Source organism: Bacillus sp. AR8-1, assembly GCF_008042345.1.
GTDB lineage: Bacteria > Bacillota > Bacilli > Bacillales > Bacillaceae_G > Bacillus_A > Bacillus_A cereus.
The window spans coordinates 1-57,671 of record NZ_QNUB01000011.1; the positions used below are offsets into that span (position 1 = coordinate 1).

Below are 57,671 nucleotides of genomic sequence, written 5' to 3' on the forward strand. Positions count from 1 at the left end.
TATAATTATTAGTTTTATATATATATTATATATATAAGGTATATTTTTTTAAGGGGGGGTTCTTTTTTATTTTCTTTTTCTTTTTTAAGTACTGTAGTGTATTAGACCCCCTCCTAAAAACTTTTCTTTTATATATTTTTATTTTCTTGTAAACAGCTGTGAATCTCCGAATCTCGAAACACGTGCCAAGAGGCTGTCGGATCATCCACCCTCTTTTTTGGGTTTAAAATCACGAAAATATCCTTATCTTGGTAGTTTTGCTATAAGGCTAAAGGTAACCATTTTTTCTACAGAATCATCGTTATATAAGGTAATAACCCATTGATCTCTATGCCTAGCAAAACTCTCTATTGCGAATATTTTAGCAGGTGCTCCCCCTACCTTCCAACCTGCGCTGATAACCCTCAGTTCAGGTGCGTTCAAGAATATAGTAAGATACTGTCCACTTGCAATGGGTCTAGCTGGTTCGAATGAAAAAAGCCTGAAGCCATTCCCAATATCAATACCTCCTGATTGATTAGCGGTGAGAGTTAGATCACGATAACCAGAGAACGTATCTTGAACTATATTTTGGGAGAACTGGTAATTAGAATTTACATTCGGCGCTGCACTCGAGGTCGCATTTTGATATACCATTCTATAATTTGGGTCTACACCTGATACAGAACCTAGCGAATACTGATATTGAGAATCTACATTTGGAACAGCATTTTGATACATCACGTCTTGGTTTGGAATCCAGTAATTATTATACAAAATTATCCACCCCTAAATTTTATTTACAATTTTCATGATATTAATTATCAATTTCAAAGTGCTTAACCTACATCAAAAGAGGCTTAATTATGATATTAGTGCCCTCCAAATGTTCTCTATTTTCCAATTCATCTAACTCCAGAAACACGTGCCACGCCGCTGTTGTCTCGTAACCACGTAGCACCGACTTTCCAGCTAACAGAAACCGTTCCTCAGTCACTTTCGCAATCAATCCTTCTCCAGCATATACATTGCCCTGCTCTGTCTCGATATTCACATCACGTAACTGGTTCGTCGTCATAAATTCACTTACCCCATAATCCACAACATGGAGACTCCAGGTGAGCTTACCCGTAACAACTCCTTCTTGTACCGTCACATATCCATCGTAAAACGGAACATCTACCCCATCGATTTGTAAGTTACGAATATCTTTAGTCATGTTCCTCCCTCGCTTTTCGTTTCGCTTTTTCCATTTTCCACATTCGTTTCATGAATCACACTCCTGCAAAATTTTTAAATTTAAATAACCAAAATATGCATTTTTTGTTATGATTATATAAAAATACTTATTAGGGGGATTTTACAAACATGACTTCACCAACCGAAGAGCATCTAGTAGGATACATAAGTGATCAGTTAGAAAGTTATTTGAGTTTTTACGGCAGTGATCTAAATAAAAGATACATAAAATTTTACGAAGACATTCCTGCCCCTTTAAATAAACTCTTTGCTTTTTTTCACGAAAGCTTTAACGGTTTACTCGATTTCTTAAACACTAAATCAAGACCTGGACACTATAATGCGGATCAAAGTAGAATGTTACACGAATTGATAATAGATGTAAAAATTATACAAAGCAATTTAATCGATACACAATATGATTTCGAAATAGATTCTTACTATAGTGAAGTCTTTGAAATTTGTAAAAGTTTCTTAAAGACTAGTGGTGGTAGTGTAATTCCGCATAATTTACAGCAGGTAAAAATTAAAGAACTCAATCCTATTTTCACATTAAAGGCAGGGTTAAAGGTTCAAAGACCTAACGGTGTTTTCACATTTCCTACAGAAGAAATTGGTGCAGGTTCTTACGCGACTGTTTATAAATTTACAGATTCACTTTATAACAAAGAGTTTGCTTACAAAAAGGCGCATCCTACTTTAGAAGCTGATGAAAAAGAGCGATTTTATACAGAATTTGAGGTAATGAAAAGTTTAAAGTCACCTTTCATTCTCGAAGTTTACACCTTAGATAAAGAACAGAATTATTACGTAATGGAACTAGCTGATGAAACTCTAGAAAAGTATATCGAACGAAGCCCGGGTCTTGAAAACGCAAGTGAAAAACTTAAGTTTATTCATCAAATTTGTTTAGCACTTAAGCAAGTACATAGTAAAAATATTTTTCATAGAGATATATCACCTAAAAACATACTCATAAAACATTTTGACCATATAAATATGATTAAGGTTGCTGACTTCGGTTTAGTGAAAATTCCAGAAAGTAAGCTTACACGATTCTCTACAGAGCCTAAGGGCTTTCTCAATGATCCGTATCTTGGGTTCATAGGATTTAATAATTATGAAATGCATCATGACACATACGCATTAACAAGACTCATTTATTACATGTTCACTGGTAGAACTGACGATGGAATATTTACTAATCCTGTCTTTAGGGACTTTTTCAAAAAAGGGATTAGTTTCGAAATTGAACATAGGTATTCTAATATCGAAGAATTGGAATCGGCATTTTTCACTAACGTTGTTCCATCAATAAGAGAATTCGGAATTTAATTAATTTATACAATATAAATATAGAATTAGAAATTGAATCTGATTGGAGAGAAACATATGACTTTGATTGCAGGCATTATATTACCAGACGGAATCTTGATGATGAGTGATACACGTACACTAGAAAACAATTTTTTTGTCCACAATGAAGACGCTCGTAAAATCACATTTATTACCTCTCATACTCTTTTAGCGTCTGCAGGGTTTGAAACTGTAAATTACACTGCACAAGTTTTACGACAAACCTTATACGGCAAAAAAAGATTAACGAGAGACAATATACGTACTCTTATCCAAGATTTATATCAACAAGTTAATTTGTACCACCATGTTGAACGAGATGACAATCAACCACTAGGGCATATTCTTCTTGGAGAATTCGACCCTTGTAAAAACGAATACACATTACGTGTAAACACTGGTGAAGGACATGAACTCTTTAGTAAATACAAAGACTATAAACAGCTTAAGGATGTTGTATTAATTGGTTCTAATCACGAAATAAGAGAAACTGTAAAACAGCAGATTCAACATTTTTTAGATAGTATCTCTTTGAATCAAGAAGGTGCCCCTAGAAGAATTGCGGAATTTTGCCATAATATCTTCAAGCAACAGGCTGCAATTCATCATGGCATTAACGACAAACTTTACTGTATACATTTAACAACTCGAAATGGTCTACCTGCCGCTGATGCATTCCTTCGTGATGAAATTGGTAAGGTACACCCCCTTAATCCAAATGAAGATAGTAGGGATATCCATTACGAAAATTAATATACATATTCATCCCACACCCTTCTTTACTAAAAACTGTCTTGCACTATCCGTAAGCCGGTAATAATAAACATGCTTATCATCTTTCGTGACTTGCTCCAGTAATCCTAATTGAGAGAGTTGTCCCAGCCACGTATCAAACTGCGTAGCCGGGATTTCTCCTCCTACCTGGTGCATCGCTCGTAAGATTGCTTCCGAACCTTTCACTCTATACCACGTGATTTTACGATTTCCAGTGCTTGTTGCTCTGTAAAACCTTCAGAAACGAGCGCATCAAAACGAGCTTTAATTAATTTAGACATCTCGCGCTGCATTCGTATTTGCATCGGTAACGCCTTGACAAAATTGTCCAAAATCATTTCCAGTTCGATATTTGTATATTGCTTATTAGGTTCGCTCATTTTATCGCCCCTTCAAACGTGCTTCGAGTTCCGCTAATACCTGATCAATCCCTTTAGGACTTAGCACGAGTTTCCCACCAGCTAGTTCAATATTTTGGTCAGAAATCTCACCTGTAATTTGGCAAGAACCGTTAGGGTTATATTTTTGTAGAATAATAGATTCACCATCTACGAAAATCTCCATAGGATCCTTTACCTGGATACCTAATGTGCGGCGTAATTCCATTGGAACCACAATTCGTCCTAATAGATCAATGTTACGAATAATACCTGTCGATTTCATTTCTCTTTAGCCCCCTTTTTCGTTGCTGGTACTATCTTGAGTTTTGCGTTACATTTATGGCATTTCGTAAACCGCTTCATGAAGTACGTTTTTCATTTGTTCTTCATGCTTTGTTACATTATCTGAAATCTTGATATGTTGTTCGTGATACGTTATTTCAGCAATTCTTACCTCACCCCTTTCCTTTTCTTCAATCTAACTTTTAGTTATTTCCACATCATAAGGAACACTGCCAATCATTAAGCGTTTTGATATATTCATATAAAATCATCCTCCTTCAATTTGGAAATTTGGTAAATCTACGATTAAACTTTTATAAATTTTCATTTCGATAAATAGATTATTAGATTCTTCCACCTATATACCGTATAATTGTCACGAAAGGGGTTATATAATGTATAAGTTTTTAGAAGAAAATTTGTCGTCTTTACTTAGATTTGGATTACCTATTGTTATCTCAATGGCATCATTCATCATCTCATTTATTACATATCGTGCTAACAAAAAATCCTTAGATGTTACTTTTGAAAAAGAACTATTTATTATCGATTCTATTAGCACGAAAAATTTTGCTATAGAAAATAAAGATGGTATTTATGTCTGCTTTTTAAAGGTAGTAAATCCTTCCCCCTCAGATATTGCTTACTTTGATTTAGTTGTGATTGATAAACATAAACCTAGCAATAGTATCGGTATTTATAATCAATTAAGTTTAAAAATTTACGATGAAGATATGTCTTACTATAAGTACGAAACACCATATGGTATTGCTAACTTAAATGTACCCCCCTCGAATTATGGCGTATTTAAATCTAATAGCTTTACTCGTTTGGATATCGCATTTACACCTGCACCAGACACTAAAGAGGTTATAATTACGTTTAAAGTAGCTATTAAGTCAAGCCGCGTAAATCCGTACGCTAATTATCGTCAAAATTTTAAATATTATGCAATGAAATACCAAATTAGAGATGAGCATATGCATGTTAAACAGATAAATATTTAGCCTTTCTAAACTGGAAGGCTTTTTTTTACTTATTCTCCAATTCAGCTTTCAATTTATCTCGTAACCACTTAAACTCTAAATCCTTTTTATCGATTTTTGCCTGAATCACTTCTGCCTGTTCTTTCGTAAAACATTTACGGAAACCGTTGTATAATTTCGAAATTTCTTTCTGCAGCTGTCTCATTTCACAGTTCGAATAATAACTTACAAATTCTGTTTTACAGCTTGGACAAATGAAATATTGCTTGTCCACACGGTTTGATAATCGCGCTACGAGCATCTGGACACGAAACACGTGCTCACATACTTCACATTTCGCTTTTACGGGTTTCATTTTTCTCCCTCTTCTTTCGAATAAATCATAAAATTATGGATACACTATTTGTACATCAAGATTTTCATCCATGACTGTATTTCTCTCTCATTGAGCAGTTAGCTTTTGCTAGCTGTTCTTTTATTTTTTATTCGATCTATTGTATGCCATACAATATTTCCTAACTTCGTCTTTTAATCCACGCTCTTCAACTTCCTGTTTCGTGGTACATACCATTTATGGACTTCAAAATTTTCTTGGGCAAATTTAGATTTTTCACATCAGATAAATCTTTTTTATTTAAAGAAAACCACTCACCGTTTAATCTTTTGCTACTAAAATATTTGTGTAGTAGCTTTTCTGTAATATCACCATTTTCACTGTATATAATATGAACAATTTTTATGTCGAAGGGTAGTTTTACCCCAAATTGCATAAGTCTTTGATCCAGTTTTTTAGTCGAGCCAATTTTAATAGCACCATATAATTTTTCCATTATTAGATATACAAACTTAGCATTTGCATTTTCATGGAATGCCAAAGTACGTTTTCTAGTTGGACTCGTTTCAATTTCTTTGATTAACTTATCAATATCTTTAAAATCATCCTTAGGTACAATTGCACCCTGTACCTTTTTTATTTGAGCATACATAACCTCTTCAGAATGATTATGCTCATTAGACATTACATTATATATTGAGTCTATCCACCCAGTTGTCTTTTCAAATTTCTTATTTTTATATTTTTTTGAGCGATATTTTTTCGCCAAATATTTCAATTGAGCATTAGATAAAGAACTTAGTAATTCTTTTAATGTTAAACCATTTTTATTATTCATTTTTTCACCTCACTTCTCATTCTCCCCCTTGATAAACTAATTTATTTAAGATGCTTATATCTACTTCCCCCTAATAATCTCCCTTTCTATTCAAAGGATTATTTTGTTCAGTTATTTTTCATTAACCAGAAAAAATTGTTCCATGCCTCTTACATCTTTCTTATACACTGGCATTACAAATATCTCTTCATTTATCAACAGTTGGAACTCTACACATTGTTTTTCTTTGTTCCACCCGTAACATGCCATAGATACCATTTTTGGTTCTGTTTTTTCTTCCATTTCTCTTCTCTCCTCTGAATAAAACTCAAAATTCCGTCAATACTGTAGACAACCCATTAAGTTACTTTCTCCTTGTTCCCCCTTGGAGGACCAAGCAGTTAGCTTTTGCTAGCTGCTCTTTTAATTGCACGTTTTTTCTTACTACCCATATATTATTGAGAATCAAAAGTAATCTTGTATTAAAGGAAAAGTATTCTTTTTCATTGCTCCACTCTACGCCCATTACCTTGGGCCGAGCAGTTAGCTTTTGCTAGCTGTTCTTTTTTTGTAAAAAGTACTCAATTAACTGGACTCACATATAATATTCTGAGTTCCTTTCTTTATAAAATAGTCGTTATAAAATAGGTCTCGTCACGAGAGCACTTTACTAAGTGCTTTTTTTGTATTCTGAATTACTACAAAATGAAATTTTTGTTTAGTTTTCTACTCAATTACCTCAAATTCGGATGATTGACAAATTTTTTCGTGATAGCATCCAATTTGAACATCATATTCCCCATACTCATCTCGACTTATTGAATGAATTGTTTCAACTTCATCTTGATACATAACCTGATCTCCAACTTTTAAATCTCCTATTTTTCGTATCACAGGTTCATCAGAAATATCCTTAGTTAACTTCACAATTCCAATGCCTTCTTTTGGCTCAACCAAGTAACCCTTTTCTTGCAAAACTTTAGCGACCTCCTGCATATCTTTCCATGCTGCTGTACCTGGTCCAAAGTTAATAGTCACTGTATTCATTTTCATTCTCCCTTTCGATTCAAATAGCGTTGTTGTTCTATTTTCTCTCTCCTAACGTATATATAATCTATCTTCAATTTAAATTCGTTTATACAAAATGAGCTAAAACATTGTGTAATAGCATTTCCTCTTCTTAGTAAATAAGAAATAGACAAAAAAAGTAGGGAGCATGGGTATTTATGGCTAATTCTTATAATAAATATGGAAAAAAATCAAAAAAGCAATTGCATTATCCCCTCCATGAAAAAAAGTGTTTTATTGCAACTCATACAATTTCTGGTTCAGAAACAAATTCAAATGGAAATATACCTCTAAACATTTTCGTACCAGGTAACACTTCAAGAGTAATTTTTGAAAATTTCACAAACAGCCACAATAAAACATTACTTCAGCTACATGTTCCATTTCCTGTTGATGACAGAAGAATTGAAGTTACTATTCAAACCAGAAATTCTCATATACCAATTATTACTACACTAGTACCTGGTGAAACAAAAGTATTTCAAGTAGAAAATTTTCAAAGTCTTACTTTCACAAATAATAATAAGAAAAGTAGTTTTATTACTATTTTTATAAAAAAAACATTTTGCATCTGCTGTACTAATCAAAATGATTATAGTAAAAATCAAAAAGGTACATATTTCATTGAAACTCATACAATAGCTGGTTCGCAAACAAATTCAAACGGAAATATACCTTTAAATTTTTTTATAGGATCTAACACTTCAAAAACAGCTTTTGAGGATTTTACCAATAATCATAATGAAAGCTTAATTCAGATATCTGTTTTAAATTTATTTGGCGCTATTGAAGTTACTATCCAAACAAGAAATTCTCATATACCAATTACTGCTAAACTAGAATCTCCTGAAACAAGAATATTTCAAATAGAAGATTTCCAAAGTCTTACTCTCACGAATAATTCCCTGGATGATCAGATCATTGATATATTTATCCAAAAAACGTTTTGTATTTACTGTAACAATCGAAACAATTCTTGTGATGAGTACTACTGCAAATGCGAAGACTAATGTTAAATTACTGAAAAGAGTCCTTGTTATGTGGGATTCTTTTTCTTTTACTTCATTAGCATCTAATGATTCACCATTCTATTTCTTCATTTCTTAATAAAATTCAATTTTGATCTCTATCAAAATCTTCAATACCATGTGAAGTTTACGTAAAGATTGCTATGATTCAGCTAATCTACTCAAGAAACGTTATATAATAAATTTGCAAACACCTGGTTTGCGCACAAGTACCTTTCTGTACGACATAACTCTTTTGCTAGGAGAAATCCTAGCTTTTTTATTTAAGATCTAAAACACGAGGTTCTCAGGCTTTATCACCATTTTCGCTCTAAATCGATACCCCTTACTTTCTAAGTAACCAACAAGTGTTAATGCGCTCTTCCCAAACCTTTCTGCAATTGCATCTACCGTGTAACCTTTTTCAAATAGGTCTAAACTAATTTGTATTTCATTTTCTGTATAAGATGCTTGGCTTTCTACAGGTCTCTCGAAGATCCCAAGCTCCTCCAGTTTTTTCTTTATTGCACTTTCTGTTCGCTGGAGACGTTTCGCGATATACAAATACGTATAACAATTCGCTTTAACCATACTTCTTAGTAATAATTCATCTTGTTTGGTCCAAGGATCTCTCTCTTTTTTCCTTCTATACACATCCGCATCACGTTTGTCTTTCATCCATTCTGGTTCAGGTCCTAAAATCCCATATTCAACCTTTGAAAAATCAACTACCTGCTTATGCCGTTTTAACCAGTTCCAAAAATCCTTATAGTAAACAACCTTTATTTTTTGAGTTTTTGCAAATAGCTTTAATCTTACGGGAAATGCAAATCTTTCATACCACGATTCAATTGTTTTATAATTTATCTGTAATACATCAGCTAATTGGAGCACTGTAAGCCCGTTGAAATGTAACCGTGGATCACTTAACCCTATACGATTTGCTTTTAGTTTTATGGCATTTACAGTGCGATCTAACTTCTTCGCAATACTTTTAATGCTGTATGTCCCCCAGGAATCCTCCAGATACGCTATTTCTTCTTTTGTCCAAAGAATAACTTTCCCCACCATTTCGCCTCCTTTTAGTAACCGGATGCCTGACGATCATGATTGATTTTATTTTTTTCGATATATGCGTTGTAAATTTCAATAGCCGAAAATCCAAGCGCTGCACCTAAGTACGCCAAGTCATTCATCAAGGTCATGTAGTGTGCGGCAGTCCATAATTTGTTTTCATATAAATCGTTAAACACATCGATAATTTCTGTTTTTGTATTTCCTTTGCTATTACGTACTACAAAGGCATCGATATATTTATTCCATTCACGTTCTAATCCAATCGATAAAGCAAAGTGAAGTGCATCAACAAATTCGTCTAATAACGGATTGTAGTACTCCTTATCTTCTTCCATCATTTGCCCCTTGTTACGTACACCTTTTGTAATCGGCTTGTTATTTTCACTCCAAAACTTATGACCACGCCACACATGAAGTAACTCACTTAACTCGTCACGAAATGATAATTTCTTTTCTTGAAACAAAGACACGTTTTGCAAACTACGTTTTTCCACAATCTTGTTATCCAGGTCTTTTTGAAGCTGGAATAAATGAATGATGTTCATTGTTTTGCACGCTCCCCTTTTTTAAACAAATCTATAAAACTTCTCACCATTCTTTCTACACTGGCACCAGTTAAGGAATTAACAAAGGGTGCAGTTTCTGCGAATTTTAAAGAGTCCTTTTCAGGTATTCCCGCATAAATCAACTTTTCTTTTACGGCTTCAATAATTCTCACTCTTTTCTCGTTCTTACTATTGAACTGAGCCTCCATGACCTTTACAGCCTCATCCTTATAGCAATTATGCTTTTCCATGTAGTAATACACTTCTTTCCAAAACTCGTTGTCTTTCACTACAGACATCTCAATCGCTCCCTTCTTATCTAGCAATTAGAAAACTAACAATGACCGTTACCACCATATAAGAAACAAATAGCGAAATAGACTTTTTACGTAAATTTTTAATCTGTTCCCGTAATTCGTTATTTTCTTTCAATACACGTTTTGCGTAATTGTCTTTCACTTTCACTTGTGATTTGTATAAATCAACTTCTAACTGCAAATCATGATTTTCTTGCATCACATCTTTTAACTGTTGCTCTGAATTGTTCAAGTACACTACCGCCTTTCGTGGCTCACCTTTTGCTACTTTCTTTTTTTGCTTAACCATTTCACGTTTTAGTTTTTCTAATTTCCGATCGCTTTTCCGATTTTCGTACCCCTTCCCTTGCTGTCTACCACCCACAATCGCACATCCTTCCTACAGCTTTTTATTTTCTTAAATGCTCTAAAAATAGTTCATTGAAATTCTCGTTTTCTAGTTCTTCCAAACGTTTCTGTACACGTTCTAAACGTACTGCCCCCAAACCTAATACTTCTTTTACCGCCCGTAATGCTAATGTTCGGCCATCTTTATACGATAAAAGGGATACTTGCTGCACTTCACCTCGATGAAAGCTTTGGCGTTCCCTTGTCTTCTTTCTCTCACGTTCACTCGCCCGGCGTTGTTGACGATTCAAATTCTCGTCCATCGTCTTCCCTCCATTTTTTAAAACAACTGTTGAATAATATCTCTGCGTACGGATCCTGTGGTGCTGGGTCTAGCACACCAGTCTTTTTATCTTTTCTTAATGAACTTACTACCCAAACCATGTTGTACGGTTCTCCAGCAATACTTCCTACAATTCTTGCCGGCTTTACACGTGGTAATGCTGTTGCATGACGCTTTGTAAATAACGATTTACGCGGTCCCTCTCCTCTTCCCACATGCTATTCCTCCCTTTGTTTAAGCCAGGACTCAACACTCATTTTCTCGCCCCATCGATAACCTACACTTCCTTCTGCCTCAATCGGAACTGGAAATCCTGGTACTGGAGGTTGCTCCATAACTTGTTTAATTTGTTTTTCTACTGCAACTACAATTTCCGGATCATCATCTATTTCAAAAATGATTTCATCGTGAATTTGTGCAATCATATCGGCACTTCCATGAGAAAGTACGCCTTCTTGTTTACCGATAGATTCATAAATTTCATTTTGTACTTTCTTCATAATGTCAGCGGCACTTCCTTGTACTGGTGTATTCGCTGCTTGTCTTTCAGCAGAGCCGCGATCTCTTCTATTCGCGCTGTTAATGCCAGGTAGTAATCTCATATATCCATAAATCGTTTGTACATAGCCTTGCTCCCGTGCTTCTAAAACAATCTTGCGTTGATACTCTGGTATGCGTTTGTACGCTGTTTTAACGGCATTCACAATCTGCGCACATTCATCTAATGTTTTACGAATCATGTATTTCGTTTTAAATGTGAACTGTAGAGCGTGTTCCGTACCCCCATAAGAGATACCGAAGTTGCCCGCCTTGGCATCTGTACGTTCTTTCTTTACAATTTCAGCCTCAGACTTTCCAGTCATTACAGATGCGGTTCTACGGTGCATATCGCCACCTGTGTTAAATAACTCAATCATGACCTCATCGCCTGATTTCCATGCCATTAAGCGAAGCTCGAACCCTGAGAAGTCAATGAAGAATAATATCTTTCCTGGTTTAGGTACAAAGAAATTTCTTATCTTAAACTCATCATTATCTGGTCTCGGTACGTTTTGTCCGTTCGGATTAAAGCTGTTTAAGCGTCCTGTTTCTGTGAATGGACTGTACCCTGCATGGATCCGTCCACTCATAAAGTTCAAGTACTTTTCACGTCCTATGATGTGCGAAGAAAGTAATGTCGTGTATTTTTGTATTTTCTTTAGCTGGTCAATAACTTCTAGTGCCTGTTCTTTATAAGGATGCGGTTCACGTTTTGCGATACGAATCGCTCCGCGTTCTAGCTTATCTAAAGTAGGATCCTTTTCCGGATTGATATTTTCCCAATTTTCAGGTAATGAAACACCGAGGTATTTTTCCTCGTCGATATCGTTCAGCTTGTTTTCAAGCATAAATGCCATATCGATAAGCGCCTCTTGATCAAGACTCGCGCCTGTTTTTCCATATTTGGCAATCGGTATTTTTAAGTAATCAAACATTAAGCTTTTCACTTCGTTCGTTTTACCTGATTTACCGGTATTTATATCAATATTGAACGTTTCTTTCGCGATTTGTTTAATACGTTCAGCCGCTTGCTCTTGCATAATTTCTGCTTCTTGTTTCTTTTGTGTTGCAAGGTTTGGATCCCAATTCATCCCCCAATATTCCATAAGGCCGATAACACGTGTGAATGGCATTTCAATCTTATGAAGCCATTCCTCATATCGCGGAATTTGAGCTGCAATTTGAGACCAATATTCGTAATGCTGCACTGCATAATCCGAGTCTTCAGCTGAGTAAAGCAGCCCTTCACCTTTACTCGCATCAATTTCGTCAAAGAAATTGACCCTGTATTTCTTTAATAGGGCTGAAAAGTCGTTCATCGTTACACCAAAAATGTGTTTCGTAGCTGGTTTTAAACCCCATCCGCTTGTAGGTTTTTTCGGGTTATTAATCTTTTGAGGTGCTGCGATTTGTAAACACCGTACCCACATAATCAATGGATCTGCCACTTTTCCTAAAATGTATTTACCGTACTTCGCTGCATATTTCGTTTCAAAAGACAAATTGACCGCAATCTTTAATACCTTTTCATTTTTAAATAGGTATTCATCAAGCAAATCTAGAACCAATTTCCTAACTTCATCTCTATCCATACTTGGTTCAAATACTTGGCCAACTTTATGTGAGATTGGAACAACTCTTGACTCGTGTGCCGCCGCTGACAGCGATACCGTACAAATTTCACCTTTCCACGGATCTAACGGTGTTTTTAAATATGCTTTTTCTAAACTTTCTCTTTGTTTTTCTGCTTCTTTCTCATCAATAGCACCTGTAGCACATGCTTCTTCTATATCTTCAAAAGCCTTTTTATAATGCGTCCTAATTTCTTCACTTGCTGCAGTCTCCCAGTCAAATCCTGCTTTACCTGTTTGTACACAACGCTCAAGATATTTCTTTAAATCTGAAACTGTAAGAATAGCCTGATAGTCTTTCACTTGTTGTGATTCTACTTTTGGCCAAACAATATCGAATTGTCCCGGCTTCTTCTTTTTTTCCATTTCTACCGCTAACTTCGATTCCTTTACCGGTACCTGTTTTTTACTACTTGCTAATGTTTTAGGTCTTCCAAATAAACTTCCGAGTTTCATATTTTCACTTCCAGTCATATTTGTAGGGCTTGTCCATATAGTTAGTAGTACTCATCTTGTATATGGTCAAAGAGTCCTTTCTTCATGCAATATGCAATGTATGCATTAAAGCGTGGCGTTTTTCGATAGCCACCACTTGTTAAAAGGATCATCCTCATTTTCGCTAATTGATTTACGATTGCTTTCGCTTCTTCTTTATCGATAGACAGCATTGCCTCAACATCACCAAGTCGTAAATACTTCTGCTGAGCGAACAGTTTGATAAACTCGTAGAATTTCATTTCGCCTGTTAACGTATCGATTTTCTTAAGATCTGCCGTAAACTTCTGGTATCTTTCTTCTGTCATTTCTTCCTCTTTTATTGCTAAACGAGCATAGTAATTTAAGCCGCAACCTGGAGCATTGTATAAAGCTTTTAAATACTCCCCAATAAACTCAACGTGTCCCGGCCAAACTTGAATTCTTTCACCTGATTCATCAACTGAATGTGTAAGAGCCGCAAGTGCAACTGCTAATCTTGCTACTTTATTCCGCTGATCTGAAGGAGAAACAAGTGGTATGTCATTCGCATTTCCATATACTTTTGCAAGGTCTGTTGCAACCTCCAGTACTTTATCAATCGTACCGTCTGTAAATAACACGTCCTCCGGCTTACGTGACCAAGCATATAAGATGTTACTTTTCAAAGTATCCTTCTGTATAATCGATGGATACGTAGCAAGCGTTTGGTTATATAATTCAGGATCTACATCACTCGCTCTCATAAAGACCGCAAAATCAAATCGACGTATATCTTCATTATTGAAAATATCTTTTAAACTTTCCGCGCCTTGAGAGTAATCAGCAAGTCGTTTCCCTTTCGGTACGTTCCCTGACATGATGGCACGTACTCTACAAGGTGTTTCAGCTGTTACAGCTCGTTTTACTTCCAGCTTCCCGTCAGAACGAGCAAGCGTCATTTCACCATAATCATCTTTCGTAATACCTGTATCTTCATCAATCCAAATCATTTCTTTATCAGCTAACGGCCACGCACCCCAAACGATGTACCATGCACCTTGAGCACCTGACTGTTCCATCTTGTAAGTTAGACCTGTACGAGACGTACTTTCCGCATTCACTCGTGTTCCAAGTCCTGCATATTTCATTACTTTTTCAATAAGCGCGGACTTACCAGTACCTGTATCACCTACTATTTTTAATTCCACCCAACCGCGTAACGGATTTAAATCCCACGGTACTTTAAAACGTAAAACACTATGAAGTGTTAGCAATACTGCAAGTAGCGTTTCGTCACGTTCTACAATGTGTGTTACGTTGTACGTTAAATCGTTACAAATAGCTCCTAATTTTTGTTCAATCGATTCTGCCGTATAATCAGCCGGCTGAAATGTTGCTAAATTTTCTTTCACTTGTTCATTTAGCTCAAAACTTTCAACCACATCCTGAAGCGGTACCGCACTCTTTACAAGTAGTGTTGACTCCTGATTCTTTGGATGTGGGTATACATAACCTGTTAATTCGTAGTACTTATTCTCACTTACGTTTAGTCCATTTACGGCGTACACTTTTCGTAGTACATAATTCCCTTTATGCTGCTCTTGCTTTTCGTCATCTTCTTCAGCCATCGGGATTACAAGCAACTCTTCAACGTTCATGTTTTCTAAAATATCGGTATTGTATTTCGGACAATTTGGAATGCCTGATATTTCTCGTAAAATACCTTTTATGTTATCGTCACCTACACCCGTCATTTGAATAACTTCCCGATCACTTACACCTAGGTCTTTGTATCCTGTATGCGTATGGATGTCGTATAGAGGGCAATGTACCTTTTTACAACTTTCCCTGCCCCAGCAATGGTACTCAATGTTTTTCGGAATGATGTAAGGCGTATGTTTTTTACCCGCAACCATGACACGCGTTTTTACAAGCTTTCCAGTAAGGTCTGCGTTACCCGTTTCTGCTAAATGTAGCAGCTTTGCGTTTTCCTCTTCTTCCGCATTCTTCTTAATGCAGTGGCACATATCACCGGCACACGCTACACGTTCATAATCTTTGCTTCCTGGTTTCTTTTCGCCATGTAGTGAACGAATAAACGCACAACCAAATTTGTATGTATTATCACCGCTGTATACCGCATCTATCACACTTCTAGTATTTGCAACACGTTGTTGCTTACCATACTCGTTATCCTCAGAAGTGAACTTAAGTACCCACTCCTCTAGTTCTTTCAACGTTTCTTCTCTCGTGTAGCCAGCGTCTTTGAAGTAACATGCAAGCTGTACTGTTGCTTGGTTTCGGTCACCGTCTTTTTTCCAGCCACCATTTAAAATATCGACGACACACGCCGGCGGTTTGTCTTTCTTAAATTGGAATTCTTCTTTCGTATACTTACGAGCACTCGTTGCCGCAGCTTGTTCATATTCTTCTGTCTTATTTATTAGTAAATACCCTGTACGAGGTCTGTATTTCATCGCCTTTTTACGTTCTTCTGCCGTATAAGGTAGATCGTCAGCATGTCTTGGTGATTTCGCTAAATCTTTAATCTCTTCCAGCTTTAATTTGTTTAACTCATTTACACTAATTTCTGTTTTAAATAGGTTTGTTTTTTGATGCATACTGTTCGGTAAACGAATCATCCGCTTTTCTGTATACACCACAAGGTCTAGTGACGTGAGTCCTAGTCTATGTACTAAGTACCCAGCCATATGTTTGAAGATTTTATGAAGGTCGTTTCTCGGTTCAATACCGAGCGCATCGGAGCTTATTAAGATGTGGAATCCTTTTGATCCAGAAAAGTAAATCCACATATCCGATTCACGAATGTCCATTTCTTTCGTAAAAAATTCCACCAGCTTTATTGCATCCTTTTGGCTGACTGATGGGTCTTCCGCATGGTCAAGGTCAAAATATAAGGGAGCAATAAATGCCTCCCCCTTTACTTTTGTGTCGTTCGCAAATCGTTGAACTGTAGCAAAGCAATTGAAATTGAATGCCTCTCCCGTTTGGAATTGCTTCACTTCAGAGGAAGGGATTCGTTTCCACGGAATGCTTCTACCGTTCTGATTGCTGTACCATGCGTCTACATATTGATACTCACTTGTTTTGTCTTTCTTTTTTGCCATTTGTAGACGCCCTCCTTAATTATTCTGAAGCTTTTTCTGCTTGTTCTGTTTCTTCTACGTTAATTCCGTAATCTTCTGGTTTAAATACACCTACTGGCTGGAAGTCGATACCGATCCATTGGTTACTAGCGTTTGTACGACTTTTACGTTCTGTTGTTACTAAGCGTGTAACAATTTTATTGACACCTAATTTAGATGGAACACCTAGCGCTTTATATTTCCCTGTATACACATTCATCGCAAAACGACCGAAAATAATTGTGTCTGTTGGGCTAAAGCTCATTAAGTAGATACGAGGAAAGTCGTCTGGGCTTAACGTTGATACTGGTACCACTGATGCCATATAACGAAGCTGAATATCATCTAATTCATAGCGTTCCTCAGCTTGTGGGTTTTCAGCTAACCATTGATTGAATACAACTTCCGCATCTTCTTTTGTTTTTTCCGCCACGATCAACTGACCATCTTCAGGAGAATCTTGTTTCCCCCATACAGACCAACGTTGCTCACCATATCCAATAACTACATCAATATTGTCACCGTACATTACATTTTCATCATCTTTTTCTATGAAATTCCCTTTCTTGTTAACCGTTAACCACTCGCCCATACGGACGAAATCCATATCAAGACCGTTATTCGCTTCAACGAATCCCTGCTTTGTTTCTTCTAAAATTGCTGAAATATAATTGCTGCCATCGTTTCTTTTCGCCACCGCGTTATTTTGTACCACTACTTCATTTTGACTTGTTTCTTGTGCCATTATTTTTTCCTCCCGTGCCCCTGTAGGCCATGTTTTTTCCATGCTTTTCGTTTTGCTTGGCTTTTCTTTTTTCGATAGGTTACTTTTCTGTTATACGAAAACTTGTAATCTTTCGAATCGTATTCCGGAACCTCAACCATTATCGGGATTCCTCGTTGAAGAGATAGACTTTTACCGGATCCTCTTGCAAACACCCTTATCACTTTTTTAACGATTTTTTGACCTGTTTCTTTCAAACCCACTTACTTCACCTCTTTCGCTGAAGCAATTAGTTCTGTGATTTTATAAAGCGCACCCACATATTCGTACTTTTCCATCGTTATCACCCCTTTCACCAAGGCATATCATTTAAGAAGTCAGCCACTGTATCGCGTTCTGTTTTCGGCTTTCTTGGTACCGTTAGCCCGATTCTGCTGTATACTTTCCTACGGCTGTGATATTGGTCCTTAAATACTCCAACATTGTAGTCAACGTAATCGAACCAGTATGCTTCTTTATCCGGATTGTTCCGATCTGGACGCATGATACGTCCAATTTCTTGCTCTACTGATGAACCACTATTACTTTCACGGGAGTCACCACGTTTCGGCATTACCATGTGACCAACTACTAAATGTTGCATGTCCAGTCCTTCACGCGCTAACTGAGTGGCAAACAAAATATCTACTTCTTTTCGGTCGCAAGCTTCTAAAATGTCTTTACGTTGTTGTTTTGTTACTTGCCATTCACGAATTTCTTTTTCTGAATACTGAGCAACCTTTACCTGCCAACCGTACTTACCTTGCTTTTTATCTACCGCATGACCACTATTGATAAGCTGCTGTGCATGTTTCTCGCTTTTTGCTTTTCTCCAGGTGTAGCGACTAATACCTCCGTGTACTACAGCGGTATTAATCTGTTTCCCGTAATACGTATCTCCGTAACGTTCTTTCAATAATTTTTGTACGAGTTGTTGTAAGACAAAACAGTACCGGACAGATTCCGTAATAACTATCGCAGGTCCTAATGGATAATGTTCTACGATACTTTCAGCAATTAATTTGGCACGCTTCTTATCTGAAATAAGGTGACGAATTAGGTCTGTATAATCGAGATCTTCTCCACCAGCATCTACACTATCAATCTCGTTACGGTTACTTGCCGTCTCGTAATTGAACTCGGTATATACGAATTTCACTGTCGGTTTTATCAGTCTCCCAGCTTCATACATTCCGTCTCTGCTAATCTCATACACTTTTGGACCTACACCGTTGTACATATAGATTTCTAATCCATCTTTTCGGGAAGGTGTTGCGGTGAGACCGATCACATTTTCAGCCGTTAACTTCCCAGCCGTTTCAATGAATTGTATTGCTGGAAAGTGATGGGCTTCATCCACTACTACCGTCCCGATAAAATCATTTAATGCATCGATTATTTGTGGATTTCGCTGCAAGGTTTGTACTGTAGCAACGATTAGTTTACCGTCTCCCCAGTCATGTACGCCGTCACCGAAAAATCCGATACGACCGATATCAGGCATTGTAGCCTTAGCTCGCTTTGCGGATTGATACATTAAGTCTTTTGTATGCGTAAGCCATAATGCTGCTTTACCCTTTTCGTAAATGTAGCGCATGCCCATTACGGTTTTACCTGAACCAGCCGGTGCTACACCTATTCCATTTTCTTGCATAAGTGCTTCAACCATCGGTGTCTGATCCTCTTTTAATACAAACCCGTCATCCCATTCCCCGAAACTAACATCTCGGCCATATGAAATCTGTGAGGTAATAACTTTACTTGGGTCGTAACCTAGGTTTTTCAGTACCTCTTCTAGCTTTGACAAGAAACCTCGAGGCGTAACAATATCGCCTCTGTCATGTAAAAACAATTCAAGTTTTGCTTGTACACCCCATGTAGGTCTACGTTGTTTTTTTGCTTTCAAATACGCTGGATTATCAAATGTTAGCGCCTTAGTAATTGCCGCCTTAAGAGGTGTACTAGCACCTCTTATTCGGATGTTGTGTTTTACAAAGATTTGTAGCAAGTGAGCACCCCCGATAGATCGTAAGAAGGTTCATGGTATGTAAGTCTTGGAAGTGGTACACAGGGAACCGTCTGACTTTGAAATTCTTCAAGTTTTATATGGTTCATATTTCGTTTTTTCATATGAATAAGAGCTGTAATAAGTCTGAATGCATAAGCCTCGTCAAGCCCTTTGCTATCGTTTAGAAAACTGATAAACACTAAACCTAAATTCCTATCAATAATTTGATCAAAATCTCGTAATCCGAGAATCTGATTCGGTCTCATATAATCTAGTGAAAATCTACGACTCTCTGTACGTTTCATTTCAGCTAATATATTTACTTCAGGTGTTATTACAATCTCGTCACCTGGACGAGTTGCACCTGCACCATCTGCAATTCTCATACGCCATACATTCGGAATTTCTCTCCAGCTTCTTCTGATTTCAGCTTGGAAATCATCCCCACGTTGCTGACGTTCACGCTGTTTATTTCTCATTGCTGTTTGTTTTGGATCCATAGCAACCTCCTATGCCAAAAACTTCAGTAGATTCGCTTGTACATAAGCTTTTGCTTTTACAAGATCCGCTGATTCTTTAGCTGTTTCCCAAGCATCTTTTGTTTGATAAATTTTGATATCAATGGACGCTAACTCTTGCTCTACGTCTGTAAGTTGTTGACGTTCTTCTTTGCTGTAATGCAGGCGGTACGCATCACGTAACGTATCATTCGTGAGAGCCACTTTTTGATCATTCACGTAAGCGTATTGGTTACGTCCCTCACCTTGAATTTGCATAAATGCCTCTGCTTCTTTTAGCTCTACTGCAGTTTTCAGCTTCACTTTTTGCTTAATTAGATCTGCTTTTTTCCCATAAGCTTCTTCACGTGCTTTACCTTTTTCAAGAACATCCTGTACTGCAGCATCAATTTGTTGTAAGGATGCTTGTAATTCAAGTGGATCTAATACTCGAACATAGTCAGTCGGTACTTTCTTACCTAAAATTTTTGTTGCCGCTGCAAGTAGCTTTTCTTTCCCATGGACTTCTTGTAAGCTACGAATTTGATTATTTAATTCAGTCATTTATTGAAACCTCCTCAGGATTTGTGCAACGTATCGGTCGAACCAATTTTTCAATTGATACTTTTTCTTTTAAAACCTGGTCAATACTGATTTCTACAATTTCGATATCTAAAGCCCACTTCGGTGTGTAGCCAGCAACCTTCAACTTTAGAGGAGTAAAACCAACTACAATACCGTTCCAATTTGTTTTACAGTCTTTCTCTTTTTTACTAGAAATACATAATTGCACCGGTGTACCTTCACCTAATTCGTTTTCATCAAATTGCGGTTTAGTAACAATCACGCTCGTAATCCCTCCTTTGCCTCCGCTATTTTTGTTAACGCTATTTCCACCACATCAGGATTAATACAATCTGTCTTCGCTATACTTTCAACAATCGTATTAATATCAACTAGCACATCTTCTCCTGTTTCCGTTTGAATTAATGAGGCAAACTCCTCCATCGCATACGCTCGTTTCTTCTCAGCTTCAATCCGGCTACGGTCAAGTACTTCTTCACCAGATTTTGCACTTTGAAGCGGAATCCGTTCTAAATCAAAAACACGGGGTGCTTTCACATCGATTAGAAGAACAGAAATCTGTCTTCGCATCTCAGCCTCTGACGCTGATAATCGTGTCAGGCTCCCATCATTCACAAACACTTTTCCATCAGAACGTTCATAGATACCGAAACCTGTATGGTCATGGCCACACAAAACCAAATCCGCCTCTGTTTTTACATCCTGTACTTTTGTGTACCGGTCAAAAGGTGGATCGTGATCAAGTAGCATGCCGTGTGCTACGTGTATTTTTGTTGACTCATAATCTTCAATAACTTCTGGAGAATAACCATATCCAGCTTTATCAATTCGGTCACTGTATGGTGTAAATGTTAGCTGTACATGATTACCATCTTGATGAAACATATGAGCTTGTCCAGGATCATTAATGACTGTAAACTGTGGAACGATTAACTCCAGTACTCTAAGGCTTGTCCGTTCATACGTTGCAAGATTGTACCCGTAAATATCGTGATTACCAGCTGTTGTATAAATGGGAACTGGACTCTCTTTCAATACCTTTGCGAATTCTAGTAACACGCTTGTTGTAACCTCAGGCCTATCAAACGTATCTCCAGGTTGAATAATTGCTGTCACACCTTTGTATTTAGCTAAAGCAAAAACCTCACGTAATTTTGCAATTAATGCCTCTTTGTAGTTATCCTTACGGTTACGAGGATTGGTACCTCTTATATGTGGATCACCGAAATATAGAAACTTCATACTCTCACCTCTGCTTTTTCGTGCTCTTCGTAACGTTGTATCTAAGGTAATACCGCCATCAACAATATGACGCATTAGTGAAGATTGCTTGATTCTTTTTCTTTAATAACTTCTTTTGTAACTTCACCAGTTCCAAGATTAATTGATACATCGTCGTCTTCTTTGATACCTAAAGTATTTTGAATTTCCATACAAGCAGCGTCATGACGTTCAAAAACTGGTTTTAATAGTTCCTCAGTTCGCTTTACGTACTTCTCACGAATAGGAGCAATCTCAGCTTTATATTCAGCTTGAAGTTGTTCTTTAATAGCTTTCTCCGCTGCATCTGCAGCTTGTAATTCCTTTAACTGAGCTTCCGTTGCTTTCCCGATAACTTCCTCAGTAATTTTTAAACCTGCAGCACTAGCTAGTGCACCTTTTAACGCATTTTTAATTTCGCATTTCATACACATATCCAAATCTCCCTTTCTATAAAGCAGTTACTATGCTTTTTCCTTGTTTTTGAGTCACACCAAGTGCTACGTCACCTATCTCAGCTAAATGAGTACTGTGCGTAATTAAAATGATTTGACGTTTAAATTTCGTACTATACTCCTTCAAGAAATACGCCACATTTGGTGCGTATTCTTGACTCACGTGCTTTCCAACCTCATCTAAGAATAACGGTCCTCTTACACCACTAATTTCTCCAACAGCCAATCTGAGCGCTAAACTAACTACGTCTGCTACACCACCACCGCGATCATAATCAGGTGGCTTTAATCGCGTTCGTACATCTTCAGACTGTAACCAGTACTCTGCTACTGGCTGATTACCTTTTACGGCAATTTCAATTTCGAATCTGTAGTCTTTATCGAAAACAACTGTAAGAGCTGACGTAACAATTTCTTCTATACGACGTTTTGCTTGCTGCCTTGCATAATCACTTGTCTTTTGAAGAAGAATTTGTACTAAATCAAACTCCCCAAGTTGCTCCTCAGCTTTTGCTTTTCTTGCTTCTGCGCTTTTTTGCTGCTTAACTAACAAATCACGTTGACCGATTTTCATTTTCAATTTATCGCTTGCCTGACGGATATCCGCTCTTGCTTTTAGAAGCTCGTACATAAAAATAGCCTCCTTATACCTGCGGGATGAGTCGTTCTACATGCTCCAGGTTTTCTTTAACTGATGTGTCAAGCTTATTGATTTCTTCCTGGATCGTTTCAGGCGTTACCCCGTACTGCGCCATTTGTTCAGCGATTTCCGTTAATTGCTTTTCAGCTGAAGACTTTTCCGCCTCTGCTTGGATTTTTGCTGTTTCTGCTTTCTTTAAATTTGCTTTTGCAATTTCAATACGTTGTTTTAATTCCATTACTCATTTCCCCCTTCAAGTTGTTTTGATAGTAAATTTTGTAGCTCTGATTCAAGAAACTTCTTTTGATCTCTTAAACAGGCCAACACAGTTGGTCGAATAGCAAAATCAATACTCTTTTCTCCTATACTTTCTGATTCACTCACTAATAAATTCTCATTAAATTTTTTATAAAATAGTGAGACTTTTAAAACATTAGATGTATCGTCAAAAGCTTCAATAACCTCATTGATTTCCATTAATGAATTATTCAGCCTCTTAGCTGTTTGTAAAAACTCACTCATTTTTTCCGTATCAATCACCACTAATCACCCCTCAATGAGAATGTTCAAAAGACATCGGCGATTCGCATAGCGGACAAACTCCACCAGCCTCGTTCCATGTCTCTTCCAATTCCTTTGTGTAATTTTCAATGTCCTTTTCGTATAGTTCCAATGTGCTTGTACCATGACGTACTCTTTGATGCCAGATCATATAGTTTCGTAACAACTCTTTTAATTCAGCTAGATGAGTGACATTGTTCTCAGCATTTGCAATCTGTATTACCACTTCTCTCGGAACATTTAAACGTTCCACACGATTTGTCCAGCTCATGTAATAATTTTGTATACTCTGGTATTTTTGTAAGAGCGCACTCATTTGACTTAGCTGTGTAATACTTGTTTCACATTCTTGTAGTTGATCTGACGCATTACCAGGTACAGATAATCTTTCTACATCCTTACTTGTTTTTTCGTAGCCTTGTTTAACCACGCTATGTTGTACATAGAGTTTCTTTAACCCATCCGTTTTCTTTACTTCCTCTTCAATCACAGCTACATTAATGTTTTCAATTACAGTTAACCTCTCGACCTGTAATTGAGCTTCTTGTAATACTTGACTATACTTCTTATAGTTTTGTGATAAGATAGAAAGCATAGAATATATTTCTTCGGATTTAGTAGAATCTTGTAACAAGTTACTTACTTCTACTAATCCATCAAATTGTTTTAATGTTTCAATCAATGTCTTCTTGGCGGTGGACAGTGACTCGTATCTTTTTTGTAAGTCCAGTAGTTTCTGCAGACGCTGCTGGTCTTTTTCTGTTTGTTCAAGTATTTGTATAAGAACCGGTACTTTTGAAAGCCTTTCATCCTCAACAAAAGCTACACGGAATTTTTCAAACGCTATCTGTTGTTGAGTTTGTAGTAGCTGCAGTACCTCTTTCTTTTTATGCAATTCTTCTGCATGTTCCATCAAACTTTCAGCTGTTTTTAATTGCTGTACTTTATCATCCACATCCAAGTACTCGAGTAAGTTACCTGATAATCTCTCAATTTCTTTTTCAGCTAGTAACCTCTCTTGCCTTGCTGCGTATGTATCTTTTGAAACACTTTTTACTGCGAGATCGACAGCTTCTGTTCCTGCTAACTTACCTAGAACTTTCGCACCCGATGATGGTGTCTCACTTATTAAGAAAGGTGCTTCAAGCTGGAATGCAAAGTTTAAAGCAGTAACAAAATCCCCAAATGTTTGCTTTGTGATACCGAGCAATTGTTTTACTTCTTCCGGTACCTCTGACTTCTCAAATACACTTCCCGCATCTCCAGGATCCGTTTGGATTCTGTACGATGTTTTTCCTTTTCTACGGTGCTTTGAAATAATAATGCCGTTATCCATGTGAATCGCTACAGTAGCCTGTCCAACTGATTCGTTTACAAAAGCCTCACCTTGAGGTTCGTTAAATGCTACCCAGCGAACCGCTCGTATTATGGATGTTTTACCACTATCAGATGGTCCAGTAATTACATTTAGCCCATTTCCTAAATTGAAATGACTATTCGTATGTGACTGGAATCCTTCTACGAAAATCTCATTAATGTTGGCCAACACGTTCACTCCTTTCCGTTAGCTTTAACATGGTGTTTACCGCTTGTTCTTCTGAGCCATTCTTGAAGTAATTTTTACTTTCGCAACATACAGCTTTTACGTCTTTTGCTTTTACTAATCGAGTCGCATAAGTCACGTACCGTTGCATGTGTATCACCTCCTTTCAATGATTTAACTTACCTGTACTTCTGCTTTCTTTTTTCGTGTAACAGTTACTTTGACATTGAAATAGTGTTCATATACTTCCTTAAACACATCTTCAATTTTCCGGCTCCCGTAAGTTTCTTCCCCAATATACAAACCTGATTTCTTTTTCTTCATGCTTCTCAGTCCCCTACAGTTTTATCTACGTAATGAGGATAGTGTTCTAAAAATTTTTCTTTGGAAGGAAACCCCATCTCAAATGATTGTCTAATTTCTTTTTTACTGGCGTTTTGCAAGTAGATAGGTAAATAAAAATGTTCCATAGGGAACCCAAGTACTATCGCGATTTGAAAGGCTAGTTTTCCTCCTGGGTCGCGTCTACCAGTCTCTAAATCTGCAATATGCCCAGGAGTCACACCAACCTTATCCGCTAGATCCACCTGTGACATACGTTTTTTACCACGTAAATCTGCTAGCCAAGTCCTTTTCACATGTTCACCTCCAGACAACTTTTGATGTTTTTCATTATACTGGCGTTATGCAAGTAAGTAAAGTGGTATTTCAACTTTTTTATAAACCTCCATCCTCTTTTACTTGCAATATGCACGTATTTACCATTGTGTAATTGTACAATAAAGTGGTATCTTATAAGTATCAAAGCACATAAAACAAAAAACGTTTTATATATTTTTATAAAATTTATAAAAATAAAACTAAGAATAAATATAAAACAAGAATTTAACGGGGGTAAAAAGTATGGATATAGGAACTCAATTAAAATTCTTACGAAATAGACGCGGTTGGACAATGCAAGAAGTTGCAGATCGTATTGGTAAAAATGATTCTACGTATAGTGGATATGAGACAAATAAAAGAAAGCCAAACGCTGAGGTTCTTGTACAGTTAGCAGACATATTTGATACTACTACAGACTTCATCTTAGGAAGAACAGAAAATCCAAACGGTCTTAACTTTAATGTAAAAGACTTTTTAGATCAAGGCAGACTTCATTCTGATGGTGTAGAAATTACTGATGAGCAAGCTGAAATTGCTAATGTTCTATTAAGACAACTCCTACAAAGAAAGCAGCAATAAGTAAAAAAGGACTAGCCAGATGCTATTCCTTTTTTTGTTGCAATATAGTTGTAATTTGATTGTACTGCTCTTGTGTAATCTGTCCTTGCTTATAAAGTTCCCCCATCAGATAATTCATATCACAACTTATATTTTCAGCACCGAATAATTCCTCAATTAAACGTTTTGTTTCTTGTTTTGCAGTCTCTTTTTTCACCTTATTTCCTCCCCTTCATCCAATTAATTATTCAAAAATGTTAAAATAAAGAAAATGAATAACCCCTATAACGTACGAAATGCCACTGCACTCGAAAGTGTAGTGGCATTTCTCTTTTAACAGTTAGCCGATCGTCCCCGGATCCATCCTCATTTGTACAGGTTCTTTAACTTTTGCTTTGCTAAGTTCACTTGATACCGGTGATAACGTCAGCGCAAGAGCACAAACAACAACCAAACCAGCTAGAAATTTTTTCATTTTAACTATCCCCTTATTTTAAAATATCAAAAATTTTTATGTAAAATAAATTACCTTCTTTCAAAAATCGATGATACGCTTTCTGACGCAGCTCAGGATTTTCTATAGCAACAGCTAAGTATAGATCCTGAAAAGCTGTACGATTCTCAATTTTGTACAACATTTTAGCCGCTTCCTCATACTCATTGAAAGAAATTTTCAGCAGCGCTTGCTCAGCTTTATCATGGATATATTCCAATTTTACAGGAAAATTATGAATTGTACAACAAAACGAAAATGTATTTTCAACTAATTTACGCTTCAATAGCGACTTACTGTTTGTTATTTTATCCAATTCCTGTAGTGACTTTTCAAAATATTGAACGGATTTCTCCGCATCTTCGAAAACGTAGCTTTCCCCCAACACACTATATGCTGTAGCTTTTAACAAACGTGGGGCTTCTTGTACCCCCAGTACCTCAAACAGCAAACATCTTGCAGTTTCTACTTCATCCTGCATTAAATACGCGTATGCACATATTGCTTTTAATTCGGCATCAATTAACGTTTTTTCTAATCCTTGCGGCATTTCACATATTTTATCTTTAATCATATCATGCATCGTAGTAAATACGTTGTAAGCCCCCATGTCAAAATACCCATAGACACTTAATAAGTTTACTAAAACATTTACATTAACCTTATTTAAATTCACTTTTGCTCGAAGATTGTCTAGGCTCTTAAAAAATTCTTTTGAGCGTAGATTTCCAGATTGACGTTCCAAACCAACTTTTAAAATATCTTTATAGTTCTTTGTTACCGTATGTTTACACTTTCTTTCGAGCAATTCTTTTAATATATCTGTATATCCTGCTAAATACACGTAGTACATGGCTGTCCTAATGTCCGATTCTTTTTTCGTAGATTCCAAAAACTCTTGAACTGTTTTTATTTTTTCATTCTCGTTTTCCGTACTCACCAAAATTTTCATCAGTTTCGAAAAATTCATAGGCACCTGACCATTCATTGTTTTCCACAAATTTGACTGGGATAAACTTGTGATTTTAGAGAGTTTAGTAGGCGTTATATCTTTTTCTACCACAATGTTACTTAAGCTTGTACAATTCTGCACGACGGTCCCTCCCTTGAACTTAAGACACCCCCTCTGTTTTTCTCAATAGGAAAACATACCATCATGCTAACATGGACTAAGAAGTATGATATACTTGAAGTTGACTCATGGAAAGTTTTACCTACGCACGATAGGGTAAAACGTTACAGTGGTGTTGCCGCACTGCTGTAACGCTGTGGGTCTTTTTGCTCTTTTATTTTATTATTTTCATCTTATCATAAAATTTAGAACATTCGTTTTACTCTTCCCCTAAACCATATTGAGAAAGTTTTTTCTAAATCTTCCATAATTCCCACAAGAATATCTTACCACTAAACGAACTAACGTTCTAGTTTGTGTTCGGATTTTATCCAAAAAAATTATCAAATATTGCATTTAAGCCAAATTTATTGGTATTTATAGTTTAAAAATAATGCCTTATTTATAATATAGGCATGAACACATTTGGAGAAAATTTAAAAAAGTTTAGATCAAATCGTTCTTTAACACAAGCGGAACTTGGAGATATGGTCCAATTAAGTCGTAGTCAGGTTAGTAACTTAGAGACCAACTTTAACGAACCCGACTTAAAATCCTTAGATCGTATCGCCAATTTCTTTAACACATCGGTCGATGCACTTTTAGGAAGAAATATTCCGGAATCTGAAGAACAATTAAAAACCATTCTCGATGAGATCCAAACGGTTTTCGCAGGCCTGAATGAATCTCAACGAGAACAATTCTGTAAACAACTCCTTTTCTACACACAATTTCTAAATGAGAAAAAAGAGTTATTATGAATCGATTGTAGTAGAAAACTTTTCCATATTCAACGGTAAAGTTTCCCTGCAACTAAATCTATAAAAAGCAAGAGCTTTTGTTTGAAACAAGCTCCTGCTTTTTATTTATACGCATCTTTGTCGCTATTAGTATACCAGACAGATGTCCCACCATGACCACCTTGGTGTAGCCACATTTTACGAGGTACATGATTTTCTCCGAGTGCATCCCACCATTGCGCGAACTGCTTCGTCTTAACATTCCAATCATTTAAACCATGAACAACAAATACGCTTGCTTTTACATTTTTAGCATCTTTTACATAATTGCGTTTATCCCAAAAATCATTATAATTACCTGTTTTTCGGTCTTGTCCAGCCGTTAACTCTTTTATAACTTGTCCGCAAACTTCAGGATTTCCCCTTGTCAGTACTGCTTCTGCCATATTATCTGTATCTTCTCCTTGATATCCGCCTGGCGCAATTACTGCACCATTTGCACGATAATAATCATACCAACTACTAATTGCTGCGATTGGAATAATTGTTTTTAAACCTTCAACTCCAGTAGTCGCAACAGCATTTGGTAGTGTACCATTATAAGAAACTCCAGTCATACCTACATTTCCTGTAGACCAATTTGCCTGAACTTCCTCACCCTGTTCTGTAAATGCTTTCGCGCGACCGTTTACCCAATCAATAACAGACTTTGTACCGAGTATTTCTTGTTCATCTCCAGTTGTAGGGCATCCATCTGATTTTCCAGTACCGATACTTTCGCCTAGAATAACTGCATAACCTCTTGGCACGTAATAGTTCCCATACGAACCAAGATTAACCGCTCCATACGGTTTTCCTTCATACGCATACAATTCTTCATCTACATTATATACAGGAACATCTTTTAATCCAGATCGATATGGACTCATTTCATAAATAACAGGAACCTTCACATTCGGATCTGTCTTTGGACGCATAACTTTTGTCGATACTCTGTCTTTCTTACCGTCGCGATCACTATCAACTTCTGTCTCTACATATAAATTTTCGATAATGGCTTCATCGAGAGAATAAATCGGCTTTGTCATCCCATTTTCTAATTCAATTTTCGTATTTTTAGTCTCTTCTTTCTTCTCTGCATGCACATCCATAGTAAAGCTAGGTATAATTGTTGCAGATAGCATTGCTGACAGTGTAATTGCCATTTTCTTTTTACTCAAAATGTTCCCTCCCCTTATTCGTTCTCTTTTACTATATAACAAAATAACTGAAAATTCAGTTTTATTTTTATATAATAGTTGAGAAACTCAAAGATTTCTTATTAAGTAAAATTCAATACAGGTGTGAAAGTATTTTCCCACTCCCAGCTTCTATATAAAGTGAGCCCTCACCAATCGGGCGTTTACGGGCAGCGGGGCCCCCACCTAACTTCTTTGCTTCCGCTGAATTTTGAGTTTTGGGGTCTTACTGCCCGGCAAATAGCCGGAAAAATAGAGAAAAAGACAACCGATATTTCTATCGATTGTCTTACATTCCATTTATTATTTTTCTAACTCTTTAAAGGTATCTTTCAAGTCTTTATCAGATACTTTTATATCTGCATTTTTAAGCAGATCTCTAGTAACTTGTTGATGGAATTGAGGATCTTGTATACGTTGCTGTTCTAATTCTTTACGAATATTCTCTTTCTCTTCCTCATATGGTTTAAGCTCTTTTTTATCCGTTAGCTTAATAATATGATATCCGAAAGAAGATTTAACAGGTTCACTCAATTGACCAACTTCTAACTTATATGCAGCATCCTCAAATTCTTTCACCATCATACCTGGTCCAAATTCAGATAGTTCTCCACCTTTTTCTTTAGAACCTGGATCCTCTGAATATTGTTTAGCCAATGCCGCGAAATCTTCGCCACTATTTAATTTTTCTTTAATTTCTTTTGCTGTCTTTTCATCTTTCACTAAAATATGGCTAACTTGAAGCTTTGGCTTATAGTGATTTTTAATATCTTTTTCCGTTACGGTTGCTTTAATAGCTTTTTCAAAAGCGAAAGTAAGCTTTAATTTCTCTTTCAACTGATCTTCATTTTTCACACCATTAGATTCCATATATGTATTAAAATTATCGCCCATCTTGTCTTTTAATTCTTTCAGTTGTTTCGTTACCTCTTCATCCGTAACTTTATATTTATCATTTAATACTTTCTCTACTACCATTTCAGATAAATTCTGTTTACCATAGTTTTCTTTTAATTTTTTGTTAAAATCACTTTCTGAAATGCTTCCTGATTTTGTAGTTACAATATTATCTGATGAACCACATGCAGATAAAGATAACGTCATCCCCATTAAAATGCTACCAATTACTAATTTCTTTCTTTTCAAATCCGAATACCTCACTTCATTAAATTCAAATGTAACTATGTAAATATAACGTTTCCCTGTGAACTTCACGTGAATTTAATGAAAGTAGAACATTTGCTAATTCTCCATTTAATACATCAATTTTGAAAATTTTGGTGATTCATCCTGTATCGCTAACCTCTAAAGCTGCAAAAAGGACTAAATTTTCATTAGTCCTTTTTCACATTTATATAAAATTGAATTTCTCCATTTATAGAGGAAACTCCATATTCAAAACCATGTCTTTCTAAAATACTTTTCACTATCGCTAGTCCTAATCCTGTACCTGATTTTTCTTTACTACGAGAAGATTCTAGTACGTAAAAAGGCTCCCAAATTTTCTCGGTATCTTTAATTTTATCCGTATGAATGCCATTTTTTATTTGAAAATATATACTTTTATTTCTATCTTCTAAAGTAATTATTATGCTTTGATTTGCTGTATATTTTATTGCATTAGAAATTAAATTTTGAAATACCATTCTCATTTTATTTAAATCTGCATAAACGATTGTATCACCCGTATTACAGTTTACTTGTAAGTCAATTGCTTTCGAATCCAGGTCAATCTGATGCTTATCTAATATACTCTGGACCAGTGGTTCAATGGAGAATTCTTCTTTTTGTAAAATATCTCTTTCTAGTTTAGAAAATCGTAATAGTTCTTCAATTAAGTTTGATATTTGATCTGTTTGTTTAATAATTGTATCTACATAAGTCCCATCATCTAATCCATCTTTAATCCCCATAGAGTATGCTTTTACTAATGCGATCGGTGTCTTTAATTCATGCGTTACATCACCCATAAATCGTTTTAAATGTTCATTACGATCAGTTAAGTCTTGATGTGCCTCATGTAGTTTTTCACTCATGATATTAATACTATTGGCCAACTCTCCTATTTCATCATTCGTTTTCACTTTCGTTCTTTTAAACTGCAAATGTGAAATATCCTGAGCCACATCACTTAGCTCCTTAAGTGGCGTCGTTATTATTTTTGAAAGTATCCACACAAGTAAAATAATAAGAAGGAGCGAGAAACATACGATGTATAAGTAAAATGTATTTAACGTATTTATAATTTCATTTGAATTCGCAATGGAAGTCCCAATTAAAATTATCGTATCATCTTTCGCAATATATTTAGCAAAAAAACTCGCTTTTACCTTTCCTTGATCGTACAGTTTATTCGATTGCCCTTCCGTCTTCACTTTCATAACTTCGTCTTTCGTAATCCAAAGCTTATTTAAAGTTACTTTCTTTTTCGTAAGTTGCATGCGTAACGCTTCGTTCATAGCATCTTCTGACTGATTAATTGGCGTATACGCAATTGTAACGTTATTTTCACTTTCAATTGTATGAATAACATCCTCTATATTTTCCACTGTTGTATTTTGTATCTGTGTTGTAAATTTATTTAAGTTTTCACGTGTTTTATAAATATTATAGTTCGGTAAGAGATTGTTAATGAATAATAATGAAATCATAAAGATGAGAATAACAGTTGCAGAAATACTTAAAAATAACTTTTTCCCAAGTTTATTCACTTTGTTCCTCCAAACTATAGCCCAGCCCGCGATGCGTCTTAATAATATTTTCTCCAATTTTTTTACGCAGCCTTCTTACATGTGTATCAACCGTTCTCTCTTCTCCAAAATAGTCAAATCCCCATACAATATCTAGCAATTTTTTACGAGTTAAAATCGTTCCTTTATGATTTAAAAAGCATTTTATTAATTCGAGCTCTGTTTTTGTAATTTCTAACTCTATATCATTTTTATATACTTTATTTTTGGCGAAATTTATCTTTACATCTTGTACTTGAATAATATCATCATGCTGAATAAGCTTTTTCGCTCGCGTAATTAGTACTCCTGGATGAAATGGTTTTTTCACGTACTCATCTGCCCCGCTTTGAAGCGCAGCTAATTCATCTTCGCTTTCACTTTTCGCCGTAAGCATTAATACTTTCACGCTTGAATTCTTTTTTATTTCCTGACAGACAGTAATACCACTATGTTTCGGCATCATCCAATCCAAAATTGCTAAATCAATTTTTTCATCATAAAACATTTGAAGTGCTTCCTCTCCGTCTTTCGCTAATAAAACTTCGAAGCCTTCTTTTTCAAAATAAGCTTTTAAAATTCTTAACATATCTTGTTCGTCATCTGCAATTAAAACTTTCATATTTTTTCCTCCATTGCTTTTAAACAAAAACCAATTGTATCATACAACATCTTTGTTACATGAATGTGACAGAAAAATATTTAAAGCTTTTGAGGGGATAGTAATGGTGAGGTGTTGTATTATGATAAAAAAAATCGGGGTCATTTCTCTTCTTTTATTTCTATTATCAACAAATGCATTCGCAAATACAAATCAACAAATTGAAGTGTTTGATTGTCAAAAAGAAATGGTCATTCAAAAACAATCTTTAGATCCAATAGTCCAAAAAGAAGCAGTTCAATACGCTAAAGCAATTACTGGTCCATTTAAAAACTTAAATGTCGTTCCAAAAGATGGCTATATGATAAAAATCCCATTATCTAAGCCGGTTTCTATTACTAATCAATGGTTACACACTACAATAGACGAAGTACTTATACTGCTCCCACTAAATGAAAAGCCTTATATTATGCTTTATGATGATGAAAATAATCCGCATTTTTATTATGTAAAAGGTAAACCAGGATTATTATTGAAACAAATGAACGTTAAAACGTAATTGACTGAAAAGGAGTCACCTTATAAGCTAAATTTTAAAAGCTAAGGTGCTCTTTTTTATAATAACAATTTAGTAAATGAAATTATAAAAGTTGGTTTTTAATATAAGGATCGCAACTTCATATATCAGCGATTTTTAAGATATATCGATTTACCAACAAAAAACCTGTTCGTAGCTATTATTTGGATAGCAATCTCTATAATAGTTTGTAGTGACTCGATCCCTTATATAATCCCCCTTTTACAAATCCATTCGCAGTATAAAACACATCCCCTTGCTTCGTGTCAGTATGTAAAACAATCACTTCAAAATACTTTTCCGCATGACATAATAGTTGGTTTAATAATAAGTTCCCTAACCCTAAACGCCGATAATCCCTTGAAATATAAAATCTCCTTAACCGCCCAATCTTATTGTCTTTTGTGTACGGATCCTCATTTAAACCTCCAACTCCAATTAACATATCACCTTGAAAAATACCATATAAACATTCTCCAGTTTTATTGAATGTATTTATTTCGTTTTTATATTCACTTATTAGCCTTATAAGGAAATTAAAACCTTCTTCTTCACTGTCTTGAACGAGATGACTGAATTCATATCCCATTAAATTTTCTATTTGTTGAATATGTATATCTTTCAAGTCCATTCCCCCTAAGTACGAAAATATATAAAATGCTCGAGAATCATTTATTCTGAGCATTTTTATGGTTGTTACTTTATGTAATTTATAGCGTGCGTATTCTTCACTTCATATCTAAACCGATAATACAGTTGATTAATTTTATTATGAAAATATAAGAGCCTTGCTACAATCTAGTGTGTGATAAGGCTCTTTAAAGTTGTTTAAGTGTATACATTCACCATTTATAAATTCTCTCAAATATACTATAAGTTTATATATTTCTCATTCTTCTCTAACAGGTTCAAAATAAATTGTAATTTGTTAATCGATATGTTTGTGTAACCACTGTTCAAATATCTTTAACTGTTCTTCAGTATGAAAATAATGTTCACCTGTCTCCATAACTTCTAATTCACAACGATGTTTTTTTGTAAAATAGTTAATAGTTTCAAATTCGCACAGTTCATCCTTGGCTCCGTACATAATATATGTATCTATATTCCATATATTAATAGGATGTTCTTTTACATAGCATAATAATCCCAATATAACTTTTGACCAATAGGTGTCTCTATAGTCATTTCTTTTTGCAAAAGCTCTGGTGTTACATTAAACCATTTCATCATATTTTCGATAATTCGTTCCATATTAACTACTGGTGATAAAAATAATGCCTTTTCTACCACATCATTTTGATAAGCTAAAAGGCTAAAATACGCTCCCATACTACATGCAAACACGTTTATTTCTTTCCAATGTTCTTTTGCATAATTCATAATTATAGATAATTCACTAACACAAATCTGTACTTTGCAAGGAGTATTATCATCTTTTCTTTCTCCATGCTCAGGTAAATCAAAGCTTAATACTTGATAACCTTTTTGTTTGGCTTCTTCAGCTAATATTTGAATAATTGTATCTTCCTTATTTGACATATTTCCATGTACTGCAATAAAAATTTTATCACTCTTATCTCCCCATAAAACCGCAGGAATATTACTAATTTTAAAATTATTTTTAATCATATTCCCTCCATAAACTAAGACATATAGGACTTGGCAAAAAACGCACACACTTTATTTACCTCTGTACAGCAGGTAATATCCCCTTCAACTCCATTAAATCATCTATTACTACATCAGCCTGAGCAAGTTCATCTTCTTGCGCAAAATCAAAATTACACCCAATTGCAAGTAAACCGTTGTCTTTCGCTGCATTTATATCAGATAGCCGGTCACCAACTACCGCTGCCTCTTTTATATCATATTTGTTCATAATACTTTTAACTAAGTCACCTTTATTTAGCGATTGTATTTGTTCAATACTAAACGTTTCAATCACCCACTTGTCTAAAGCATAATAAGTTACGATTGCTCGTAAATATTCTTTCAAACCATTACTAGCAATGTAAATGGAACAATTATTTTCTTTTATATATGTAAATATTTCTTTTACATTTGGATATAAAGCGCCTTTTCCGCTTTTTATGTTTTCAATAAGTCTATCTAAAAAATATGCATCTGTTTGTTCTCTTATTTCAATAGAATGGTCTGGTAATAAAGCTTCCCAAACTTTCGGTAACGGCACACCCATAATTTCTCTATATTTATCAATTGGTGTTACTGTATCCCATAATTGTAATGATCTTAAGTGATCAAAAGTATCATCTAATGATAATTCTAAAATTTTATCTGTTTGAAATAACGTACCATCCATATCAAAAATTAATGCTTGTAACATCCCATTCTCTCCTTTTGAACTATAGTACAGTTTTACTCGTTATATTTTTAAGCATCTCAATAATAATTTCTGAGCAATAATTCGCAGCAGTTTTCGCGAAGTCATCATAAGAAATTTGAGCTTCATCATCTGCGCTGTCAGAAATACATCTTATAATGAGAAACGGTATATCATTTATATAGGCAACATGTCCAATTGCTGCCCCTTCCATTTCTGTACAATGAGGTGCGTATTCGTCTATTAATTTCGCCTTTAACTTTGAATCTTCAACAAAACATTCACCGCTGACAATTCTTCCTTCATGAACTGCACTCTGTAAACTACTACTAATACAAGCTTTACGTGCTAACTCTACCAATTCCTTACTTGCAATAAATTCCTCTTGGAACGGAAATAAGTTTTTCATTTGAGTTTTACTTACATCATGATGAGTAACATTCGTTGAAATAACTATATCGCCGACTTTTACATCTGAATGTAATCCGCCAGCAACGCCCGTATTAATGATAGAGTCTACATCAAATTTATGAATTAATGTTTGCGCGCATGCAGCTGCATTTACTTTCCCTACACCAGAACGTGTAATAATTACTTCTATTCCCATGAATTCTCCAATATAAAAAGGCATTCCCGCTATTGTCTGTTCCTCTTGTATAACTAGTTTTTCTAAAAGTAAATCTATTTCAATTTGCATTGCTCCAATAATGCCGATTCTGTTCATGTATGTAGTCTCCTCTTTATTTATAAGTCGGCCAATATATTATGTAATACACCATAATTTTCAGCTATCCAATTCATTTCATCTGCAAAGCGTGAAGGTGGTACACTATGCTGATCCATATTGGCATGGATCCACCAAGTACTCTCCATGTACCAAAGCATTTGAATTGCCCGAACAATATTCCCTACTGGAAAGTCTACTTCATTTCGGTACCCTTCTAAAAATGATGCAACAAGACTCTTATTTAATACTCCGTCACTTAATGCGCACGATATAACTACACGGCCAATATCTAACTCTACATAATCGTAATCCATGCGATCAAAATCAAGAATCGCTGATACTTTATCATTAAGAAACAAGAAATTATCTACCCATAAATCACGGTGCACCCATCCCCGTTGGCTATTATGAAATTGTTCTGTATTTACCAATTGTGTTGCTTCTTGCTGTAATTTTATATAAGAGAGAATGTGCTCTTTTCCTAGCTTCTCTACTTCTCTCATTTTTTCTTCCCAATGTTTCAATCTCGCCTCTTTAGTAGGTGGAACAAATTTAGGATTTTCTCCTTTTATTAAAGAGCCATCATTTAACAAGTTATGCATATAACCTATCGTCTGACCAAGAGAGTGAATTTCCTTTTGATTCACTTTTCCTGGTGAAACTAAGCTACCTTCCTTATGTTCTAATACTATAAATCTTTCATCACTTTTTGATATATGCATTACATTATTTTTATAAATTAATACCCTTGGACAACTTACACCATTATTATGTAATCTTTGCTGTTGTTGTAATGCTTGTATTAAAAGGTCTGAGTTATACATTTTGTACCGTTCTTGATTATATTGCTTTAATACAAAATCCCCTGCATCCGTTTCGAGTTTCCACTTCAAATTTAGCCAACCACGATGAATAGGTATTGCATTTCGAATTTTAAATTCAAATAAAGTTTCACATTCTACTTTCAGCTCTTGAAAAATCATTGTAGCTTTTTCATTAGATAACGGCTCTATCATCTTACTTGTCCTTTCTTAGCTTGGCATTCCTTTCACTCTCTCTAACATAACCGACAATAAAAATTTCGGAAGTACAAGTTGCCTCTTCAATCTTTTCGGCTGTGAGAGTAACCTATACAGCCATTCAGTTCCAGTATCCCTCATCATTTTCGGTGCTCTTTTTACAGTACCAGATACTATATCAATCATGCCTCCGATACCAATAGATAGCGGAACGTTTAATGTTTGTATGTTTTCATAGATGAACTCTTCTTGTTTTGGTGAACCTAGTCCTACGAGTAGTAAATGCGGCTTGAATTGCTTAATTTTTATTTTTATTTTTTCTATTTCTTCACCATTTACAAATCCATGCTGTCCTTTAAACTGTGCTCCTGGGAACTGCTCATTTAATTTTTCTAATGCCTTTTTATTACTTTCTGGAGCGGCTCCAAAAAGAAAGACACGATATTCATTGTCGTTACAATATTTTATTAAATCGTGAGTTAAATCCGCCCCAGTAACACGTTCTTTCAAAGTTCCTTTTAATATTTTCGAGCCAATTATGACACCAATCCCGTCCGCTGTTATTAAATCCGCAGATAGTAACATCTTTTTAAACTGCTTTGATTTTTCCGTATTTTCCTTTGCAGACATAACAATTTCAGGATTTGCAGTTACTACAAACCTTGGTTTCTCTTGTTGTTCATGTATCCAACCTTTTAATAAACTTATAGCTTTTGCATATTCTAAAGTTGAAAAAGGTATACCTTTTATAAACTGTTGATCCACTATACTCTCCCCTTACATAAGCTGCAAATATTCATCAATGTCTTTAGAAATTTGAATAAAAGCCTTATTCCAAAATTCATAATTTCTTATATCTATTTCAAAATATTTTTTCATAAGCTCCTCTACTGGAGCCTTTCCTGTTTCTCTTAAAAACTCTTTATATTTTGGATGAAAAGTACTTTTACTTTCTTGAGCTATTTCTAATAAACTAAAACTTACTAAATATCCAAATGTGTATGGATAATTGTAAAAAGGAACATCTGCTATATAAAATTGAATATATTTCATCCATACAAACGGCTGGTATTCACTTAAAGAATTTCCATATGCTTCTTTTTGTGCCATTATAGATAATTTCTCAATTTCATCAGCACTTAATGGACCCTCTTTACATTTTTCATAAAATGTTTTTTCAAACTGATACGATGCTCGTATTGCCATTACATAATTAAAACTATTTCTTATTTTCCAGCTAAGCAATGCCTTTTTCATATCTTTACTATCAGTTGTTTCAATTAGATAATTTAAGAGTACCGTTTCAAAGAAAATAGATGCTGATTCAGCCGTACTCATCGGCAAATAATCATCTAAAAAAGATGTAGATTGTTCAAAACTCATATTATAAAAATGCCAAGCATGTCCTAATTCATGAGCGAGCACTCTTACACTATCTATACTCCCATCATAACGCATGGAGATTCTCGATTCTTTCTCACTGAAAAATGGAGCACAAAACCCACCTGGTGGTTTATTCTCTCTCGGTTCAGCATTTATCCATCCACTTTCTATCGCATTACGTGCAAATACTGCTAATTCTTCATCAATATTCTTACATGCATCATAAACGTTTTGTACTGCTACTGAAAAAGGAATAGTAACCTCATTACTTTCCTTTACTGTCATAAGTTCATGCCATGTAATCGAAGCTTTCCCTTTCTTATACACGCTTAAAGCACTTACTAATTTATCAAGGTTTTCTTCTGTCACATTCCACATTTGTAATAATACAGTTTCTGAAATGCCATTCGCATGAAAAGATTGTGTTAAAATCTCTCTATCTTCTATTTCATTACTCTTTATATTACGTAATCTCCCTATTTGATTTAATACAGTAGCAAAGATTTCTTTTTCTTTATTTAATGCATTTGTAAGTAACTCGAATAATTCTAATCTTTCCTTTTCATTATCACTATTCATTGCAATGTTATTTGCTTGTCCAAATGATAATTGTTTGTTATTGCGCGCTATTTCTATCCTATCCCGTAATTGTATGTACATATTTTCCCACGCATTAAGTTCATCTTTTATTAACTTAGTATTATCTGAAGTTTCCACTTCATTATGTTTTATTACTTGCTGTACTTCACTTTTTAGTTCCTTCACTTTCACAGTCAATTTAGTAAGGTCAGATGAAACACTTTCTTCAACCGATTGACAGTACAAATAGTATTCTGCTTTTTCAATAACTTGTATAAGCTTTGAAAGAATCTCTACATCTTTTGTTACAAAATATTGCTCTTTCAACTCCAAAATCGGAAATAGAATATCCTCATTCAAATACAGTCGATTTAAATCCCATCTAGCAATTTCTTGCATTTTTATAGCCGCCTCCTATTTTTACAAATAGTTACAGATATTTCTCCCTACACAATTATATATGAAATGACAAAATTTCGATATCATTAAATATTCAGATTCCTATAAATACATTCTTATTTATACTCTTTTCTTCTACCATTAAGTATCATTCCACATATAAAAAATACTCCCTCTACAAGATTGCATTTGATATAGGAAAACTTCAAAGGTTTTATCTTCATCAATACCATAACGACCGATTATCACAGATTAAAAAATAAAAAAGGATTGATCAAAAGATCAATCCTTTACTCTACTTCATTTAAGAAAAATAACGTTATAACGCCAGGTCCTGTATGTGCTCCGATTGCTGCACCAATTGTATTTACGATAAATACTTCACAGCCAAATCTTTCCGTAATTAATGCTTTTAATGCTTCAGCTGTTTCTAAATCGTCACCGTGAGTCATACCGATTGTTTGACCTTTAAGGTCTTTACCACGCTCTTCCATAATATCAACAATACGGCTTAATACTTTCTTTTTTCCTCGTACCTTTTCAAGTGGTACAAGTTTTCCTTCTTCCACGTTTAAGATCGGCTTAATGTTTAGTAAACCACCGATAAAACCAGCTACTTTACTTAAACGTCCACCTCTAACAAGGTACTGTAAGTCAGCTACAGTGAAGATGTGCTCCATATGGTTCATTAGAAAAGCGACACGGTTTAAAATATCTTCTTTTGATGCGCCATCTTTTGCCATTTTAGCAGCTTCTAAAACGACAAGACCTTGACCAAGCGAAGCACATTTCGTATCAATAATTTCTAAATCTAAATCTACATATGTTTCTTTTACTTCCTCTTTAATGACAACTGATGATTGATATGTACCAGACAGTTCAGATGAAAAAGCTAAATATATACAAGGATTACCTTCTTTTGCATAAGAAACAAATTTTTCTTGGAAAGTTTCAAGTGAAGGCAATGACGTTCTATAAACAGCGCCTTCTCTCATTTTTTGCAATAATGTAACTGACTCTAATGTTACTCCATCTAAATACTCTGTTTCTGCTTCATCATATACACGGAGTGGAATTAAATCAATATCATATGCTTGCAGCAATTCTACTGGTAAATCCGCCGCACTATCCGTAATGATTTTAACACCCATTTTTAAACCTCTATTCTGTTATAAATATAAAATAATAAAATAAAAATAGTACTTTTAAATTATATACGTAAAACTTAAATGAAGAAAGGAAAACACTTTATATTGTATGCACTATTCTTCAAAACTTGAACTATTAATGAAAATGATTCTATTTTAAACACCTTTTTCTTATTATTTTTCTATAACACGAATAATTTTATAAGTATTTTGTATCATTATATTTTGATTCTTTATCTTAATATAATCTTTTCAAATTCATACTGTTTAAAATTTAAAAGCCAAATCCAATAAAGGAAATGGCTTTTAAATTTTCATAAAATAACCAAAATTTATTTTCCATCACATTGTTCTCATTATTATTTTGGCGATGTTAAATATTAGTCCAGTTATGATTAATATTTATAGCCTGTACTATAATTAAAACAGTGAATATTCACCTGTAAGAATCACTAGATAAAAAACAAGTTAAACATTTTATAAAATATTTAATTTTACTAGTAAAGCTAATAAAATTTGGAGAAGAATTTGAACATTTACTGCTATGTCTGTATCCGTAGTCGTAACTGTAACATTTCTAGAATTTCTAATAACAGTTTCTTGTTTATTAATTTGTTTAATAGATGATTTTTGAAACAATTCTTGTGCTACACGGTCAGCTTTTTCACTGTCTGCTATAGAAACACTTATTATAACCACAATAGCTGCTTGTAATGCTGCTTGAATAGATAAAGCAGCTTTTGTATCTGTAGTAGTAACTTCTACATCTGCTGAATCTACAATTGTAATAGATTCTTCAGAAATTTGGTACGTTTTACTTTCTTGCGCAGCTGCTTCTGAAACGCTAGCATTTTTAAAAGACGGATGAGGATTTGAGGAATCTAATGCACTCCACTTTTTATTTTCATCTGAATGACATGTTTTGTCCATACGTTCACCCCCTTTCAATCTAAATAATTATTAACTTGTGATTGTATTTCAGAAACAATACTTTTAATTTGCTGCTTTTTTTCTGGTGATAAATTTTTTAGTTTTTCTTCATTGATTCCATGCCTATTAAAAATATCTGAGAGTAAAAGGTCTATAATTATATTCTTTTGATCCTTATCAAACTTAAAGGAAGAAAATTTATTTAAATCATCCATTTACAATGTTCACTCCTATCAGTTTCCTATAAAAATTTCAAATAACTACCAGCATTATATGCATTTAAATAAAAATTGCTTGGACAAGTAACTTAATCTTCTATTTTCACTTCTTTTTACTAATAAAATCAAAAAGCTGTCTTCTAATACGAAGACAGCCTTCCTTTACTTCACATTTATAAGTTTTATTCAATGTTAAATTATAAGTTCACCTTTGTTATTGTGTAGTTTTCCACACTTAATTTCCCATTAATCTTGAATATTAATTCAGTCATAATGAGAAGTCCAAGCTTGTACCACATATTACAACAAAAAAATATTTACTTAGAGTGAACCCTTATAGCTAAATATAAATGGGATAGACACTTTATAAAATATTTAATTTAACTAGTAACGCTAATAAAATTTGAAGGAGAATTTGAATATTCACTGCAATATCTGTATCAGTAGTTGTTACGGTTACGTTTCTGGAATTTTTAATAAATGTTTTTTGTCTATTAATTTGTTTAATAGATGATTTTTGAAACAATTCTTGTGTTATTTTATCTGCCTTTTCACTATCTGCTATAGAAATACTTACCACAACCACAATAGCTGCTTGTAATGCAGCTTGGATAGATAGCGCAGCTTTTGTATCTGTAGTAGTAACTTGTACATCTGCTGAATCTACTATTTCAATATATTCCTCAGAAATTTGATCGATTTCATCTGTTTGTATAGCTTTTTCTAAAAAATTTGCATTTTTACTAAATGAATAATAATTTAATGATTCGCAATCTTCTTTTTTTGGCTCACAATCCTCTTTTTTTGGCTCAGGAACTCGTTTTTTTGGCTCAGGAACTCGTTTTTTCGGCTCAAACTCCCGGTTTAATGGATCCCGATTTTTCTTTCGTCTACAAACTTCACATTCACACATAAAATCACCCCTTTTAGTCTTAAAAATTAGCAATATTAAAATATTGACTAACTAATAGCATTTTATGTATTTTTTTAAAATTTGTTTGGACAAGTAACTTAATCTTCTACTTCTTTTTCTAATAAAAAAAGCTGCCTTCTAATAAGAAGACAACTTTCTTTGTGACTACTCTAGAATAGATTTCATACAATATAATTGTTCCTTCCTTATAACCTGAGTTCGTCACTTTAGTTATAAAAATGTGGGTATATCCTATAACCTTTTTTAGGGATCATCCATAATTTATTTCATAAAAAGTGCTTTGTTTTACTGAAAGGTGGTTGCGGAAACAACCGCCTTTTTATTCGGAACAAAATAAAACTTTTATATAAAAGGCCCATAATTAAATACACTAAACTTCATATGATATATTGCATCCTTTCTTTTTAGAATGAGTAGTCGTTACTGAAGGGCACTTTTCGAAGTGCTCTTATCTTTAATCTCCCTCTTTTTCAGGAAGAGTTTTTTACTAAATCCTAATATGATTTGTATCAATAAGACTGGCGATTACCACATTTCCTTAATAGCTTCAATGAATACAGTAGCTACTAATTAAAATACCCCTATGATTTTCTCTACACTTAAACAATCGTGCGTTATCGAACACATGAACTATTTTTTATTTTGACTATGTAACACTAAATTCACAAGATTATTATCCTATGTTTGGTGAAGCCTACATTTCAATGCCAGCAATCCCAAACTTTTAACTAATAACTTAAACAAATGTGCTATCTCAAGGTTCTTTTGATATAGTATGTTATGTTCTATATAATGAAGAGAGTGCTAGTATTTCCAAGGAGGATGTATATGAGTATTCAATTGGCCACATCTAACGATTTAGAATGGGTTAATAATCAATATGACTCAATAGGATTTGTAAGAAGTGATTTAAAGAGAGATAAAGTTGCAATTATTACATATAACAATGAGTATGCAGGTGTTGGACGATTAGTCCAAATAGATGCAGATACTTTAGAAATGGGTGGAATTTTTATTCTGCCTCAATTTAGAGGGCTACAATTAGCTGGTGAGCTTGTTTCATTTTTAGTGGAAACTGCGAGAAAATCACAAATACAAGATGTATATTGTCTTCCTTTTGAGGAATTAGAAAACTTTTATAAGAAATATGGCTATACTGAAGTCGATACTACGAAAGAAGCAGTCCATCCAATTATTATAAAAAAATATAATTGGTGTTTGGAGAACTACGAAAAACACGTTCTACTATTTAAATTGTAAATGTAATAAAGCGAAACTTTAATCAGTGGGGGTTTTACTGCCCGTTAATGCGGGATAACAAAGTATATTCTCAATCGTTTTTCTATTAGTACTCCTAATCGGAACCTAAGGATTAATTAAAGATATTTTATCTCTCCTTTTATAAATGGCTGATTAAAACTTAATGTTCCGTCAATACTATAGGTAACATGATTGTATTTCTCCATTCTCCCTTGGAGAGGAGCAGTAAGCTTTTGCTAGCTGCTCTTTTATTTTTTCAAAAAGTCACATAAATATCTTTAATTCCAAACATTCAAAAGATAAAATGTGATAAGATTGTTATGAAGATATTTACCAACTAATAAATGCGCCCTAGACTTACGTACTAGGGCGCATTTATTTTTTAGTATGTAATTCCTTCACTCATCTATTATCCACAAAATAAGTATCATACGCTTTATCAAAAACATATCCTAACTTTTCTGCTAGGTTAGCAGATGTAGTATTCGCTGCGTCCCAGTTTGGATACTTTCCATTTTCTAAGCAATCCAATATAAGAGCTGCACTAACTACAGTTGCCAAACCTTTTCTTCTATGATTGTGATCAGTCGCAACTTCAATTTCAATTCCATCATTATAAATACTATACGAGGATGCACCGCATACAACTTCTCCGTTATATAAAATGCTATAACCTATACCACGGTTTATATAATCTTCTACCGACTGAAATTGACTTGTAAAATCTTCGGAGATCTTATGTAATGTAGGGCTATTTGCGATATGCTCATCTATTCTTTTTAACTCGTATCCTTTTGGAAGTGTTGATATAAAAGATTGTAATTTTGAACGATTAAAAACTTCTGGATTTCGTTTGAATTTATAACGTAAAAACTTATCTATTTTTCTTTCATGGAATGTTTCTAGGCGTTGTTTCCACTCTTCACTATTTACGATAACTAAAATTCTTTCTGGAATATTACGTAATAACTCTTCTGTTTCTTGCACATTTGGGTCTCCAGCGTAAAATGTGAAAATTCCTACCGTAACTTGTGCTACTGTTGGATTTTCAAGATCATTTACCCAAGCAGTACCCATATGTCCTTGTAAATAAGAAAGTAAAACAACGTTATTGAAATCATCAAACATAGAAACTAGTTTTTTTCTTGTACGTATATTCGCTTCATATATCATTTACATTCCCGCCTTCTTTAAAATCAATCGTATTCTAAATATTTAAGATTCAATATATATAATTTTTCAATAAACCACTTACCATATAAGCAAACACCTATTAAACTAAAATTTTATATAATTATAAATTATTCACAAATATAAAATTATTATAACATCTAATAAAAAAAGAGTATCTCACTTTTTAAACTTTAGAATATACATCGTGTATGTATAAACCCTCAACATAATGTATGAGGATTTATCAAAAAATGCGTTATAACCCCTTCTTAGAAATAAAAGATTCCGTCTCACCGTTCTTATATACCTTAGTCAATTTAACAACCGATTTGTACGTGTTATCGTCATCCTTTATCATTTTTTTCAGCTCTTCTATTTCGATATTACCAGTTCCACTCTCTACTTTTAAACAATTTGAAATGTTTAAGTATCCACTAGATGCGAAAAGAATAATGAATGTAATATCAGGAAAATTAATGAATAGTATTCCAAACTTCAAAGGGTTCGCAGCAGTATCCGATAAAACTAATCGAAAATCTAACAGTTCAGGTACTTGAACAAAATCCTTAGAAACAATTGCTTCACCTACGATTGCAACTTGCTTTACTATATTCCCAAGTTCATCTGTAAATTCAGTACATATAGGTGCATCAATTGTTTTCGCTTGTAAAGATAAATTTAATTCTGGATTATGAAAATCGAAAAAGATTGTGCTCTCCTCTGTTAAACATTGCGGGCACACATTTCCTAGCAAGCTAAAGTCCTCTTCAATATATTTAACTTTCGATTTGCAACTACAAACTTTTCCTATTCGGATTGCATCAATTTTTGAGCAATCTACAAATATAACCTCACTGTCTTCTTGTACAAATGATACAATCCCTTTCATCACATTAAACGAAAGAAAATAGGATACAACGATTTCGTTTCCTGCTATTACAATACTTTCAACTTTAGTATACGGTTCTAGACTTTGTAAAAATTCACATATACTATTTTGGCAACATCCACAATCACGTTTCGGCTCACAATCCACTTACACTCCATCCCTTCTTTATATAGAATAGCTAATACATATATATGAAAGGAAAACAAAAAAGCTTGGACAATATAACTTTAACGTAGGAATATCGTTACCTATTCATAATATTAGTAAGGGAATTACACCAATAATGAGTAATAACACATAATTTTTACTATAAATACATATAACAATTTCATCTTTCATGAAAAAAACGTTATAATGAAGTGTAGCCTCTACGATTACGTTATAAAGGAGATTAAAACAATGGCTAAAATTAAAGTATACCAAGTAAAAGAAGAAAATATGGAAGCAGTAAAAAACATCATTGATGTTGAGGAACAAAACCCAACTGCTGAAAACTTACAAAATCTATACGCATGTGTATTAGAAACTGAAGATATGGCATTGCCTGAATCATACATTGAAGAAGATATCTTAATTGATTCTATGGAAGTTATGGTTAACGCTTCTCAAAGCAAAGTAAGAGACTTAGGTGCATACGATGTAATCGAAGTTCAAAACAAAGGTAAGAAAACACAAATTTTATTACTTGCAGACGAAGAATACGAAATTATCGAAGGCTAATCTAACACCATACATATGAAAAAGCTCCTTTCCAATTGGAAAGGAGCTTTTTCATTACGCTTTTGATGTTTCGCTCTTTTTATTCTTTTGTTGTTTCTTAATTACCATGCGCTCATTTCCCATAAAGAAAATGAATATGAATGCTAATCCAGCTGGTACCAATGCCCACATGAACGTTTGAACAATTGAACTAGAAAGAGCATCAATAATCTTATCTAATATTTGCGGAGGGATTTGAGATCTTGCCGATTCTGATAAAATGGCTCTTGAATCCCCTAATGTGTTTGTATTCATTCCCCCGCTCATACCTTTAAATGCTTCTTCTAATTGATCTTGGAAACCTGTTCTTTAAATCATTCCGAAGATTGTAATACCAAGTGTCATACCTAATGAACGAATGAAATTACTCGTCGAAGTCGCAGATCCGCGCTGTTCCATACCGAAGTTGTGAATAGCTGCCATACTTAGTACAGAGAATGAGAAACCGACTCCGAATCCGATAATGATCATATACACTGTTAATAATGCACGACTTGTTTCTGGCGTTAATGTGCTTAATAAAAATAGTCCAATTAGCATAATAACCGCAGAAATGATCATAATGTTTCGGTAGCTAAGCTTTGTCGTTAAAAAACCACCTAACTGCGCTGTTACGACTGAGCCTAACATCATTGGTAAAAGTAATAATCCTGAGTTTGTTGCAGTGCCACCGTATACACCTTGAATGAATAATGGAATGTATACAGTTGCTGACATAAATGCAGCTCCGTAACATAAAGCAATAATTGTACTCATTCCGAACAAACGTTGTTTAAACATCTCAAATGAAATGATCGGTTCTTCTACTTTACGTTCAATAAAAATGAATGCAATAATTAAAATAACGAATCCACCAAATAAACTTAAAATAAAGTTAGAATCCCAATCATACTTTTGTCCGCCAAGTTCAAGCGCAAACATTAAAGAAACTACTGCACCAACTAAAGTAATTGCGCCAAACCAATCAATTTTTTGCTTTCTATGAACTCGTGACTCTTTATAAAAGAATGTAATAAAAATAAGTGCTAAAACGCCAAGCGGTAAGTTAATATAAAATACCCAGTGCCAGCTTATGTAATCTGTAATATACGCACCAAGCAACGGACCAAAAATACTCGATAAACCAAATACTGCTCCGAATAAACCACCCATTTTCCCGCGCTTTTCAGGAGGGAAAATATCAAAAACGATAGTAAACGCGATCGGCACTAATGCCCCGCCGCCAATACCTTGAATGGCACGATAAATCCCTAACTGTGTAATATTTTCAGCAGTACCACAAAGCGCCGAACCAATCATAAAGACGATTAAACCGAAAATAAAGAACCTCTTTCTACCATACATATCTGATAGTTTTCCGAATATCGGCATACCTGCCATTTCTGCGACCATATAGGCAGAAACGACCCATACAAAGTTTTCAAGGCCTCCTAAATCACCAACGATTGTTCCCATCGCTGTTACGACAATGGTATTATCCATTGATGCCATTAAAATACCTAGCAATAAGCCCGCTACAACAAAGCCGAGCTTATTATTCTTTTCAACCATAACCTTGCTCTCCCTCGTACTACTTATATTTGTTTATGTTCCTTTACGACTGCATTACCTTTTTGATTAAAACTAGTATGATATTCTACAACACTAATTTCACATCCGGGACCAATTGTAACATTATTTCCCCTTACTACTTCAGCAATCGTATGCTCTAAATAAATCTCATCTCCTTCAATGATAGACGTTTGGAGGCTTCCAGCATGATTTGTAAATGGAATAAATCTCGCTTTTTTACGAACGGTAATCTTCTTACCGCCAATTTCTCTTACTTTGCTACCTTCATAACGAAGTGAAATTTCAATATTTTCAGCATTAAGTAATCCATCACTTTCAAGGCCACCAGTTAGTGACAGTTCTTCAACTTCAATATCTCCTTTTACATTTAAAGCGCCTTTCACATCTACGAAATCACCAGTTAATTTCCCCTTAACTTCTATCATACCTCTTACTTTTATTTTTTCAATATGAGCATCACTATGCATTTGTGTATTTCCGTATACTTTTACATATTCCGCATCTACATTTCCTTGTACTTCACTATCTCCATACACGACATAACTTTTCACTTTCATATTACCGCACACTTCACTCGTGCCGTACGTTTTAAATTCATTACAGCTCATGTCATTAGAAATCGTTCCTTCACCGCGAATCTTCACTTTATTATAATCTCCGCCTGCTGAACTACCAGAACCATTAACAGTAAGACTATGTTGATGTTCCATATCATTTTCTCCCTTCCATTAAATCTGCTTCATTTCTTTTACATTTGCGCTTTTATCAACAGTAAGAACACCCGTATATTCGATCAGTTCAATCTCACAGTTCGGTCCTACCGTAACATTATTTCCTCTTACCGTTCTTATGTGAGCATAATCAATATCGATATTGTCACCTTCTAATAGTTCAGCCTCTAATTGCATACCAAATACTGATTTAAACAGCCTACTAAAAGTACTTAGTCTATGTTTTACTTTAATCGTTTGACCACCAATTTCTTTCGCTCGACATGTACCGTGAATATTAATATTTATTTCATCAGCGCTTAGTAATCCACCAATTGTAAATTGTCCTTCTGAAGAAAACGTATCCACTTCACAATTACCATCAATTGTCGCTTGACTATTGACTTTAAATTCTTCACCAGTGACATTTCCACCTACCGTACCTTTTCCTGCAATTTTCAAACTGTTTGCCTTCACATCTTGCGTAATTGTTGCTTTTCCATCAATTCGCATCGTTTCAGCATGAACTGTACCGTCGATTTTACCTGATCCACTAATTCTTGCATTGCTACTTTTCAAATTTCCAGTAACGGCACCGTAACCGTTACATTCAAATTGGTCACATTCAACATTTCCATTCACAGTACCTTTTCCGTTTAGTTGCACTTTATGAAACTCGCCACCATTCGATGAACCGTAACCATTTATAATCAAATTATCTGTACGCATACTTTCTCCTCCACTACAACAATTTCGTTTTTAATGCTTCGGTATATTTCATAATCGCTTCGCGTAAAACGATTTTAGTGCCTTTTTCAAAAATTAAATCTTCCACGTTTGAAACTAATAAACATGTAGAAATCCCTAACTTTCGTACAATGATTAAATCACAATTTTTATGTTTAATTGCTTCATAATTTTCACGTAAAACTTGCAAGACCATTTTTCCTTCTTCTAAACTAATATCTCCCGATTGTAATAATTCTTCTAACATGTACACATAAAGAATATCTACAAATTGAAACTCTGCTGTTTTATTCGTTTGTTCTATGAAAAATTGTAAAACTGGTTCTGATGCAATCCCCTTACGTAAAATGTCTTCCTTTGTTAAAAGAATTTCTCTCACACTCGGTGAAAACATATTCGCTAGTTCATCAAGTGATAAATCCTCTTTCATCGTTTGGATTTTATCAATACGCTCTAATATCTTTTCTTTCGGAAAAAATGTCTCTTGACCCGTGAATGTTGACTTTCGTACAAACCAATCTTCCGGTATTAAATTTTTTCTTTTCCACCTATATAACTGTCCATATGAAATGCCAGTTAGTTCTAATAAATCTTTTTTTGAAATCAAATCTGTACTCAACTGTATAACACTCCTTCCTGATAAAAATGTAACATAACACTGTTACGCTGTAAATAGACTTTTATCACAAGTAGCGTAACAATGTGTAAAACAAACCTATTCCTACATACAAAAAAGGCTCTTACACATCTTATGAAAATGCGCAAAAGCCCTTATATATCAAGATTTAAACCAAATATTATAAAAATCAATCCAACCTTGTGAATTAATCATTATATTTTGGACTTTTTCATGTGTACTTACCTCTTGTTTATTACGATACAAAGGAATAATATGAATTTGACGTAACAAAGTATCCTCAATATCGCGTAACAATGTAACTCTTTTCTCTAATTCTTCTTGTTTAAAATAAATAGACAACTTTTCATAAAAGTCCATGTTGCTTTGTCCATGAATAAAACTATTTTTTGTAAGAAACATATATAATAGACTATCTTCTATTCGTTCGCTTATTGTGGCACTATCATGCATCATATCAGCCTTTTGTATCGTACTTACTTCCAATAGCTCTTCTATATCAAGAAAATTATTTTCTACACGAATCCCGTACTTCGCACACTCTTTTTGTATCCATTGTGCATCTTCAACATGATCTCGTCCTGTAAATGTGTAGAGCTGTAGCACTTCATTATGATAAGTACTCCTTTTAATTAAACTTTCTACATCTTCCTCAATCTCTACAATGCTTTCACCTGCTAATATTAGTTTCTTTGCCACTTCTCCACGTTCTCCGCCGAGTTCTTGAACGATTGTATAACCATGAATGATTTTATATAACGCTTTCCGAAATAACTCATCTTGCATTGGTCCTTCTTTCGTAAGATTACATGTTATATATGTCACGTTCGACTCAAGCCGAGACAATTCTTTATTATGTTTTTCTTTATCTTTATACTGCGCCTTTACTAAAATATCGTATGTACTTACACCTTGTTCTACATTCCACAACTCAACACGATCTAAAAAAGGTCTTTCACGAAAATATAAAGGATGACCTTCTAAAATGAACAGATTTTCATTGCTTTTATATAATTGAAAAGACCCTGTTCCAATTAGCTCTCCTGCTTCATCTTCACTCACGATAGAACACTGTTCTGCACTTATCATATGTAAAAACATTTTATTTTCCGTTTGTAATTGAATTTCGACAACGTAGTCATCCACTGAACGGATACTTTCAACGTGTTGTAACATCCATGCGTGTGCATTATTTTCCAGATTCATAAATCGATTCAATGAGTATATAACATCATGTGCAGTAAGTTGTTTTCCATTATGAAAGTGAACTCCTTTTCGTAAATAAAACGTCCATATTTTTTCAGCGTCATTATATTCCCAGTGAAATGCAAGTCTTGGCTCTATAATGTTTGTATTACCGTCTACATACACGAGTGTGTCGAATATATGTTTTACCATATGACATTCTGAACGCATTGTAGCGTATACAGGATCTAATGTGATATCTAAATTCATTTGTACTTGCAACCGGAGTACATCTCTTCTCCCTTCAGATGTCATTTCAATCTTATGACCAAATATTGAATCTACCCAGCAGTGATATTCTCCCTTTACTGACGGAAAATGTGAGCTATAGCGTTCCACAAATATGCTTCCGCTTTTCACATCCCCTTTTTTCGTTATTTCTTTTCCTCTATCTAAAATTAAAGACATCGGGTGCTTTTGAAATATTAACTTGGAACGATTTCCCCTGCCGCGACCTGGAAACCACTTGATCCAATTTAACTCATCTAATTTTTTTATAATTAATTTACTATTACGCTCTGTACAAAATAATGTTTCAGATATATTTTGCACTGTTACTTCCAATCGTTCTCCCTCTTTTTTCCCTTTTCCATAAGCAATCCATAGTTCAATATATTGATCTAAAATAAACATCATAATCCCCCTAAAAGGTGAAAAATACTCCCTATTGTTTCTACCCTTTTTCCAATTCTTCTTTCATCTTATCATTTCAATATAGAAAGGAGGAATTAATATTGAATTATCTCTTACTTCGTTACAATAAACCTATTTTTATTAGACTGTGTGGTGAATTATTAACCCGAACGACTGAATCTATGCTAGCTATCATTATGATTATTTACGTTAATAAAATGTTAAACGGCAATGTAATAATAACTATGCTGATTTTCGGATTACAGCCACTTTCAGACATTTTATTTACACTTATTGCTGGAGGAATTACTGATAAATATGGCCGGAAAAAGATTATGTTACTCGGCTTATTGCTACAAAGTGTTGCAATCGGTAGTTTCGTTTTCGCTCAATCCGTTTTTATATTTGCACTGTTATATGTCATTAATGGCATTGGCCGTTCCTTATATATTCCGGCTCAACGTGCACAAATTGCTGATTTAACAAAAAAAGAGCAGCAAGCAGAAATTTTTGCTCTCCTACAAACGATGGGAGCAGTTGGATCCGTAATCGGCCCTTTAATCGGTGCAAGTTTTTATAATACTCACCCAGAATATTTATTTATCGTGCAAAGTGTAACCCTTACGATATATGCCGTTGTTGTTTGGACCCAGCTCCCAGAAACCGTTCCGACTATAAGTAAGACGAAACAAACAATTGAGGCAAGTTCACCAAAGCAATTTGTTTTTAAACATTACGCCATATTCGGTCTTATGTTTTCTACACTTCCTATTAGCTTTTTTTATGCACAAACTGAGACGAATTATCGTATTTTTGCAGAACATGTATTTCCTAATCTCGTATTCATACTCGCATTTATTTCAACATGCAAAGCCATTTTGGAAATCATTCTACAAATCTTCCTCGTAAAATGGTCTGAACGATTTTCTATGGCGAAAATCATCCTTATTTCTTACGCCTGCTATACGATAGCTGCAGTTGGCTTTAGTTATTCAACGACGATATTGTCGTTATTCTTCACCTTACTCTTTTTAGTCATTGGAGAAAGTATTGCTCTAAACCATTTATTGCGATTCGTTTCAGAAATTGCACCTCATGATAAACGTGGTTTATATTTTTCAATTTACGGTATACACTGGGATATATCTCGAACGTGTGGACCTGTTATTGGTGCAGTTTTATTAAGTAAATTAAATGGAAGTATGCTGTTTTATATTTGTGCTAGTTTCTTATTAATTGGAGGTATTGTTCAAGCACTGTTTGTTCAAAATTTAGAACGTAAAAAAATTATGAACCAGCCTACACATAATTTATAGGTTACTACTTTTTCAGTAGATCAATATTTCTTATTGGATGAATATTAAAAAACAAAAGTGAAGTATTTCGCATATGAAAGTATGTTTTATATGGCAGGAGACGTTCCTTATTTACAACTAAAAACACCTCACTTCAATAAAGTGAGGTGTTTTTGAAATCACTTAATTTCTTATCCTGCCATTTTATTAATACTATCCTCTGGTGAAAATACAGAAATATGATCTACCTTACCAGTCGATTTTGGAATGACAAATTTCAGCTCATACTGGTTATTTACTTTGTATACATATATTTTATCTTCACCATTCTCTTTAACTGAAGATGGTTTTCCCAATGCTTTTTCAATTTCTTGTAATGTAATCAATTTTAGTTCTGCATGATATGAGCGTACATCAAAAACTTGTGACCCTTTATTAAATCCGAAAACAACATTTTTATTTGTAAAAGTTGCGTACATACCATTCCCTGCATATTCGGTTTTATTTGCTTGCCCCCACGCTTTTTCAATTTCTTCAATATCCCCTGTATGGGCTCCAAATGGCACATTAGGTACCTTTCCTTCTTTTGCTAGTTCAAACAAATCTTTAACGTGGTTAATTGATTTTTGATTAAGTGTTCTATTTTTCGAATCTGGCTCAGGTGATGGTTTTGTTGTTTTTTCATTACTTGGTTTTGCTTCAGGATTTTTCTGTTCTTCTGAAGAATTGCTTTGTTCATTTTTATTATTTTCCAAGGTTGGATTTGTTTCCTTTTTTTCGTCTGTCCCATTACATGCTGCTAGCGCAAACATACATGCTATAGCCAAAAACAACATAACTATTTTCAAATACCCTTTCATCATTTTACCCCCCTATTGCATCTTATTCATTTCGATAACCAACCCATTACACTACTTTTCAAATTATGTTTGTTCCAAAAAGTCAGTGCTTCATTCTCTCCAAAGGCTTGTACAAAATATGTTACAAAAGCTGTTCCTAAAAAGTAACCAAGTCTGTTATATCCGAAGTAACTACCTCCTGATAAACGGAACCATTCTTTCTCTTTTTCATCTGTCCATCCTTCAACATAATCTTGTAAAAAACGTTTCTTTATTTTCTCTTCATTTTCTTTATAATATTGTAGCCATGGATCACCGTCACTATTATATGAGTAGTAAACAGACTCATTTAAATCTTTAACGATTTTTTTTGATAAATAAGTTGCAACACCTTCACGATACAAACTTACCGACGCATCGGTCCATTCAGCCCTAGTCCAATCCATTCCAGTATTTTGTAGCATAACATTATGATATATATGACCTATTTCGTGAGCAGCAATAACACGAAGATGATTCAAATCTGGAGATAATTTTTCTGCCGCAAAAAATATGTCTCCAATGATTTCCCTTTCTACAAATGCATTTGAACCAAATCCTCCAACGAATACATGGAATTTCATATTTACATCAAAGTTATATTTATTACGATATTCATTTGTTACCTCTTGAATAATGATTGGTAATGATTCTGCAATAATACGAATATCTTCTATTTTTGCGGGATATTGTTTAATGGCATTAGAAAGACGTTCTTTCGTTTTAGGACAATGATACTTAAAGTATTCTTCAAATATCTCTGAATGCGAAGTAAAGTAGCGATTAAGGAGTTCTAATTCTAAATCGTCACTTTCCCATAATTTCAAAAAACTTGGAATTATATTGTTAATCACTGTATTCATCTCCTTATTTAAACCTTCTCTTCTCAATGATAATATCCTCTATCTATAGCTGAAAATATGCCGTCACAACAGCTCCTTGAAACAGAAAAAAACCAGTAGGAAGTGATTACTCTTTTCCTACTGGTTGAAATGAAATTAAACGGTAAATCTTAGTTTCTTAAAAAATGTAGCGATAGTGCTTTTTACAGTTTCAAAATTATAAGCAAATGTATTATCTCCACTTAATGATGAAATACATGTTAAACCTGCAGCTTTAATAAAAGCTTTTACATCTACAAGCATAGAATTAGCCTCCATGAATTTAATTACAATCATTATAACAGGTGTTTTACGATACTAACATGAAAGTAATAAATAATCCTACTTAATAAATAAATTTCTATTATTAATTTATCCCGCTATTTGCCGGGCAGTAAGATCCCCACTTCGAAGCAAAGAAGTTAGATGGGGGTAAGGGCTGCCCGTAAAAGCCCGATTGGTAGGGCTAATAATCAGTGGGGATGAACCACCCACTGATTAAAGCTTCACTTTATTTAGCTCAAAGTACACCATTTCAATGTCATATAAAAAAGCTGCCCAAAAGGACAGCTTTAAATATGTATATTACACTTCGATTGACTTACCGTCTTCAGCAATATGATAAAGTAAGTGAGCTAAATGATGAATTGGACCATATTCTTCCTCTTCCTCATCTGTTTCACCTTGGTATTCCAGATCATTTAAGTATAGTGCTAAAAATTGATAGTATAGTTTTAAATCAAATCCATAACACGCAGTTGGTTCTTCATGATCTCCTTCATATTGTAACATTAAGTATTGATCATTTCCTTCTGCATCTTCTGCATCAAAGAATACGAAGAAGCCAACGTTTGTATCTAAATCAAATAAATGACGAGTACCTTTTTCAGTTGCTTTATTGAAGTCCTCTTCACTTAATTTATGTACTGTTGTCGCTTTAGCATTATCTTCTTGATGGAAATTTACTGTGAATGTTTTCAATGCTGACACCTCCTGATTGTATAATACTAGCATAACATATAAAAAGGACTGCTTACAAATGTAAACAGTCCTTACATTCATTTTCGCATTGCTCGTAATAAGAAGCTTACGATGAAAATTAAAATGATCGCACCGATTAAAGCTGGAATAATTGCATATCCGCCAATGACTGGACCAAAACTACCAAGTAATTTCGAACCAACCCAAGAACCGATAATACCAGCAATAATATTACCAATTACACCACCTGGTACATCCCTTCCAGTAATTAAGCTTGCAAACCATCCTAATAAACCACCAACGATTAAAGACCAAATCATATAATAACCTCCTTTATATTTAACCAATCAAAATATAATTAGAAACAATTGCTTACCATTAGTTATGTGACATTTTTCATAAGTTATTCATACTGCTCAACTATAAGATTTTTGAGAATAATACACACCGATAAACTATTTTTCGAACTAACGATTTATCCGACTTGTTATTACACACATTAAGGACAATCTGGCTTCAATATTGTTCGCATAAACTCTTCTTTAAAAGCAGGATAGTTAAAACCAACAGCAATTCTTTGAATCGGCCGATCATCAAACCTTGTTGGTTCAGCTATTTTTCTAAAGTCTGCTACACTTTGGCCCCTAGTCACATCATTTGTCGTACTAATCCACACTGCCGATTTTTTATATTCGAAAATACTA

Annotated in this window: 70 protein-coding genes and 3 pseudogenes (1 of these 73 running past the window's edge); 10 read left to right on the forward strand and 63 right to left on the reverse strand. The window is 34.5% G+C overall.

All coding sequences use genetic code 11. The features are described 5' to 3' along the window. Positions 1–243: 243 nt before the first annotated feature. Both DN400_RS07390 and DN400_RS07395 read right to left on the reverse strand, forming a co-directional pair. A complete protein-coding gene (locus DN400_RS07390; protein WP_147801595.1) occupies positions 244–756 on the reverse strand; it encodes a hypothetical protein in 513 nt (170 codons plus the stop codon). Between the two features lie 67 nt (positions 757–823). Beyond that, on the reverse strand, positions 824–1,198 hold the full coding sequence (locus DN400_RS07395; protein WP_147801596.1) for a hypothetical protein: 375 nt from the start codon (positions 1,196–1,198) through the stop codon (positions 824–826). Between the two features lie 149 nt (positions 1,199–1,347). On the opposite strand from DN400_RS07395, the gene DN400_RS07400 reads away from it, so the two are divergent. Next, the gene (locus tag DN400_RS07400) at positions 1,348–2,553 is read left to right on the forward strand and encodes a protein kinase family protein (protein ID WP_147801597.1); all 1,206 of its coding nucleotides are present in this window, start codon (positions 1,348–1,350) and stop codon (positions 2,551–2,553) included. 57 nt (positions 2,554–2,610) lie between these two features. After that, positions 2,611–3,327, forward strand: a complete 717-nt coding sequence (locus tag DN400_RS07405) for a hypothetical protein (protein WP_147801598.1) — start codon at positions 2,611–2,613, stop codon at positions 3,325–3,327. A gap of 9 nt (positions 3,328–3,336) precedes the next feature. Here the strand turns inward: DN400_RS07405 and DN400_RS07410 are convergent, their stop codons facing one another. The 3 genes from DN400_RS07410 to DN400_RS07420 are packed head-to-tail and all read right to left on the reverse strand — an operon-like array spanning position 3,337 to position 4,011. Beyond that, positions 3,337–3,534, reverse strand: a complete 198-nt coding sequence (locus DN400_RS07410; protein WP_141481305.1) for a hypothetical protein — start codon at positions 3,532–3,534, stop codon at positions 3,337–3,339. Further along, on the reverse strand, positions 3,531–3,728 hold the full coding sequence (locus DN400_RS07415) for a hypothetical protein (protein ID WP_095021655.1): 198 nt from the start codon (positions 3,726–3,728) through the stop codon (positions 3,531–3,533). Before DN400_RS07415 ends, DN400_RS07410 begins: the two co-directional genes overlap by 4 nt. 1 nt (position 3,729) lies before the next feature. Continuing rightward, complete coding sequence (locus DN400_RS07420) at positions 3,730–4,011, reverse strand: AbrB/MazE/SpoVT family DNA-binding domain-containing protein (RefSeq protein ID WP_147801599.1); 282 nt, start codon at positions 4,009–4,011, stop codon at positions 3,730–3,732. Positions 4,012–4,405: 394 nt separating this feature from the next. On the opposite strand from DN400_RS07420, the gene DN400_RS07430 reads away from it, so the two are divergent. After that, a complete protein-coding gene (locus DN400_RS07430; protein WP_147801600.1) occupies positions 4,406–5,017 on the forward strand; it encodes a hypothetical protein in 612 nt (203 codons plus the stop codon). Between the two features lie 25 nt (positions 5,018–5,042). On the opposite strand, the gene DN400_RS07435 is transcribed toward DN400_RS07430, so the two are convergent. The 4 genes from DN400_RS07435 to DN400_RS07445 form a co-directional block, all read right to left on the reverse strand. Beyond that, on the reverse strand, positions 5,043–5,351 hold the full coding sequence (locus DN400_RS07435) for a transglycosylase (RefSeq protein ID WP_147801601.1): 309 nt from the start codon (positions 5,349–5,351) through the stop codon (positions 5,043–5,045). Positions 5,352–5,538: 187 nt separating this feature from the next. Continuing rightward, positions 5,539–6,168 carry a GIY-YIG nuclease family protein gene (locus DN400_RS07440; protein ID WP_098868292.1) on the reverse strand — a complete coding sequence of 210 codons (630 nt, stop codon included), beginning with the start codon at positions 6,166–6,168 and terminating at the stop codon, positions 5,539–5,541. 111 nt (positions 6,169–6,279) lie between these two features. After that, on the reverse strand, positions 6,280–6,450 hold the full coding sequence (locus tag DN400_RS29330) for a hypothetical protein (RefSeq protein ID WP_179953500.1): 171 nt from the start codon (positions 6,448–6,450) through the stop codon (positions 6,280–6,282). A gap of 423 nt (positions 6,451–6,873) precedes the next feature. Then, positions 6,874–7,194 carry a DUF8088 domain-containing protein gene (locus tag DN400_RS07445; protein ID WP_147801602.1) on the reverse strand — a complete coding sequence of 107 codons (321 nt, stop codon included), beginning with the start codon at positions 7,192–7,194 and terminating at the stop codon, positions 6,874–6,876. Positions 7,195–7,373: 179 nt separating this feature from the next. Between DN400_RS07445 and DN400_RS07450 the strand changes: the two genes are divergently transcribed. Further along, a complete protein-coding gene (locus tag DN400_RS07450; protein WP_147801603.1) occupies positions 7,374–8,225 on the forward strand; it encodes an exosporium protein D in 852 nt (283 codons plus the stop codon). Positions 8,226–8,513: 288 nt separating this feature from the next. Here the strand turns inward: DN400_RS07450 and DN400_RS07455 are convergent, their stop codons facing one another. The 23 genes from DN400_RS07455 to DN400_RS07555 all read right to left on the reverse strand — a co-directional run bounded on the left by DN400_RS07455 (position 8,514) and on the right by DN400_RS07555 (position 25,554). After that, positions 8,514–9,293, reverse strand: coding sequence for a hypothetical protein (locus DN400_RS07455; protein WP_179953501.1), 780 nt, complete (start codon positions 9,291–9,293; stop codon positions 8,514–8,516). 11 nt (positions 9,294–9,304) lie between these two features. Further along, entirely contained in the window at positions 9,305–9,844 is a 540-nt protein-coding gene (locus DN400_RS07460) for a dUTP diphosphatase (protein WP_001021292.1), read from the reverse strand. Beyond that, positions 9,841–10,143 carry a hypothetical protein gene (locus DN400_RS07465; RefSeq protein WP_147801605.1) on the reverse strand — a complete coding sequence of 101 codons (303 nt, stop codon included), beginning with the start codon at positions 10,141–10,143 and terminating at the stop codon, positions 9,841–9,843. The genes DN400_RS07460 and DN400_RS07465 overlap by 4 nt, the downstream gene beginning before the upstream one ends. A gap of 16 nt (positions 10,144–10,159) precedes the next feature. After that, complete coding sequence (locus DN400_RS07470) at positions 10,160–10,525, reverse strand: hypothetical protein (protein WP_147801606.1); 366 nt, start codon at positions 10,523–10,525, stop codon at positions 10,160–10,162. Positions 10,526–10,550: 25 nt separating this feature from the next. Beyond that, the gene (locus tag DN400_RS07475; protein WP_098431943.1) at positions 10,551–10,811 is read right to left on the reverse strand and encodes a hypothetical protein; all 261 of its coding nucleotides are present in this window, start codon (positions 10,809–10,811) and stop codon (positions 10,551–10,553) included. Then, a complete protein-coding gene (locus tag DN400_RS07480; protein WP_147801607.1) occupies positions 10,771–11,046 on the reverse strand; it encodes a hypothetical protein in 276 nt (91 codons plus the stop codon). Before DN400_RS07480 ends, DN400_RS07475 begins: the two co-directional genes overlap by 41 nt. A gap of 3 nt (positions 11,047–11,049) precedes the next feature. Beyond that, a complete protein-coding gene (locus DN400_RS07485; RefSeq protein WP_147801608.1) occupies positions 11,050–13,476 on the reverse strand; it encodes a bifunctional 3'-5' exonuclease/DNA polymerase in 2,427 nt (808 codons plus the stop codon). 23 nt (positions 13,477–13,499) lie between these two features. Beyond that, positions 13,500–16,586 carry a DNA primase small subunit domain-containing protein gene (locus DN400_RS07490; protein ID WP_147801609.1) on the reverse strand — a complete coding sequence of 1,029 codons (3,087 nt, stop codon included), beginning with the start codon at positions 16,584–16,586 and terminating at the stop codon, positions 13,500–13,502. Positions 16,587–16,605: 19 nt separating this feature from the next. After that, positions 16,606–17,349, reverse strand: coding sequence for a hypothetical protein (locus DN400_RS07495; RefSeq protein WP_147801610.1), 744 nt, complete (start codon positions 17,347–17,349; stop codon positions 16,606–16,608). Next, complete coding sequence (locus DN400_RS07500; protein ID WP_061684587.1) at positions 17,349–17,591, reverse strand: hypothetical protein; 243 nt, start codon at positions 17,589–17,591, stop codon at positions 17,349–17,351. Before DN400_RS07500 ends, DN400_RS07495 begins: the two co-directional genes overlap by 1 nt. A gap of 89 nt (positions 17,592–17,680) precedes the next feature. Further along, positions 17,681–19,273 carry a DEAD/DEAH box helicase gene (locus DN400_RS07505; RefSeq protein WP_147801627.1) on the reverse strand — a complete coding sequence of 531 codons (1,593 nt, stop codon included), beginning with the start codon at positions 19,271–19,273 and terminating at the stop codon, positions 17,681–17,683. An 83-nt stretch (positions 19,274–19,356) separates the two neighbouring features. Beyond that, entirely contained in the window at positions 19,357–19,875 is a 519-nt protein-coding gene (locus tag DN400_RS07510; RefSeq protein WP_000371312.1) for a M48 family metalloprotease, read from the reverse strand. A 9-nt stretch (positions 19,876–19,884) separates the two neighbouring features. Beyond that, entirely contained in the window at positions 19,885–20,436 is a 552-nt protein-coding gene (locus DN400_RS07515; protein ID WP_147801611.1) for a hypothetical protein, read from the reverse strand. Beyond that, positions 20,429–20,719, reverse strand: coding sequence for a hypothetical protein (locus tag DN400_RS07520; RefSeq protein WP_000637402.1), 291 nt, complete (start codon positions 20,717–20,719; stop codon positions 20,429–20,431). Before DN400_RS07520 ends, DN400_RS07515 begins: the two co-directional genes overlap by 8 nt. Further along, the gene (locus DN400_RS07525) at positions 20,716–21,774 is read right to left on the reverse strand and encodes a metallophosphoesterase family protein (RefSeq protein ID WP_147801612.1); all 1,059 of its coding nucleotides are present in this window, start codon (positions 21,772–21,774) and stop codon (positions 20,716–20,718) included. The genes DN400_RS07520 and DN400_RS07525 overlap by 4 nt, the downstream gene beginning before the upstream one ends. After that, entirely contained in the window at positions 21,774–22,151 is a 378-nt protein-coding gene (locus tag DN400_RS07530; RefSeq protein ID WP_000335906.1) for a hypothetical protein, read from the reverse strand. Before DN400_RS07530 ends, DN400_RS07525 begins: the two co-directional genes overlap by 1 nt. 16 nt (positions 22,152–22,167) lie before the next feature. Beyond that, a complete protein-coding gene (locus DN400_RS07535) occupies positions 22,168–22,803 on the reverse strand; it encodes a chromosome partitioning protein ParA (protein ID WP_147801613.1) in 636 nt (211 codons plus the stop codon). A 13-nt stretch (positions 22,804–22,816) separates the two neighbouring features. Next, positions 22,817–23,050 (reverse strand): hypothetical protein, encoded by a 234-nt coding sequence (locus tag DN400_RS07540; protein WP_000421150.1) that lies wholly within the window; start codon positions 23,048–23,050, stop codon positions 22,817–22,819. Next, the gene (locus DN400_RS07545) at positions 23,050–23,352 is read right to left on the reverse strand and encodes a hypothetical protein (RefSeq protein WP_098292430.1); all 303 of its coding nucleotides are present in this window, start codon (positions 23,350–23,352) and stop codon (positions 23,050–23,052) included. Before DN400_RS07545 ends, DN400_RS07540 begins: the two co-directional genes overlap by 1 nt. Before the next feature lie 13 nt (positions 23,353–23,365). Next, positions 23,366–24,922, reverse strand: a complete 1,557-nt coding sequence (locus DN400_RS07550) for an AAA family ATPase (RefSeq protein ID WP_147801614.1) — start codon at positions 24,920–24,922, stop codon at positions 23,366–23,368. Beyond that, a complete protein-coding gene (locus DN400_RS29335) occupies positions 24,906–25,067 on the reverse strand; it encodes a hypothetical protein (protein WP_001190219.1) in 162 nt (53 codons plus the stop codon). Before DN400_RS29335 ends, DN400_RS07550 begins: the two co-directional genes overlap by 17 nt. A gap of 23 nt (positions 25,068–25,090) precedes the next feature. After that, positions 25,091–25,240 (reverse strand): hypothetical protein, encoded by a 150-nt coding sequence (locus DN400_RS29340; RefSeq protein WP_179953502.1) that lies wholly within the window; start codon positions 25,238–25,240, stop codon positions 25,091–25,093. Between the two features lie 5 nt (positions 25,241–25,245). Then, complete coding sequence (locus DN400_RS07555; RefSeq protein ID WP_147801615.1) at positions 25,246–25,554, reverse strand: helix-turn-helix transcriptional regulator; 309 nt, start codon at positions 25,552–25,554, stop codon at positions 25,246–25,248. 265 nt (positions 25,555–25,819) lie between these two features. On the opposite strand from DN400_RS07555, the gene DN400_RS07560 reads away from it, so the two are divergent. Then, positions 25,820–26,158: a helix-turn-helix domain-containing protein gene (locus DN400_RS07560; RefSeq protein WP_000351123.1), complete on the forward strand. Its 339-nt coding sequence runs from the start codon at positions 25,820–25,822 to the stop codon at positions 26,156–26,158. A 22-nt stretch (positions 26,159–26,180) separates the two neighbouring features. On the opposite strand, the gene DN400_RS29345 is transcribed toward DN400_RS07560, so the two are convergent. The 3 genes from DN400_RS29345 to DN400_RS07565 all read right to left on the reverse strand — a co-directional run bounded on the left by DN400_RS29345 (position 26,181) and on the right by DN400_RS07565 (position 27,723). After that, entirely contained in the window at positions 26,181–26,354 is a 174-nt protein-coding gene (locus DN400_RS29345; protein ID WP_098655387.1) for a hypothetical protein, read from the reverse strand. 123 nt (positions 26,355–26,477) lie between these two features. After that, positions 26,478–26,612 carry a hypothetical protein gene (locus tag DN400_RS29790; RefSeq protein ID WP_098655388.1) on the reverse strand — a complete coding sequence of 45 codons (135 nt, stop codon included), beginning with the start codon at positions 26,610–26,612 and terminating at the stop codon, positions 26,478–26,480. Positions 26,613–26,625: 13 nt separating this feature from the next. Continuing rightward, a complete protein-coding gene (locus DN400_RS07565) occupies positions 26,626–27,723 on the reverse strand; it encodes an AimR family lysis-lysogeny pheromone receptor (RefSeq protein ID WP_147801616.1) in 1,098 nt (365 codons plus the stop codon). A 434-nt stretch (positions 27,724–28,157) separates the two neighbouring features. Between DN400_RS07565 and DN400_RS07570 the strand changes: the two genes are divergently transcribed. Beyond that, the gene (locus DN400_RS07570) at positions 28,158–28,502 is read left to right on the forward strand and encodes a helix-turn-helix domain-containing protein (RefSeq protein WP_033699282.1); all 345 of its coding nucleotides are present in this window, start codon (positions 28,158–28,160) and stop codon (positions 28,500–28,502) included. Positions 28,503–28,642: 140 nt separating this feature from the next. On the opposite strand, the pseudogene DN400_RS07575 reads toward DN400_RS07570, so the two are convergent. The 4 genes and pseudogenes from DN400_RS07575 to DN400_RS07590 all read right to left on the reverse strand — a co-directional run. After that, positions 28,643–29,701, reverse strand: a pseudogene (locus tag DN400_RS07575) (CocE/NonD family hydrolase); the annotation flags it as partial. 321 nt (positions 29,702–30,022) lie between these two features. Continuing rightward, positions 30,023–30,865, reverse strand: coding sequence for a peptidylprolyl isomerase PrsA (locus DN400_RS07580; protein WP_061660947.1), 843 nt, complete (start codon positions 30,863–30,865; stop codon positions 30,023–30,025). A gap of 188 nt (positions 30,866–31,053) precedes the next feature. After that, positions 31,054–32,430 carry a sensor histidine kinase gene (locus DN400_RS07585; protein WP_065228980.1) on the reverse strand — a complete coding sequence of 459 codons (1,377 nt, stop codon included), beginning with the start codon at positions 32,428–32,430 and terminating at the stop codon, positions 31,054–31,056. Next, on the reverse strand, positions 32,423–33,070 hold the full coding sequence (locus tag DN400_RS07590; protein ID WP_000865984.1) for a response regulator transcription factor: 648 nt from the start codon (positions 33,068–33,070) through the stop codon (positions 32,423–32,425). The genes DN400_RS07585 and DN400_RS07590 overlap by 8 nt, the downstream gene beginning before the upstream one ends. Before the next feature lie 121 nt (positions 33,071–33,191). Between DN400_RS07590 and DN400_RS07595 the strand changes: the two genes are divergently transcribed. After that, positions 33,192–33,608 carry a hypothetical protein gene (locus tag DN400_RS07595; RefSeq protein WP_000591761.1) on the forward strand — a complete coding sequence of 139 codons (417 nt, stop codon included), beginning with the start codon at positions 33,192–33,194 and terminating at the stop codon, positions 33,606–33,608. A 196-nt stretch (positions 33,609–33,804) separates the two neighbouring features. Here the strand turns inward: DN400_RS07595 and DN400_RS07600 are convergent, their stop codons facing one another. From DN400_RS07600 to DN400_RS07650, 11 genes and pseudogenes are all read right to left on the reverse strand, one after another. Beyond that, positions 33,805–34,251, reverse strand: a complete 447-nt coding sequence (locus DN400_RS07600; RefSeq protein WP_000651687.1) for a GNAT family N-acetyltransferase — start codon at positions 34,249–34,251, stop codon at positions 33,805–33,807. Between the two features lie 303 nt (positions 34,252–34,554). After that, positions 34,555–35,258: pseudogene (locus tag DN400_RS07605) on the reverse strand (alpha/beta hydrolase). Between the two features lie 55 nt (positions 35,259–35,313). Beyond that, positions 35,314–35,973 carry an HAD family hydrolase gene (locus DN400_RS07610; protein WP_000938413.1) on the reverse strand — a complete coding sequence of 220 codons (660 nt, stop codon included), beginning with the start codon at positions 35,971–35,973 and terminating at the stop codon, positions 35,314–35,316. Positions 35,974–35,992: 19 nt separating this feature from the next. Further along, positions 35,993–36,694 (reverse strand): 5'-methylthioadenosine/adenosylhomocysteine nucleosidase, encoded by a 702-nt coding sequence (locus DN400_RS07615; protein WP_147801617.1) that lies wholly within the window; start codon positions 36,692–36,694, stop codon positions 35,993–35,995. A gap of 20 nt (positions 36,695–36,714) precedes the next feature. Further along, positions 36,715–37,713, reverse strand: coding sequence for a phosphotransferase (locus DN400_RS07620; protein ID WP_000572384.1), 999 nt, complete (start codon positions 37,711–37,713; stop codon positions 36,715–36,717). Positions 37,714–37,728: 15 nt separating this feature from the next. After that, positions 37,729–38,481 carry a WecB/TagA/CpsF family glycosyltransferase gene (locus tag DN400_RS07625; protein WP_000372650.1) on the reverse strand — a complete coding sequence of 251 codons (753 nt, stop codon included), beginning with the start codon at positions 38,479–38,481 and terminating at the stop codon, positions 37,729–37,731. Between the two features lie 12 nt (positions 38,482–38,493). Next, entirely contained in the window at positions 38,494–40,077 is a 1,584-nt protein-coding gene (locus tag DN400_RS07630; protein WP_147801618.1) for a M3 family metallopeptidase, read from the reverse strand. A 290-nt stretch (positions 40,078–40,367) separates the two neighbouring features. Then, on the reverse strand, positions 40,368–41,228 hold the full coding sequence (locus DN400_RS07635) for a DegV family protein (protein WP_000538280.1): 861 nt from the start codon (positions 41,226–41,228) through the stop codon (positions 40,368–40,370). Positions 41,229–41,702: 474 nt separating this feature from the next. Then, positions 41,703–42,155, reverse strand: coding sequence for a spore coat protein (locus tag DN400_RS07640; protein ID WP_000361677.1), 453 nt, complete (start codon positions 42,153–42,155; stop codon positions 41,703–41,705). Between the two features lie 14 nt (positions 42,156–42,169). Beyond that, on the reverse strand, positions 42,170–42,370 hold the full coding sequence (locus DN400_RS07645; RefSeq protein ID WP_000342253.1) for a spore coat protein W: 201 nt from the start codon (positions 42,368–42,370) through the stop codon (positions 42,170–42,172). Positions 42,371–42,737: 367 nt separating this feature from the next. Continuing rightward, positions 42,738–43,286, reverse strand: a complete 549-nt coding sequence (locus DN400_RS07650) for a spore coat protein (protein WP_147801619.1) — start codon at positions 43,284–43,286, stop codon at positions 42,738–42,740. A gap of 849 nt (positions 43,287–44,135) precedes the next feature. On the opposite strand from DN400_RS07650, the gene DN400_RS07655 reads away from it, so the two are divergent. After that, positions 44,136–44,567 carry a GNAT family N-acetyltransferase gene (locus tag DN400_RS07655; protein WP_000027160.1) on the forward strand — a complete coding sequence of 144 codons (432 nt, stop codon included), beginning with the start codon at positions 44,136–44,138 and terminating at the stop codon, positions 44,565–44,567. A 402-nt stretch (positions 44,568–44,969) separates the two neighbouring features. On the opposite strand, the gene DN400_RS07660 is transcribed toward DN400_RS07655, so the two are convergent. Beyond that, positions 44,970–45,740 carry a GNAT family N-acetyltransferase gene (locus DN400_RS07660; protein ID WP_000638744.1) on the reverse strand — a complete coding sequence of 257 codons (771 nt, stop codon included), beginning with the start codon at positions 45,738–45,740 and terminating at the stop codon, positions 44,970–44,972. A gap of 256 nt (positions 45,741–45,996) precedes the next feature. Next, the gene (locus tag DN400_RS07665; RefSeq protein ID WP_000340382.1) at positions 45,997–46,776 is read right to left on the reverse strand and encodes a BC_2878 family exosporium-associated protein; all 780 of its coding nucleotides are present in this window, start codon (positions 46,774–46,776) and stop codon (positions 45,997–45,999) included. Positions 46,777–47,028: 252 nt separating this feature from the next. On the opposite strand from DN400_RS07665, the gene DN400_RS07670 reads away from it, so the two are divergent. Beyond that, positions 47,029–47,349 carry a hypothetical protein gene (locus DN400_RS07670; protein WP_001062742.1) on the forward strand — a complete coding sequence of 107 codons (321 nt, stop codon included), beginning with the start codon at positions 47,029–47,031 and terminating at the stop codon, positions 47,347–47,349. Between the two features lie 54 nt (positions 47,350–47,403). On the opposite strand, the pseudogene DN400_RS07675 reads toward DN400_RS07670, so the two are convergent. From DN400_RS07675 to DN400_RS07695, 5 genes and pseudogenes are all read right to left on the reverse strand, one after another. Next, positions 47,404–48,939 (reverse strand): annotated as a pseudogene (locus tag DN400_RS07675) (MDR family MFS transporter). A gap of 23 nt (positions 48,940–48,962) precedes the next feature. After that, on the reverse strand, positions 48,963–49,670 hold the full coding sequence (locus DN400_RS07680) for a polymer-forming cytoskeletal protein (protein WP_000401031.1): 708 nt from the start codon (positions 49,668–49,670) through the stop codon (positions 48,963–48,965). Between the two features lie 18 nt (positions 49,671–49,688). Further along, positions 49,689–50,399 (reverse strand): bactofilin family protein, encoded by a 711-nt coding sequence (locus tag DN400_RS07685; RefSeq protein ID WP_147801620.1) that lies wholly within the window; start codon positions 50,397–50,399, stop codon positions 49,689–49,691. Positions 50,400–50,412: 13 nt separating this feature from the next. Then, entirely contained in the window at positions 50,413–51,036 is a 624-nt protein-coding gene (locus tag DN400_RS07690) for a YhbD family protein (RefSeq protein WP_000102245.1), read from the reverse strand. Positions 51,037–51,195: 159 nt separating this feature from the next. Continuing rightward, positions 51,196–52,932 carry an ABC transporter substrate-binding protein gene (locus DN400_RS07695; protein ID WP_000470196.1) on the reverse strand — a complete coding sequence of 579 codons (1,737 nt, stop codon included), beginning with the start codon at positions 52,930–52,932 and terminating at the stop codon, positions 51,196–51,198. A gap of 101 nt (positions 52,933–53,033) precedes the next feature. On the opposite strand from DN400_RS07695, the gene DN400_RS07700 reads away from it, so the two are divergent. After that, positions 53,034–54,248 carry an MDR family MFS transporter gene (locus DN400_RS07700; RefSeq protein ID WP_001108450.1) on the forward strand — a complete coding sequence of 405 codons (1,215 nt, stop codon included), beginning with the start codon at positions 53,034–53,036 and terminating at the stop codon, positions 54,246–54,248. Positions 54,249–54,418: 170 nt separating this feature from the next. On the opposite strand, the gene DN400_RS07705 is transcribed toward DN400_RS07700, so the two are convergent. The 6 genes from DN400_RS07705 to DN400_RS07730 form a co-directional block, all read right to left on the reverse strand. After that, positions 54,419–55,090: a YjgB family protein gene (locus DN400_RS07705; RefSeq protein ID WP_002094054.1), complete on the reverse strand. Its 672-nt coding sequence runs from the start codon at positions 55,088–55,090 to the stop codon at positions 54,419–54,421. Positions 55,091–55,113: 23 nt separating this feature from the next. Then, positions 55,114–55,968 (reverse strand): aminopeptidase, encoded by an 855-nt coding sequence (locus DN400_RS07710; protein WP_033657520.1) that lies wholly within the window; start codon positions 55,966–55,968, stop codon positions 55,114–55,116. A gap of 135 nt (positions 55,969–56,103) precedes the next feature. Next, positions 56,104–56,250 (reverse strand): hypothetical protein, encoded by a 147-nt coding sequence (locus DN400_RS07715; protein WP_000959551.1) that lies wholly within the window; start codon positions 56,248–56,250, stop codon positions 56,104–56,106. A gap of 321 nt (positions 56,251–56,571) precedes the next feature. After that, on the reverse strand, positions 56,572–56,967 hold the full coding sequence (locus DN400_RS07720; protein ID WP_147801621.1) for a cytosolic protein: 396 nt from the start codon (positions 56,965–56,967) through the stop codon (positions 56,572–56,574). A 77-nt stretch (positions 56,968–57,044) separates the two neighbouring features. After that, positions 57,045–57,287: a GlsB/YeaQ/YmgE family stress response membrane protein gene (locus tag DN400_RS07725; RefSeq protein WP_025118015.1), complete on the reverse strand. Its 243-nt coding sequence runs from the start codon at positions 57,285–57,287 to the stop codon at positions 57,045–57,047. 179 nt (positions 57,288–57,466) lie between these two features. Next, a protein-coding gene (locus DN400_RS07730; RefSeq protein WP_001223685.1) for a nucleoside hydrolase crosses the window boundary here: on the reverse strand, positions 57,467–57,671 show its 3' portion. Its footprint extends 761 nt past the window's final position; only the last 205 of its 966 coding nucleotides appear in the window; its start codon lies beyond the right edge, outside the window; its stop codon occupies positions 57,467–57,469.

Excerpts from the sequence above, each read along its gene's own strand:
- DN400_RS07395 (WP_147801596.1), bottom strand. The coding sequence starts at position 1,198 with ATGACTAAAGATATTCGTAACTTACAAATCGATGGGGTAGATGTTCCG.
- DN400_RS07400 (WP_147801597.1), top strand. The coding sequence starts at position 1,348 with ATGACTTCACCAACCGAAGAGCATCTAGTAGGATACATAAGTGATCAG.
- DN400_RS07405 (WP_147801598.1), top strand. The coding sequence starts at position 2,611 with ATGACTTTGATTGCAGGCATTATATTACCAGACGGAATCTTGATGATG.
- DN400_RS07415 (WP_095021655.1), bottom strand. The coding sequence starts at position 3,728 with ATGAGCGAACCTAATAAGCAATATACAAATATCGAACTGGAAATGATT.
- DN400_RS07420 (WP_147801599.1), bottom strand. The coding sequence starts at position 4,011 with ATGAAATCGACAGGTATTATTCGTAACATTGATCTATTAGGACGAATT.
- DN400_RS07430 (WP_147801600.1), top strand. The coding sequence starts at position 4,406 with ATGTATAAGTTTTTAGAAGAAAATTTGTCGTCTTTACTTAGATTTGGA.
- DN400_RS07435 (WP_147801601.1), bottom strand. The coding sequence starts at position 5,351 with ATGAAACCCGTAAAAGCGAAATGTGAAGTATGTGAGCACGTGTTTCGT.
- DN400_RS07440 (WP_098868292.1), bottom strand. The coding sequence starts at position 6,168 with ATGAATAATAAAAATGGTTTAACATTAAAAGAATTACTAAGTTCTTTA.
- DN400_RS29330 (WP_179953500.1), bottom strand. The coding sequence starts at position 6,450 with ATGGAAGAAAAAACAGAACCAAAAATGGTATCTATGGCATGTTACGGG.
- DN400_RS07445 (WP_147801602.1), bottom strand. The coding sequence starts at position 7,194 with ATGAATACAGTGACTATTAACTTTGGACCAGGTACAGCAGCATGGAAA.
- DN400_RS07450 (WP_147801603.1), top strand. The coding sequence starts at position 7,374 with ATGGCTAATTCTTATAATAAATATGGAAAAAAATCAAAAAAGCAATTG.
- DN400_RS07455 (WP_179953501.1), bottom strand. The coding sequence starts at position 9,293 with ATGGTGGGGAAAGTTATTCTTTGGACAAAAGAAGAAATAGCGTATCTG.
- DN400_RS07460 (WP_001021292.1), bottom strand. The coding sequence starts at position 9,844 with ATGAACATCATTCATTTATTCCAGCTTCAAAAAGACCTGGATAACAAG.
- DN400_RS07465 (WP_147801605.1), bottom strand. The coding sequence starts at position 10,143 with ATGTCTGTAGTGAAAGACAACGAGTTTTGGAAAGAAGTGTATTACTAC.
- DN400_RS07475 (WP_098431943.1), bottom strand. The coding sequence starts at position 10,811 with ATGGACGAGAATTTGAATCGTCAACAACGCCGGGCGAGTGAACGTGAG.
- DN400_RS07485 (WP_147801608.1), bottom strand. The coding sequence starts at position 13,476 with ATGACTGGAAGTGAAAATATGAAACTCGGAAGTTTATTTGGAAGACCT.
- DN400_RS07490 (WP_147801609.1), bottom strand. The coding sequence starts at position 16,586 with ATGGCAAAAAAGAAAGACAAAACAAGTGAGTATCAATATGTAGACGCA.
- DN400_RS07495 (WP_147801610.1), bottom strand. The coding sequence starts at position 17,349 with ATGGCACAAGAAACAAGTCAAAATGAAGTAGTGGTACAAAATAACGCG.
- DN400_RS07510 (WP_000371312.1), bottom strand. The coding sequence starts at position 19,875 with ATGGATCCAAAACAAACAGCAATGAGAAATAAACAGCGTGAACGTCAG.
- DN400_RS07515 (WP_147801611.1), bottom strand. The coding sequence starts at position 20,436 with ATGACTGAATTAAATAATCAAATTCGTAGCTTACAAGAAGTCCATGGG.
- DN400_RS07525 (WP_147801612.1), bottom strand. The coding sequence starts at position 21,774 with ATGCGTCATATTGTTGATGGCGGTATTACCTTAGATACAACGTTACGA.
- DN400_RS07530 (WP_000335906.1), bottom strand. The coding sequence starts at position 22,151 with ATGTGTATGAAATGCGAAATTAAAAATGCGTTAAAAGGTGCACTAGCT.
- DN400_RS07535 (WP_147801613.1), bottom strand. The coding sequence starts at position 22,803 with ATGTACGAGCTTCTAAAAGCAAGAGCGGATATCCGTCAGGCAAGCGAT.
- DN400_RS07540 (WP_000421150.1), bottom strand. The coding sequence starts at position 23,050 with ATGGAATTAAAACAACGTATTGAAATTGCAAAAGCAAATTTAAAGAAA.
- DN400_RS29335 (WP_001190219.1), bottom strand. The coding sequence starts at position 25,067 with ATGCAACGGTACGTGACTTATGCGACTCGATTAGTAAAAGCAAAAGAC.
- DN400_RS29340 (WP_179953502.1), bottom strand. The coding sequence starts at position 25,240 with ATGAAGAAAAAGAAATCAGGTTTGTATATTGGGGAAGAAACTTACGGG.
- DN400_RS07560 (WP_000351123.1), top strand. The coding sequence starts at position 25,820 with ATGGATATAGGAACTCAATTAAAATTCTTACGAAATAGACGCGGTTGG.
- DN400_RS29790 (WP_098655388.1), bottom strand. The coding sequence starts at position 26,612 with ATGAAAAAATTTCTAGCTGGTTTGGTTGTTGTTTGTGCTCTTGCGCTG.
- DN400_RS07570 (WP_033699282.1), top strand. The coding sequence starts at position 28,158 with ATGAACACATTTGGAGAAAATTTAAAAAAGTTTAGATCAAATCGTTCT.
- DN400_RS07590 (WP_000865984.1), bottom strand. The coding sequence starts at position 33,070 with ATGAAAGTTTTAATTGCAGATGACGAACAAGATATGTTAAGAATTTTA.
- DN400_RS07595 (WP_000591761.1), top strand. The coding sequence starts at position 33,192 with ATGATAAAAAAAATCGGGGTCATTTCTCTTCTTTTATTTCTATTATCA.
- DN400_RS07610 (WP_000938413.1), bottom strand. The coding sequence starts at position 35,973 with ATGTTACAAGCATTAATTTTTGATATGGATGGTACGTTATTTCAAACA.
- DN400_RS07615 (WP_147801617.1), bottom strand. The coding sequence starts at position 36,694 with ATGAACAGAATCGGCATTATTGGAGCAATGCAAATTGAAATAGATTTA.
- DN400_RS07620 (WP_000572384.1), bottom strand. The coding sequence starts at position 37,713 with ATGATAGAGCCGTTATCTAATGAAAAAGCTACAATGATTTTTCAAGAG.
- DN400_RS07630 (WP_147801618.1), bottom strand. The coding sequence starts at position 40,077 with ATGCAAGAAATTGCTAGATGGGATTTAAATCGACTGTATTTGAATGAG.
- DN400_RS07635 (WP_000538280.1), bottom strand. The coding sequence starts at position 41,228 with ATGGGTGTTAAAATCATTACGGATAGTGCGGCGGATTTACCAGTAGAA.
- DN400_RS07640 (WP_000361677.1), bottom strand. The coding sequence starts at position 42,155 with ATGGACAAAACATGTCATTCAGATGAAAATAAAAAGTGGAGTGCATTA.
- DN400_RS07645 (WP_000342253.1), bottom strand. The coding sequence starts at position 42,370 with ATGGATGATTTAAATAAATTTTCTTCCTTTAAGTTTGATAAGGATCAA.
- DN400_RS07650 (WP_147801619.1), bottom strand. The coding sequence starts at position 43,286 with ATGTGTGAATGTGAAGTTTGTAGACGAAAGAAAAATCGGGATCCATTA.
- DN400_RS07655 (WP_000027160.1), top strand. The coding sequence starts at position 44,136 with ATGAGTATTCAATTGGCCACATCTAACGATTTAGAATGGGTTAATAAT.
- DN400_RS07660 (WP_000638744.1), bottom strand. The coding sequence starts at position 45,740 with ATGATATATGAAGCGAATATACGTACAAGAAAAAAACTAGTTTCTATG.
- DN400_RS07670 (WP_001062742.1), top strand. The coding sequence starts at position 47,029 with ATGGCTAAAATTAAAGTATACCAAGTAAAAGAAGAAAATATGGAAGCA.
- DN400_RS07680 (WP_000401031.1), bottom strand. The coding sequence starts at position 49,670 with ATGGAACATCAACATAGTCTTACTGTTAATGGTTCTGGTAGTTCAGCA.
- DN400_RS07685 (WP_147801620.1), bottom strand. The coding sequence starts at position 50,399 with ATGCGTACAGATAATTTGATTATAAATGGTTACGGTTCATCGAATGGT.
- DN400_RS07695 (WP_000470196.1), bottom strand. The coding sequence starts at position 52,932 with ATGTTTATTTTAGATCAATATATTGAACTATGGATTGCTTATGGAAAA.
- DN400_RS07705 (WP_002094054.1), bottom strand. The coding sequence starts at position 55,090 with ATGATGAAAGGGTATTTGAAAATAGTTATGTTGTTTTTGGCTATAGCA.
- DN400_RS07710 (WP_033657520.1), bottom strand. The coding sequence starts at position 55,968 with ATGAATACAGTGATTAACAATATAATTCCAAGTTTTTTGAAATTATGG.
- DN400_RS07715 (WP_000959551.1), bottom strand. The coding sequence starts at position 56,250 with ATGCTTGTAGATGTAAAAGCTTTTATTAAAGCTGCAGGTTTAACATGT.
- DN400_RS07725 (WP_025118015.1), bottom strand. The coding sequence starts at position 57,287 with ATGATTTGGTCTTTAATCGTTGGTGGTTTATTAGGATGGTTTGCAAGC.